Here is a 57,671-nt window from a genome sequence, read left to right as displayed (position 1 = left end):
GTAAACAAGTCAGTAGCGTATCATACGGGGATGGGTAGGGTTAACACCTCCTTTTTGGATTTAATAGACTCTCCCCGCTGAACACCTATCCACTGGCAGGTGGTATTTCTAAATGTTTGGGTAATCGCATGCAATGGATGGCTATCGATGAGATGATGACGTTCCAATTGCCAGCTCCTACAGATTATCCTTATCAGGTTACTGTATGCCAGATGAAGGTATATTAAAATAATCTAAATCTGGCATTAGATTTCATGAAGTATATCATAACCACCTTTGCTCTTTTTCACTTTAGAATAATGCTGGATTAAAAAACACTATCAATCTTGCAAGGACAATTGGGGTTCTATTGCGGTCTCGATTCGGAGTATAATCATTCCCACCGGGGATGACAGGCTTCGACGGGAGAGGCTGAGCCCGGATTGCGAGCCGAGAGGCACCGACCTCGATAAATCAGTGCAACACACAAGTGCCAATCGCACTTCCTATGCTGCTCTTCCTCTCGCTGCATAAGCGGTAGAAGAACAGTAATGAGCCTCTTGCAGGCTCACGGTCACCTGCCCCGCCCTCCGACCGGTGGTAGAGTGAACGTCATAATGTCGGAGTGCCACACACGACACCGCTACCTGTGTGAAAGAGGGGCTTTCGGGTCCCAGCGGTTAGCCAGCTGAGTTTTTTGTCGCTTGTAAGCCAGTTGGTGAATCACACAACCGACTACGCTCGTAGATATCCGCGGATCTAATCTTTCGGACGCGGGTTCGATTCCCGCCATCTCCACTGAGAGCGCACAAGTAATTTGTGCGTTCTTTTTTTTAAATGCGGCTAGCGTTGAACTCAGCCAAAACTTCCGCGCTGTGCTCAGCGGGTTTCACGTTTTTAAATACGTGGACGATGTTGCCTTTTTCGTCGATCAGGAAGGTCGTGCGGAAAACACCTTGATATTCCTTCCCGTAGTTCTTTTTTGTACCCCAAACACCATATAGCTCACACACTTTATGCTCGTTGTCAGCCAGCAATGAAAATGGCAGCCCATACTTGGCCTTAAATTTGGCATGTGACTTGGCAGTATCAGGACTGACACCCAGGATGGTGATACCAGCCTCGGTATACTGGCTGTAATCATCCCGGAAATGGCAGGCTTCCGTGGTACAACCTGGGGTGTCATCCTTGGGATAAAAATATAAGAGAACAGGTCGCCCGCGAAATTCAGACAGTGTACGGACAGTACCATTCTCATCCTCTAGAGAGAACTCAGGAGCAGGTATTCCACTCGAAATTGGCATACATACCACCTTTCAAGGAATATAAAAGGAAATTTATCAATTCAGGCCGATCGAGTGCAGGTGGAAGAGCCTGATGAACAGATTTTGTCTGAGAAATCCACCTCGCGTTTTTATATGATTTCCTGACCCATTCGGTCAATATTATACCCCGCCAGGCTCGCCACGGTCTTTTTAAAATCACCGTCAAATAATAATCGCAAAAGAGGCTCTAAAAGCTTATCCTGGTAATACACCTGCGGGATGACCAGATCGTAACGCTCCTGGTAAAGCGGGATAAAATCCAACCCGAGTGCCTGGGCAGCCGCCGCGATGCCCAGCCCACAATCAGCCCGGCCAGAGCTGATGGCAGCTGCTACGGCCAGGTGGGTGAACTCCTCATGCTGGTAGCCCTGGATGGAATCAGGTGAGATCCCCAATTGTTGCAGATGATAATCCAGGAGCACGCGCGTGCCCGCCCCGCTCTGCCGGTTGACATAGGTGATATCCTGCCTGGTGAGATCCTGTAATGATCTGATGCGCTTGGGATTCCCGCTTGCCACCATCAAGCCCTGCTGCCGCTCAACCAATACGATTAATTTTATAGGCACATCGGGTAAAGTCTGGTGGATGTAGCGGAGGTTATACTCGCCGCTCTCCGGATCCAGCAGATGTGAGCCTGCCAGGTGAGCTTCACCCCGCGCAAGCGCTACCAACCCACCCATGCTGCCCACATTGGCAGATACCAGGCGACGGTCACTGGCCGCCAGATATTGAGCCATGATGTCGATGGTGATGTCATGAGAGCCGATGGCCAGGACGGTCTTATCGATCTCATCAGGACGCCGATAGAGGTTTACTTTCACCTCACTACCGGCGGGAAGTCCCTGGATACCGCGTGGTAAGATAGTGATCCCGTCTGCCCGCACCAAGGAGGTAATCACTCCTGCACCACGCGAGAGCGGTGCAGCTAAAACCTTTTCACCCACCCGACCGACTGCCATGCGCATGTAATCGTCGTCGCCGGGCGGAGAGGTGACCTTGCGGGTGAGTTGAGCATTGATCTGAATTGGAGTGAGAGAGGCGCGGCCCAACCAGCGCGAGATTAAAGGTTCGACGAAGATCTCACCGGTCAGGATGGCCGAGACCGGATAACCCGGAACACCGATGATGGGTACTTGCTGAGGCTTTTGCCCAATCATGCCCAGGATCACCGGGTGCCCTGGGCGGACAGCTACACCATGCACCAACAGCTCACCTAATTCTTCTACCACGCGTGATGAAAAATCCTCCGACCCTGCCGATGAACCTGCATTGAGCAGGATCAGGTCGTATGCACCTGCGGCTTCTTGCACACGCCGGCATAGCAGCTCGAATACATCGCGACTGATCGGGAAGCGTGTGGCTTGAGCCCCCCAGCTATTCACCTGGGCAGCAAGCGCCAGGGAGTTAAACTCGATGATGTCTCCAGGTTTCACCGGTTGGCCGAGGGGTACGAGCTCGGAGCCGGTGGGAAGGATGGCAACCCGAGGCAGTCGCGCTGCCGGTATTGTTGCATGACCGCTGGCAGCAATGGCAGCCAGGTCAACTGGACGTAGGGTATGCCCGGCAGGTAGGACCAATTGCGTGGCTACGATATCTTCGCCTAGCGAGCGAACATGGCTCCAGGGGGTCACCGCAGCCCGGATGCGAATTATCTTGGGGGAATACGGTACTTCGTTGGTTTTTACTGCCGGTGTGATCAGCTCGATATTTTCGACCGGGATGACCGCATCCGCCCAGGCAGGCAGTGGATCACCAGTATCTACATAACTCGCCTGGCTGGGTAGGTTGAGATCCAACGGCCTGGTTGGAGCGGCGAATACAGTGGATTCTGCACGTACAGCGTACCCATCCATCGCCGAAGCATGGTAATGAGGAGAGGAGAGTTTCGCCCAGATAGGTCTTGCAAGAACACGCCCGAGGGCGTGTTCGTCCAGCGGTATCTCGTCAATACCTAACAAACCATCCAGATGGTTGGCCCGTAAGGCTTCATCAAAAACCAATCTGGCTTGAGGTAGGGGTATGTCGCGAAGATAAACACTCATGGTTCGTGCACCTGATCAATGAATCTACGGTTATTGATCTGACCACGGCAACAAGGTAGCAAACCTGGAGAGGTCATAATCACCCTGGATTTCAATCCGGCTGAGATAGAAAAGAGTCCCCTGGTAGTGGTCGGTACCCAACCCCAAGCCCATCCCCGCCCGGTAACCATACTGACTGACTTTGGTGCTGACGAACTCATCAGTTTTTCCATATGGGTAAGCAAAGGTGCTGACCGGCTCTCCGGTAGCTTCTTCCAGCACCAACATGGACTGACGGATTTCATAATTGGCAATAGAGTAATCAGTAGTCAGGTCAGTATGGTCCATGCTATGGCTGCCGAGCTCCCAACCAGCATCTCCCATTTCCCGCAGCTGATCAGGATTAATGAAATTCTTCGCCTCTAGCCGGTTAGCAACAATGTAATTGGTGCCCACTAAACCTAACTCGCGCATGATCGGGAAAGCGTTCTCATACACATCCAGGTTTCCATCGTCAAAGGTGATCACCACAGGCCGAGGGGGCAATTCGCCACCGTTGAGCAATACCTCCGCCAAGTTGGTGATGGTGATGGCTGTATATCCCAGGTTGCGCAGGGTTTCCATCTGAGCTCGAAAATCATCGACGGAGACATAATAGCGATTACCATATCCATCATTTGAGATATGATGGTAAAGCAAGATGGGAGCCTGAACATGACCGGCAGGTAGGGATACCCAGGCTGGCGTGGGTGTGGGTGCAGGTGTATCTGTGGGAAGTGGCGTGTCAGTTGCTGTCGGGGTGAAGGTTGGCGTGGTAGTGGAGGTCGGTGGTTTGACCATTGGTGTATTGCTCACGGCCTGGAATGGCGTAGCTGTATCCCCAGCGGAAATAGTATAGGATGGAAAATATTGTGGGTCGAGAGGGTCGACATTCAGCTCAGATTTGAAAAAACATCCAGTTAAGAAGGATAAAAATATCATTAGCCCAGATATGAGTTGAATGCCGCGTTGTTTTGCCATAAAATCACTTGTTCTATCCAAGCTAAGATAACAATAACACTTCCACCAGCTCACCCTCAGCCAGCCCAGTGGCATCCGGAGGCACCCGGATCAGGCAGTTGGCCCTCACCAGGCTAAAGATCAGGTTGCTTTTAGAAAAGATCGGTTCAACAACATACTCCGGTGGGATACCCTGAAGGTAGCCTGCAACCCAATCCTCACGGCCTGCCTGGGAAGGCACGTTGGTCGTAAGCTTAGCCCGCAGCCTGAAGCGCACACCTGCGTCGCGTAAACCAAGTAGTGATTCTACCACCGGCACAACATAAAAGCCCGCTATTACCAGAGCACTGACTGGATTTCCAGGCAGGCCGATCACTACCTTGCGGTCGCACACTGCCAGGATGGTGGGCTTACCGGGCCGGATGTTCACCCCATGTACCAGCACCCCCGGCGAGCCCAGGTTGTTGATCACCAGCGAGGTCAGATCACGTGCACTCGCAGAGGAGCCAGCGGTGATGAGCAGCATATCGCATTCACTCAACGCCTGAGAAGCAACAGAAAACAGTTGCTCGTACTCATCCGGGATTATCCCGTAGGCTTTAGCGAGACCACCAGATTTTTCTACTAATGCAGCCAGGGAATAGGAGTTGATATCCCGCACCTGACCGAGAGCCAGGTCATGCTCTGGCGGGACAACCTCGTCCCCGGTGGAGATGATTCCCACGAGTGGCTTCCTAGCCACATCCACCTGGAGGAACCCCAGGGCCAGCAATCCGCCTACTTCTTGCGGGCGAATACGGGCGCCAGCTCGGATGACCTCCTCCCCAGCCAGCACATCCTCCCCAACTTTTATCGTATTCTCTCCCACGGCTACTGAACGCAGGATCTCCACCATTTCAGCGCCAACCGCCTGGGTGTACTCGATCATCACCACCGCATCGCTTGAGACTGGCAACATCCCGCCTGTGTGGATCAAGCCTACTTCCCCGGGTTTGATGTCGAATCCCGGCTCTTTGCCCATTTTGACTTCACCGGCTAACTTTAAGTATGCTGGCAGGCTTTCCGATGCTCCAAAGGTGTCAGCAGCTCGTACCGCAAAGCCATCCACCGTTGCCCGCGGGAAGGGCGGCATGGAGATGGGGGAACAGACCGCTGCAGCAGTCACCCTTCCCAACGACTCATAGGTTTGAAGCCGCTCAGAGATAACATTTGTTTCGACGTGAGATAGCAGGATATCTAGGGCTTGAGGAACTGGAGTGAGTTTTAAAAATTCAGGCATATCAGTGTGTCCAAAATGCGAAGGTTAATATATATCCTGCCAGGCCGAATGAAGCAATGGCAATCAAGATCAGGAGATTCCAGTTGGGTTTTGCACCATCAGCAATACGGTTCATCATCCACACCTGGTAGAGCGCCACAGGCAGGACCAAGATGATTGGCCAGGCAACGCTTAGTGGTAAACCCAGGATGAATGCCAGCCCCAAAATGACAAAGCTGAGAAGGATCAGGACGTTGTGGAGAAGCATCCCACGTTGCCAGCCGACCCGGACCAGCATAGAGCGCTTTTCCTGTCGGATATCGGAGGCGTAATCGGGGAATTCGAGGGCCAGGAGCATGCTGATGTGTAGTGTGGTAAGCGGGAACACCACCATGGCGAGGAGCCGGTGCATTTCATGCACTTGCATCAAGTAAGCCAGGGCTGGTACCAGGGCAACCGTGATGATAGACAGCAAGAACTCACCATACCCTGAAGAGACCAGTCGAAATGGTGGTAAGGCATAAAAAAGTTCTGCCATCAGGATGACCCCGTATATGAATAACACCGCTTGCTTGTTGTGCATGAACTGCATGAGTAACACGGTCAGCGACGCAGCAAAAGCCAGGCAGGTTAATCCTGCCCACAGAGCAACCGGGCGGGGCAGTTTACCAGAACCCAACGCAGCACTGACACCTGAGAATGGGGTATGTTTTCTGACAGGATCATTCACCAGGGCTTGCGGGTCAAAGTACTCATTGAAGTATTGGGCCGCAAGGAGAAGCAGGATGATCCATGCCAAGCCGTATATGAGGGATTTCCAATCGGTTTGACCGGTCAGGTAATGCGCCAGGCTGATACCCAATAGATAGACCAGGATGGCACTCAGGATATGCAGTGGCCGGGATAATTGAACAAACAATCGAATGGATTTCATTTATAAGTTACCCCGCACCTCGCGGATGTGAATCTGATTGTGGCGGTAGGTCAACTTGATTATTTCACACAGCGTGGTCTGACCCAGGAAGGGGTCATTCCCCCGCCGCTCCAGATCATTCTGGGATAAGCTTGCCACAAATTCCGCCAACTTTACACGCTCGGTCCAAAAGCTATCGAGCAAGGTAACGTTGGATTCCACCTCAAGTTTCGTTACTCCGAGCAGATTATATTCGTCAATCTTGAAATCGGGAGGTGCACCTGATCCTCCCTGGGCGACCTGGCTTATAAGCTCACCACGGCCAAGCTCAGCGCTCAGGAAATGGGCGAGCAGGGCGTGTAAGTTCCAATCCCCCTGGCCCGGATATGCAGGCTGGGACCACTGCGGTGTTCGTATCTGATTAAAGAATTCGACCACTCTACCACCTTCCAATAGAAGGCGGTCGGCGAGTGATTGCGGTGTATCAGGCATAGCCTACTTGAAATTGAACCTTGGTAAGAGGAACAGCAGATCGGCCGGTCGTTCCGCGATTCGGCGCATGAAATAAGGATACCACTCGGTACCATACGGAACGTAAACCCGAACCCGATATCCTTCCTTCACCAGACCATCCTGAAGATCCTTACGGATGCCATTAAGCATCTGGAACTCCATAGCATCGTTCGGTAATCCGACCTTGGCTGCGTATTGCTTGGCAAAATCGATCCGCCTGGCATCATGGGTGGCGAGACCAGGGATGGGTGGAGTTTTCCCATCCGGGCTTAGAGGCGGGCATTCCCTGGCTAGGCTTCCATCGATAAGCAGGGCAGCACAGCGGTCGTAATTGGCATCAACATCTTTCATTTTTGGATAAGCGACCTTGGCGGGCTCAGTATAGGCCCCCTTACACAACCGCACCTTGAAGCAATCCTCCAGGAGCTTGCGGATGTCGGCTTCACTGCGATACAGGTAAGCTTGGATAACAATACCGACATTTTCATATCCAGCTTCACGAGCTTTATAAAGGATATTGATCGTCCTCTGGGTGACAGGAGAGTCTTCCATATCAATGCGAACAAAGCTGTGATATTTGCGGGCTGTATTTAGAATCTGTAAAAGATTCTCCAGGGTCAGTTCATCACTGATCCCAAGCCCAATTTGGGTTAATTTGATGGAGACATTAGCCCGTACACCGGCCTCTTCAATGGCATCGAACGCCTGGATAATGTCCTGTGTCGCCTGACGGGCTTTCTCGGGCGAATCGGTATTTTCCCCCAGATGGTCAAGCGTGGCATTGATCCCTGCTGCGTTCAAGGTCTTGATCACCCGGATCCCGTCAGCAAGAGTTTCTCCGGCGATGAAGCGGGAAGCCATTTTCCAGGCAATCGACCATTTTGCCACGATCTTTCGTGCCCAGGCAGCTTTTGCAAGGTAACTAAAGAATGATCGAAACATTGATATTCACCTCATGAGGCTTCAGAATGGGATGTTTGGTAAATTTTAACACAAAATCCGCCTAAATTCCATGGCATAGAACTTGCAACTATAGCGAAACAAGTTATACTAGAGGTTAACCATGCTACTGCAAAGTCAAAGACCACTCTTACGCCCTCAGACCACCGCTCACCTGGCCCAGACCATGGCCCTGCTTGAGCTAACCACAGCCGAGCTTCACCAGAAGGTGGAAGCTGAGCTAGCCCGCAACCCGGCCCTTGAGCTAATCGAAGAATTCCGTTGCCCGACCTGCCATCGGGTGCTGCATAATAGCCAACCCTGCCCAACCTGTACCAGTACCATGGGCAGCTCACCTGATCAGCCGATCGTCTACCTATCGTGCCACGAGGATTTCTTTGCTAAACCCAGCTCGAATGCCAGCCTTGACGACCTCCCGGATGATAACTTCGCTCCCGAGCATGAGGACCTGCCCGCATTCATCCTGCGCCAGATTGGGCCTGAGCTGGCGGTAGATGACCGCCCTATTGCAGTACACATCCTGACCAGCCTGGACGAAGACGGTCTCTTGACCATCAAGCCAGTCGAAATTGCCCTTTACTACCATTTGCCCCTCTCACGGATTGAGAAGGTCATTGATCAGATCAAGCATGCCGAACCCCTGGGGGTTGGATCATCATCACCCAAGGAGGCCCTGTTGATCCAGCTGGAAGTCTTGGGGGAGAACCTTCAAGTACCCGATAGGGCTGAAGACGCCATTCAGGCGGGTATTGAGCTGCTTAGCCCACACCACCTCCCGGAGCTTGCCCGGCATCTTAATATCCCCATCGCTCAGGCCAGGGAGATCGTCCGCTTCATCAGCGACAACCTGAACCCATTCCCGGCACGCGCCCATTGGGGTGACCTGCCGAATAGCGCATCCTCCAAGGAACAGGAGAATACCTTCCACTTCCCCGATATCATCATCAGCCGCTGCACAGAGGATGATGACTCAGCTCTGGTGGTGGAGATCGCCATGCCTTTCTACGGCACCTTGCGAGTGAATCCGCTGTTTCGTGAAGCTCTCCAGCAAGCCCCAGAAGAAAAGTCGGAGCTGTGGCAGGAGGATCTCGAAAAAGCTACTTTACTGGTAAAATGCTTACAACAACGCAACCACACAATTGTGCGCTTAATGCAAAGGCTGGTCGTTATCCAGCGCGAGTTCATCTTATATGGGGATGCGTACCTGAAACCCATCACTCGCGCAGATATGGCTGCGGAGCTTCAGGTGCATGAATCGACGATGTCCAGAGCGGTATCCGATAAAGCAGTCCAACTGCCCAACCGCAGGATCGTCCCATTAGCGATGTTTTTCGATCGCAGCTTGCACGTCCGTACGGCCTTGAAACAGATAATCGACCAGGAATCCGATTCTCTGAGTGATTCGCAGATTGCTGAAATGCTCTCCAATATGGGATTCCCGGTAGCCAGGCGGACAGTGGCGAAATACCGCTCAATTGAGGGCATTTTGCCTGCCCACCTGCGCAACCATACTTACAAACAGAGCCTGATGATTCCTCAACATAATGAACCGAGTATCGCAGTTTAGTAGCTTCATAAAAAATCAATTTGCACCCCTGGGAACAGCGGAACTTGAAACCTTACTAAACTCGCTACCACAAGCTGCAGTCATCATCAATAATAATACCAACCGAATTTACCTGGCCAACTCGAAGGCTACCGAGCTGACTGCCTATACACGCAGTGAGCTGACCGAGGTGGACTACCGGAGCCTGTTCCAGGTGATTAAAGCTGAGCCTGATATTGAAGAAGGGCAGATCGAGCCAGCTAAGTATCCCTCACCCGTCGAGTTGATCAAGCGGGGTGGCTCGAAATCCATCGTCCAGGTGACATTTAGCCCTCTGGGCGATGCGAATAAATTCTCATTAATTTCTTTCGAGCTGGATGAGCAGTATCGATTGCTCCGTGAAGAAGAAGAGCGCTACCATGCCTTGTGGGATCACTTGAATGAGCTATCCAGGGCACTGCTCTCCCCAAACCTGGATGAATCGCTCAACAGCCTGCTTCAGACCAGCCTGGCCTTGACGGGGGCTTGCTCACTCAGCATCTACCAGGCGAACAGCCAAAACCCCAGCCTGCAGCGTATCACACTCACCGGTAGCGACCCGGCTTTCCCGGATGAAATCAGTGGGCAAGATTTCGCCCACTTGCAATCGCCCATGATCTGGGTGCGTGGTAGGAGAGCTATCATCAACCTCCACCGTCTGGCTCATGCCTCAAATATCACCTACATGGCCTCCGCCCCTATTGGTGAAGCGAATGCCTTCATCGGGCTGCTAATTGCCCTGGGCGAGAATTCTATCCCGTCGCCCAACCTGATCCCACAGCTAACCTTCTTAGCAACCCAGGTCAACACGATTATCCAGGGACATGCCTTGAACACCCAGCTCAAGCAGGACATCCAGGACTACATGACCAAAGTGCTGACCAACTCTGCCATTTTCAACTCAATGGAAGATGGGGTAATCATTCTGTCTCCTGACCTGATTGTTAATTCATTGAATCCCTCAGCCGAGATCTGCCTGGGGTACGCCACCGAGGAAGTCGCTGGTCAGAGAATTGAAAACGTGCTGATTGGCGGTGAGGACCTCAAGGCTGCCTTCCAGGTCGTACAAAACGAGCTGCGTATCGGCAGCATCGGAAGCCTCAAGCTCTTTCGCCGCAACGGTGAATACTTCCAGGCTAACCTGCGGATCATCCCGATCATCAACGAGAACCAGGTTAATAGTATCATCATCCTATTCCACGATTTGAGCGAGCAGGAGGAATACCGCTTGAAGAACCAGCAGCTGGAGCAGCGCGCCTTGCTCGGAGAGGTAACGGCTTCCTTTGCCCACGAAGTGAAAAACCCGATCAATAACATTTTCACCGGCTTGCAGCTCCTGGCAATCAACCTGCCCAAAGATGACCCAAACCAGCAGAACATCGCCAGGCTGGAAGAAGATTGTGAGCGCTTAACTTCTCTGGTAAAATCGAGCCTGACCTTTGTCCGGCCGATGGAATACAAGCTTGAAGCCATTCAACTGGGTCAGCTGATCTCGAACTTGCTGGAGCGCTGGCGATCCAGGCTAGTCAAGCTGAACATCAAGTATCAGGTGCAAGCAGATAAGACGGTGCCGACCATCGATGGTGATTACCGTGCGCTTGAACAGGTTTTCACCAACCTGATCAACAACGCCATCGAAGCCATGGATACAAACGGAGGCATGTTGTCGGTCAAAATCCGGCAGATCAGCGAAGATGAGAATCAGGCACATGTTGAAGTCAGCATCTCCGACACCGGACCAGGTATCCCGGCTGAACTCAGGGAGAAGATCTTTGAGCCGTTCTTCACCACGAAGCAAGGCGGTACGGGGCTTGGTCTGGCGATCGTGAAACGCATCGTAACGGCGCACAGAGGTTCGATTTACGTAAATAGCATCCTGGGAGGAACGAACTTCGTAGTTCAATTCCCCTATACCACATCCTTATAAGCTGGAAAGTGCTATGGCAGCTACAATTCTGATCGTTGACGATGAAGCAAACGCACGAATCAATATCAGCCAGTTCCTGACCACGCGCGGCTACGAAGTGCTGGAGGCGGCTACCCTGGCTGAAGCGCGTGAGCGTCTCAAGCACGGCAGTGCAGATATCATTCTTCTGGATGTGGAGCTGCCCGATGGCTACGGACCTACTCTGCTTAGTGAGACAGCCCAGATGCCCATGAGGCCTCCCATCATCATCATCACCGCCTATGGTCACATCGATATGGCCGTCGAGGCGATGAAAAACGGCGCGCATGACTTCCTCCAGAAACCGGTCCAATTCGGGCCGCTCGAAAAATCGATCCTGAGAGCTCAGGAGATCGTAGCTATGCGCAGGGAGCTGGTGCACCTGCGCGAATCACAGCGTAAGGAATATTCTTCGATGGTGTGTACCAACCCGGCAATGCAGCTGGTTCTACACCAAGCCCAGCGTGCTGCAGCTGCATCAGTTTCCGTCTTGATTACCGGCGAGACCGGCACCGGTAAGGAGGTGCTGGCCAATGCTATTCACCAGATGGGGCCACGCGCCAATAAACCCTTCATCGCGATCAACTGCGCAGCGATTCAGAGCACCGTGCTCGAATCTGAGCTATTCGGCTATGAAGCCGGAGCCTTTACCAGCGCAGAAAAGCGCAAGCTAGGCCTGATGGAAGTTGCTGACCAGGGTATCCTTTTCCTGGATGAAATCTCATCCATGCCGGTCGATATGCAAGCCAAGCTTCTGCGCGCCATCGAAGAACAGAAGTTCAGGCGCGTGGGCGGGACCACTGAAGTGCGTGTGGATGTGCAGATCATCGCCGCCTCTAACCGCGACCTGATCACAGCCATGGAAAAGGGCGAGTTCCGCCATGACTTGTATTACCGCTTGAAAGTAGTTGACCTGCATCTCCCAAGACTTAAAGACCGCAAGGAAGATATCCCCGAGCTGGTCGGCCTGTTTATTCGCCAGAACAACCAGAGGCTTGGAATCAATATCCAGGATGTGACCCCCCGGGCGATGGAAGCGTTGATCAATCACCCCTGGCCGGGTAATATTCGTGAGCTGCGTAACGTGATCGAACGGGCTATGCTGTTCTGCGATGAAAGCTCGATCGACCTCCCCCACCTGCCTCTGGAAATGATCAAATCATCCCAATAGGCAACTAATCAGATTAACCTAAGAACCCTGAGTTATTCATCAGGGTTCTTTTTATGGCTGTTGCCAGATTGTGTAGCTTCTCGAGAAACAAATCTGAGGCGAGGTGTTACCAACCACGCATACCTCGTAGGGGACGATGGCTCCATTCGGTCCATCGATCGGATCCAGCGTGCCTCTCGCTCTACCATCCTGTCCGGTCGGATCCAAAACGTAAGTCTTGGTGAGACCATCCGGTTGTTTTACCAGCAGGGAAACCTGGATGCCATTGACCGGTGTATTGTTACGTGTGGCTTCCACATGGATGACCTGCTGACCTCCGGATGGGATCAGAGGGTAATCCTCCCAGGTATTGATCTGCAAGGCTTCAGTAATCGCAGGACCAGGTGTAGCTGGTTGCGTACCGCTGGTAAGATAATCCGCTCCAAGCGAGTGAGGGCCTATGCGCAGCTCAATCGGTGCATTGGGGTGATACTCCAAACACAAGTTAGTGAAGCATTGCGAATATCCCCCGTCAGGAAGTTCCCGGTATTCGGTGATCGGGTTGCCGGAATAGTCCATACCCCCGTGAGCATTGATATAGTCGAAGAAGCTGGTTGGTACGTTGTAGCCTAACCCTTCCTGTACTGGGAAGAAGGATAGCCATTCCGCCTGTTCTTCTTCTACAGGCGCGTCCGATTGGATGCCCAGCCACGCTGGAACTGGTCGGAGCTTCACCTGGCTTCCGCTGCTTGGGTCGATGAACAATACGACATTCTCAAAGGCCATCTCGTAATTGCCATCCGAGCTCATCGACGGAGGAGACAGAGGCTCACCGGTATAGTCGTAGCTGAATCGCTCCGCAGCATCCAGGAACACCTGTTCGGTCGCGCTGTACTCGCGCACATAAGAAGGTCCAGGTGGAGTTGAGTCGGAGCTGGCATATGGGCAGGTCGTGCCACACAACCAATCTCCGTAGGGCATCAAATGCACTGTACCTGGTGAGTCGCTATAGTTACGGTAGAACCCTACCCCATCAAAATATTGCTCATACCGCTGCTTGAGGTCATTGGCCTCGACCTTGGTAAGCGGTACGCCAAGAATGTTAGCTCCATACTGTTCATAAAATGGCAATACCTCATCCCAGATTTTGTGCCCGTTCACATAAATTGTGCTACTGTCCGTCGGGGGTTGTTCAACCTGACCATTGACCTTCCAGGTGCTTGCTGCTATGGGTGAAAAATAGAAACGCTTGAGAGCTGCCCGGTTCGGGTCGTAAGCCATCAACCCGGAAACAACATACTGGTAGGTGGTACCGTCCTTATCAATGAGAGGTGAAATCGCCGAACCCAACACCTCTTCAGCTCCCATCTCACGATAAAAATCAGAGAAGGCAGGATCAACTTCATATATACCCCGCGAGGATGTCGTTGGTGATGCACAACCCACCAGGATCATGGCAAATAGCAAGCTGACAACAGACCATGCCATCTTGCTTCGTAATAAACGCATATTCCTCCACACCGGTGACTGATACGGGGATTTCCAGTCCAGCCAATGATCATTCAAAAGCTAGGGCCTGCCATCTAGCCGGGAATCATTATACATTGAATCATACCAAGTGGATAGCCAGCCTATTTTATTCCACTGGCACATCCCTTGCAACATATGAGGTGAGATCAAACAGAGGACTCAGAATGAAATGAACGATGCATTGCAAATTTCGCGCTACGGTTTTTACTACTTCCCCGACACTATCCATTACCGGGAGAACGACCTGCACCGTTGGATCCCGGAACTAAAGGCACTGGGGGCATCCTGGCTGACCCTGCTTGCTCCTTTCGACAGGGCCATTCCTGAGACTTTTATCCTCCAGATCCTCTATGAGGGCATCCAACCGATCATCCATCTGCCGTTAGCTACCAGTGGAAACCACAATATTGATGAATTGAGCATGATCTTTGAAGCCTATGCTCATTGGGGTGTTCGCTACATCACTCTTTTCGACCGTCCGAATTTGAAGAACCACTGGTCTTCCTCCAGCTGGGTGCAACGTAGCATTGTAGAAAGATTCCTGGATATGTTCATCCCGGTTGCGCGCGCCGCCCTACAGGCAGGCCTTGCCCCTTCGTTCCCAGCCCTGGAACCGGGTGGAGATTACTGGGATACAGCTTTCCTCTTTTCGTCCCTGCAAGGCCTTTCACGACGGGGTGAAACGGAATTGCTTGATGAGATCACCCTCTCAGCTTATGCCTGGCCTGGAAATCGCTCACCCGATTGGGGTGCAGGTGGACCTGAGCGCTGGCCACAGACCAGGCCTTATTCAACCCCCGCCAATTCCGAGGACCAGCTAGGTTTCCGCATCTTCGACTGGTACCTGGCTGTTTCCCAGGCAGCCCTGGATAAAAACTTTCCGATTATCCTGCTTGGGGCAGGCAGCCGGCTGGGTGACCAACCTGACCCACGCTCACCAGCAGTTGATATCCTAGCCCATTCCTGGCAGAACCTGGCTCTGGTGAGGATAATGGCCGGGCAGGCCCAAGAATTCGATCCCGTCCCATCAGAAGTGTTGGCTTGTAATTTCTGGTTGGTGGCTGCGGATCAGGATTCACCCGAAGTCAAGGATGCCTGGTTCAAGCCAGGCGGTGAACAGCTGCCAGTGGTGACGATGATCAAGGAGTGGGTAGCCAACGGAGGTGTTGATCCCGCAGCAACCAACAAGCAACGGGTAGCTGCCAAGCTAGCTTCACCAGAATCCCGGCCGATCGCCCATTATTTGCTGCTGCCCACCTTCGAGTGGGGTCCAGCCGATTGGCACCTCGACGCTATCCGCCCGTTCATAAATAAATACCAGCCGACGATAGGATTTTCTCCCGTAGAAGCTTCACATGCCAGGCGCGTCACCGTGGTTGGAGGTGCTGCAAAGGTGCCGGAATCGATTATAGACGGTCTACTCGCTGCTGGTTGCATCGTTGAGCAGATCAGTGGAGATGGTATGAATATTGCAACAGAATCGACATCCGCTCATTGATATTTGATTTCGGAGATTATCACGGCTCAGGAAAGACTAAACCATCAAAAAAAGGTGCCCAAATGAATGAGATGATCTACAACTTCCAGCATAAATCTTCCTACCCCTTCACCCTTCCCGATGATACTGAACCACTGAATGGCAACATTCACAAACCCTCACTCAAAGTACTGGGCCTGGGAGGAGGTGGCTCGAATGCGATCAACCGCATGATCGAACTCGGGCTCACCGGCGTGGACTTCATCGTGGCCAATACGGATGCCCAGGCACTCCATAACAGCCTGGCACCAACCAAGATCCAGTTGGGTCCAAAAACCACGCGGGGCTTAGGTGCCGGCGGCAATCCAGAAGTCGGCCAAGCTGCAGCAGAAGAGAGCACTAAGCTCATCGCAGCTGCCCTTGAAGGGGCTGATATGGTTTTCCTGACCGCTGGAATGGGCGGTGGTACTGGCACGGGTTCGATCGCAGTGGCAGCCAAGATTGCCCGATCGATCGGAGCTGTGACCATCGCGGTCGTGACAATGCCGTTTTCATTTGAGCTGGGTCGCCGGCAGCGGAACGCATCGGAGGGCATCATGCGCCTCTCACCCAACACCGATACCTTGATCTCCATCCCCAATGATCGGCTCCTGGACGTGGCACCCCGGGACCTGCCTTTGGACACAGCCTTCCGGCTAGCAGACGATGTCTTACGCCAGGCAGTGCAAGGAATCACTGAGCTGATCACCACTCCCGGTATGATCAACGTTGACTTTGCTAACGTCCGCAATCTGATGAAGATGGGCGGTGGAGCGCTCATGTCTATTGGGCAGGGCGATGGCGAAGGCAAGGCGATGCAAGCCGTGGAGCAAGCCCTCCACCACCCACTCTTACAGACTACCTCGATCGAGAATGCAGCTGGCATGTTGGTCAACTTTACCTGCGGTGGTGAGCTGGCACTCTATGATGTCCAGGCAGCCTTATCGCACTTGCAAGCCCAGGCTGGCGGAAGGGCTGAGATCGTCCTGGGTGTGGTCAATGATGAGCGCCTGCAGGATCGCGTAGAGGTGATCCTGGTCATTACCGGTTTAGGTTCCACAACCCTTGAGGAGACCCTCTCCCGTTTAGACACCAGGCAGACGCCCCTTGAACGGAAGGCTCCTGTCGCCTCCGAAAAATACGACTTCAATATGCCCGAATTCTTGACTGATGAGCCCATGCGGGAGGAAGTCTCAGTAGGCTCGAATGACCTGGATATTCCTGCCTTCCTGAGACGCGGTCGAAAGATTGATGTAAGGACCATTGGGTAATTGGTGCAGCATGAACACTGGCGGCATCCTGAACCGGGTTGAGATCGTGATGTACTCAACGCTCACCTCGATGTTGAGTGGGGTTAACCACCTGCGTGGTATTCCAGGGCAATCTGCAGCTTCGCTGAACCCTCCTGCCCAGGCAGTGTCTGAGCAACAAGCACACGCGTTTCCACAGGCTCAAAAGTTCAGCCTTTCGATAATCTGGGATTCGATCAAGGAAATTGTGCCTCCCCTGTTCTTCTGGTTGGTTCTCGGGTTTGCCGCAGGATTCTTAATTGGTATGGTTCAACCCAGGTGATACGTGAATGAAGAATCACTCGCTGTTAAATTTCTCGGTATTCATCTGCGCATTGGTGATCGGATTCTCGTTCAGTACTCACTTTTACCGTCCCGGATTCATCGATCTTGCAATGGTTAAGAGTGTAGCTGCGCAGGAAGATCAGCCATCCATTCCGACTTTAAACAATGGCCAGAGAAGTTACCTGGTCATCATTGCAAGTGCAATGGGGAGGTCTAATTCCCAGCTGGAGAGCATCTGGCTGGCTTCATACCTCCCGACTGAACCTGACATCCGCTTGCTTCCCATCTATCCCTCAGATAGCGAGGTTACCACTGATTTTGGACAGCAGCTGGTAAACACATTTAAGCTAAGCAAGCAGAACGGGAATGTACTACTTTCACAGGATTTTCTTGACCTCCTGGAGGAGCACAATTATTGGTGGAGCGGCTACGTCGTACTCGACGAGCAAGCCCTTCAAAATATCTCCACATTAGCGCAGGAAGCGTATGGTAAAGATATCCAAGAAGGAATAATCCTGCGCGCGGCATGCCAACGCCTGGTTTTGAACAGTGGAGAAGATGGGCTCACCCAGCTCGTTTCGTTGATCCCCCAGAAGGCTATCACGGACCTGGATCCGCAGTTGCTCGAGCAGGAGCTAGAGGATTTACTATCGAACAAACAGCCAATTCACTGCAGCCTTCCAGTTGCAGAAGTAAATGAGACCATTCATTAATGTGCACACCTGATCGCCTGGCACAAGAATTGTTGAGGTAACCATGGAAAATATTAATGCAAGTGATTTACAGTTGTTCATGCTCATAGGCACTTTTTTGCTGGGTACGATCACCTTCCTGCTTGGCCTGGCCATTTTAATGTATGGGGCCTGGGGCAAAGACCTGCGAAATATCGCTGACAACACCGCCAAGCTGGCCCAGAAAGGTATTGCTGAGGAGATCTCAGGACTGGTAGGCAATGCTTCCACATTGATGACTACATTGAACGACGTGATGCGTACCTCCAACGGGATAGGGTTCTATTTGACCATTGTAGGTGCGCTGCTCATGTTCCTGTCTTGCCTGGTGCTACTGCGCAACCTGTAAACCCATATGGCGACTCAACACATCATCGACCGCCTGACTGCAACCCTGCACGCCTACAACCTGTCGTGGCTGCTACCCAGCCTGCGACAGGATTTTGTCATATGGAGCGGCCTGAACGATCAAGCTTTCTTCGAGCAGTTGGTTCTCTCACAGCCCCAAGAACACGCTTACCTCCCTGCTGATTTCTCCCCCGCCAGGCTGGCTTTCGTTGCTCTCGGGCAGTGCAACCCCGGCCAGATCGACCCACAACATCTGTTCGAGGCCGTTGATAACCAGATACTTCAGTTGGCTATACGCAATTTCCCGGGTCAACTTTCCTCGCAAAACACCTCCCAAGATCTGGCACAAGCCGGAATGATTGCCCTGGCGCTGGCCTACAAATTTCACATAACGCGTTCATGGGCAGACCTGATAGGGGGTCTCTCTGAATATGACACCCAAGACTGGATGGCGCCTCTGGCGTGCCTGTACGGCATGGTCGATACACCAACAGAGCTAATAAAAGCCTTGGTCCAGCCAGGAGCGAGCATCGGACGGTTCAGGTTAGCGATCCACTGCTTGCTCACCAACCCCCTGACTACCGATGAACAGCTCACCTCACTCAAAGACTTGTGCAAGGGACCGTATGGTGACCTGTTGCCTGCTGCCGACAGGCTCAGGCTGGTGCACGAAGTCAGCGAGCAGTGCCCAAGATTAGCTGAGATCTTCTGCTCGGAATGGCTAGCCTCTCAACCCAGATTCAATATAGAGCTTTTGACCGTACAAAGTGACATAAATGCATGCCTAAGCCTTCTGGCTGAGGTGCAGTTCCAGGTGAGGCTGCGACAGATTGCCGGACAAAAGCAAGACTTAGCCAAGTTACTCTCTGTAGAAAATTCTCTCCTCCACAGTGTTTACACGGGTACAGCTAGCCAGGTGTTGGCTGGGCCTTACCAGGGAGAAGCTTCCACCCAGGTCTTAGAGATAGCAATCAAAGCTGCCAATTTCAACGGGCTTTCCGATCGATCACCAGGCACCCGGGCTGAGCTGGCGCTAACATTGCTGGAGCGCGGGCTGGACGAGGATGCTGCCAAGTTGCTCCCCCGTTTGGATGAACCGCTACCCGGAGACCTCGCCACGCTTTTCGCGGTCATCAGAGCATCACGCCAGGCTGGCAATGATCGCTATTCGAGCGCGATGACCAGGCTGCTCGAGCTGCTTAACCAGGAAGGTACACTCGATAGCCTGCCAGTCTCGGGTGAACATGTCTCGCTGACCAGCCTTGGCAAGCTTTTACTTGAGCAGCATCGGCCACTCGAGGCAGCTCGTGTCTGCGAGGCTGCTGTGGGAATCTGCCCCAATGATGCAAGGATATTGCATCAGCTGGCTGCTTGCTACCGGGCTACCCACCAGAATCATGCAGCTGCCGAGACATTACGCGTGCTTGTCTGTTTGAACCCTGATGCAATGGATTTCCGCAGGGATTTCGCTTCCACCCTGGAAGCCATTGAAGAGTGGGAAGCCAGCCTTGAGCATCGTAGCATAATCCTGGCCTCTGCTGAGGAAGATAAGACCGAGCAGCCTGTAGAAGACCTATACGGGTACGCCTATTGCGCACTCAAAGCCCGCCACCCAGAGCTGACCCAGCATGTTTGTACTGATCTCCTGACCAAAAATCCCGAGGACAGCCAGGCACTCATTTATCTGGGTGAAGCATACCTGCTCCTCGGCCAGAAAGAACAGGGTCTTGTATGCCTGACCAGCGCCACCGAAGTAACCCCAACAAATGCGGCAGCCTGGCTGGCGTTAGCAGAAGCCCAAAAAGAAACACAACAGATCAAGTCAGTGATTGAAACCCTCAGGAACGCCGCCCAAGCGGTACCTTCATCAGCCCAGGTACACTTCATGCTGGGCAGCTTGTATCTTGATGATGAAGCACCTAGCCTGGCTCTGCCTGAGCTACGCTTCGCCGCTGAGCTTGCTCCGGAGGAAGCGCACATCCTGGTGGGCTTTGCCCAGGCTTTGAGGGAGCTTGGGCACCTCGAGGATGCCTGCACAGCCCTGGCCAAGGCGTATGCTTTGGATCAAAACCTACCCAACCTCGCCCAATCTTATGCAACAATGTTGCTCGAGCTGAAACGATACGAAGAAGCCCTTTCACCACTCGAGCTTCTGATCGATAACAAAGCAGTGGAAGATCCAGCCACATACCTGGATTATGCCCGCTGCGTATTATTCTTGCATAATTCCGGCGTGAAGACCTACCCGCCGATGAAAGCCCTGATTGCCCTCAACCAGGCTCTCCAGCAGAACCCAGGTCTGGCCGAAGCCCGGGCTCTGACAGCTGAAGTGCTGGCAGCCAGTGGAGAAAATGAGCTGGCTTTCCAGGCTTACCGCGAAGCCCTGGATACACCCTTAACAGAAGACAGGCAATGGTTTGAGCGCCTGTCGTACGGCTTTGGCTGCATCGCCAGCACCATTGGCAAACATGATATCGCGATTGCCGCCCTGCAGGAAGCTAGCCAAGTGAACCCTGAGAACCCCGCCACCTGCAAGGCTCTATCGGATGCCTACTTGCTGGCCAACCTGGTTGAAGACGCAGTGCGTTCTGCCCGAAATGTGCTGGTGATTGATGGAGAAAATCCGGATCACCTTGCTTGGTTTGCCGGGCAGATGGCAAAGATCCTGTGGGGAAAGCGCGGAGTTCAAGCATCAGCTTCAAATTCATTATATAAAGAGATTCCTTCCGAAGTGCTTATCGCCTTGCACAAAGCAATCGAGCTGGCTCCCACCCGCACCGACCTGTTAATCCAGCTCGGCAACTTCCAGGCGAAGATGGGCAATCGTGATGAGGCGCGCGATACATTTGCTTCGCTCGCCCAGCTCGATTTCGCCACGATCGAAGACCTGCAAAACGCGGCTACATTCCTGAGCCAGATCAATGAGCATGGATTGGCCACCACCTGCCTTGAAAAAGGCATGGCTATCGACCAGGCGAGCACCGGGCGACACATCTCAAGTGTGTACACCAGCCTGGCCCACGAGTACATGGAGATCGACGATCAGCCCTCTGCCCTACGCACGCTGGACCAGGCGATCAGCCTGCTCCCCGCAGAAAACTCGATCGTCTCACTCAAGATTGATATCCTACTTGGCTTGGAGCGCACCCAGGAAGCGCTGGATTGCATCGACGCAGCTCTTCCCCAAACCACGGATTATGTATTCGCCCTCGACTTACTCTTCACAGCCATGCGCATCCAGCGCACTACAGGTAACCTGGCAGGAGTAGCAGGTTATGCACGTAAAGCCATGGCGCAATCAAGGGCCGGAGATCTCACCAGATGGCCGGTTAAGATACTCACCCAGCTTGCTGAGTTATACCGCTCGCTCCTGCAACCACAGCAGGCTTACCTAATCCTCAACAACGGCAGCTATCCTGACCCGTCATTATCAGCTGACAGCCAAGCGTACCTGGATTACCTGTGCCTCTATACCGAGCTGGCCCTAGAAACTGGAGAACCACTGAAACGGGACATCCAGGATGCGCAGGTAAGGACGGACGATCCTCAACTGGTCAGGCTAATGGCCCTCCAGGCTCGCCTGATTAACAAGGCCGGGAATTCCAAACAAGCTGCCCGGTTGCTACAGTCAGCGGTTGACAAGGCCAACGACAGCACCATCAGGATTAGTGATGGTGGCTGGGAAAGGCCATACTTCCAGCACATGAACCTGGTGGCCCTGAGCGAAGCGGCCGTTGAGATTGGCCTATGGGAGATCTCGATCGAGATCAGCCAACAAGCTTGCCAAACCAGTTCAGATCCGCTGCCCCTGCTTAACCTGGCCAGGACCATCGTACTCAGGGCAGAATACGACCAGTTGTGTGACACACTCGAAGTGACCAGCCATAAACCTTCAGAGTATGCCCGTACTTCTGAAAACTTCACCCTGGCCAGGCAGTACCTTGACCAGGCTCAGGATCTCATCGATGGCTTCCGTGAAGAGCCGATTGTTCCTGATTATCCACTCACCAGCGACCAGATCTTCCGCTGGCAAGCACGCGCGGACATTATTTTTAACCTGGAAACCGAACCCCAGCTCGAGCCGGAAGAAATCCTGGCGCGCCAGGGCTCAGCGGAGGATACCGCAGCCCTGATCAACCATCTACACACCGGAGGCTCTGCCCACCCAGATAGTGAAGCGCTCACCCGCATTATCAAGCTGGCACGCGCCTTCCCACGCCAACCAGGAGTGATCCTGCAGATAGCCCTAGCCCTCGAGTATAGCAACCCAGCTGATGCAGCTAAATCATTGCAATCAGTGCTGGCTCAAAACCCATTCCTGAAGACCCCCACCACTGCTTTTTGCAATTACCTGCTTGCCAGGATCGCCAATTCGCAAGCCGACAGTGCCACTGCCTGCGCAGCCATTGAGACTGCCATCGGTTTTTGGAACGACGAGCCTTGCTGGCATGCTTTAGCCGCTCAAGTGTATCAGGGTCATTCTGATATCGCCCATGCTGCTGAACACTGGCAGGTGGCAGCTAGACTTGCTCCGCAGGACATCGCCTACCCCATGGAGCTTGCTAAGCTGCTCCTGGACAATGCCGCGGAGGATACGCACCTGATCCACCAGTCTTGCCACTACTTCGAAAGCGCACTGGCCTTGCAGCCAGACGAAGTGGATGCCCTGCTTGGCCTGGCAGAAGGGCAATACCTGCTCAGTGACCTGGAAAATGCTGATCGCAATGCCCGAAAGGCGCTTACACTCGCACCCGAATTGGGTCGCTCCTACCAGCTATTGGGTGAGATCTCTATCCGCAGGAATGATTTCCAGGGCGCGTACGAGTATGCCAACAAAGCCATGGTAGCCAGCCCGCGAGACGTACGCTCGACCATCGTCCTGGCCAGGTCACTATCCGCTCTCGGCAGGCACAATGAAGCCTTGTCCAGGTTAAACGCAGCCATCCCTACCACAATAGAACCCGAACTGCTCGAGCTGGAGCGGGTGGCCATCCTTTCAAGGATGGAAGGCCCGCGTGCGGCGTTGAACGAGCTGCAAGCCCTGGCAGATGCACACCCAGGAAAGTTCAACATCCTATCTGCCCTCGCCCAGATGTATTTAGAAGCGGGAGAAGCCGAAAATGCGGTGACTTCTGCCCAGCACGCCTTGAGCACCAGCACCGAGCAAGCCTCACGCAATGAGCAGGCAAACCTCCACCTGCTGATCGGGCAGATCCTACGTAAAGCTGGTCAGCTCGACCAGGCGATCCAACATTTGAGCAAGGCAATCCAGCTGGCGCCTGACCGACTTGAACCTTACCTGGAGCTGGGACTGGCACGCAAGGAGCGCCGTGAGTACCAGCAGGCGCTACAGGTCTTCGAGCAGGCTACCCAGATTGCCCCCGAGGATCCGCGCGCCTTGTTCCAGGCTGGCCTGGCGCTCAAGGAGAGCAAAGATTACAAGTCTTCCGAGAGCATGTTGCGCCGGGCGGTAAGCCTGGCCCCCAACGACCTGAACATCCGGCGCCAGCTGGCTGCCGTAGTGGCCCTCAACCTGGTGCATAACCCCCGCCTCGGGAGGAATTGACCTGATGTACGGGCCACCTTCTCTGGCACGACCGACCGATCGTCCGATCTCGCGCGAGGTGCTGCTGACATTGGTGAACACTGCCACGCAGACCGGCGAGTTACGTTATGCCCGCCGCCTGTGCACTTCCTGGCTGGCGTCGTTCCCCGGTGACATGGGTGTGAGACTGCTGAATGCCAAGGCCTACCTCAAAGAGAGCACACCTGCCTTACAGGAACAGGCAGTGCCCATCCTGGAGGTGCTTTGTGACCTCGACCCTGAATTCAGCGAGGCCCAGACAGCGCTGGCTGAAGCCCTGCAGCGGAGTGGCTCAGGCAAGCAGCCTCTTGCAAAGGCATGTGCCACAGCCCTGACCCATGGGCACCCAGCCAAGAATGGCAACGGACAATCCGTGGCTTCATGGGCGAAGAACGTTTATGAAGCCCGCAGCGCCCTTGAAAAAGTGCGAACGGGAGATTACCAGCAGATCGAGAAGGCTGAGTACTTCATCCATAAAGCCCTGGTCGAGAATCCCGATACTCCCCTAGCGTCGGTCGTACATCTGCGCCTGGTGGATTCACAGGCTTCCATGCCGAAGCTGGCTATACGAAACCTGGCGCAGATTTACCACGAGCGCTGGCCAGACTGCCTACAATTCACGCTGAACTATGCTGACCAGCTGATGGAGTCGGGCGAGACGGCCATGGCGGTTGACCTGCTACACCAGGCCGTTTCAAAAGATATCACCGGGCAGGTGGTGAAGAGGATGTGGGGGGAAGCCCACCCATATGCTGCCATGTGGCCTGCATCGCTCGAAATCGAAGACGATGGGATGAACAGCCCACATAATCTCGCCATCCCAGCCGCCGTGGCTGCTACCCTGGGCTGGAACCAACTCGGATCAACTACGCCAGACATAGGGATATCTGGAGATACGTCATCCACTCCAGTACCTGCGTGCCATAATGCTTATTCTGCCGATGTAACGCAAGCTGAGCATGCCTATGCGGCTCATGGAGAACCCCAGGAAGAGACACCCGCGCTCAGCGAATCGACCAAGCAAGCCCAAACCGAGCTGGAAAGGATGGCCAACGAGCTCAAACGGCCACACATCGCCCATGAAGACGGGCGTTTCCCGGTCTATGTGATCTTCACCACGCGGCAGGGACTGCAAACCCTATACAGCCCGGCAAGCATCCAGAGGATCGAGAGCGAGCTGAAGCGCCTGGCAGGCGTGATCCGCGGCAAGAAAGTCAACCAGGAGTTCTGGGGATCGCTATTATTCTATGCTGACGACCCAGCCTCCACCCAACCCTATAGCCTCCAACCCGCCCCATACAACGATGCCTGGAAGCTGAAAACGCTACTGGCCCAGCTGGATACCGCCATGAACAAGCGCGGCGAACGCATCGGGGCGCTGCTCATCGTGGGTGGGCCTGAGGTGGTGCCCTTTCACAACCTGCCTAACCCAGTGGAAGACGCCGATAATGAAGTACCATCAGACAACCCGTACGCGGCCCGCGACAACAACTACTTCATCAGTGACTGGCCGGTTGGGCGTATTTCAGGTGGCGTGGGGAATGAGCCAACCAACCTGCTGAAGATGGTCAAGGAAGTGTCCAGCCATTACGACCAGCAAGCCGAGAAACCGGCCTGGTACCGCAGGCTGATGCTGCGCCTGCGTGAGCTGTTCAAGGCGGGGCTATCCAAGAAGCTTTCCAGCTTCGGCTACACTGCAGCGGTGTGGAAGAGAGCATCACTGGCAGTATTCCGCCCCATTGGCACGCCTGATGACCTGGTCATTTCACCGCCTGTCCACGCTTGCGGTGGCGAAGCTCTAGAACCGGTGGCAATTCCCCAGCAGACTTCCGCCATCAAGGGCTCCACCTGCCTGGTGCTGCCAAACACCCAGCTGGCCTACTTCAACCTGCATGGAGTGCCCGATTCGAGCGAATGGTACGGGCAGACCGACCCTACCACCCCCGAAGCCGGCCCGGAATTCCCGGTGGCCATGCGCCCAGAAGATATCCGCAACGGTGGTTCCGCCCCACGCCTGGTCTTCACCGAAGCCTGTTATGGAGCCAATATCAACGGCAAAGGCGTCGAAGAGGCCATCTCGTTAAAATTCCTGGCTTCCGGTACGCAGGTGGTGGTTGGCTCGACCTGCATCTCTTACGGGTCATTGGCTACACCATTGAGCTCGGCTGACCTGCTGGGGCGGGTGTTCTGGGACCTGCTGCAAGAAGGCTTTACCGCGGGTGAGTCGCTACGCCGGGCTAAGATCCACCTGACCCGCGAGATGAACCAGCGCCAGGGCTTTTTGGACGCCGAGGACCAGAAAACGCTGATCTCCTTCGTGCTGTTCGGCGACCCGCTGGCGCAACCCTTTAAAACCAAGGTCACCCCGAAAGTCACCCCACACCTGTCCGACGCAGCTGTGCCAGTGGCCACGATGTGCGAACGCTCATGTGAGGGCGAGGCCGGCTCATCCGTCCCGCTGGAAACCATCTCGCACCTGAAAAGCATCGTGGCTCAGTACCTGCCCGGAATGAACGATGCCGAAGTTCGCGTGGCTCATGAGCACCAGCGCTGTGCCAGCCTGGGTAAAAAGTGCAGCTGCGGCCAATCCTGCCAGTTTTCCAAGATCGCCGCCAAGAAACAGGCTGCCAACCAGGTTCAGCGCCGGGTGGTCACGCTCAACAAGACCTTCGAGCACGCCCAGCGCCGGCACACGCAGTATGCCCGCCTGACGCTGGATGAACGCGGCAAGATCGTCAAGATGGTCGTCTCCCATTAATAATCCTTAAGCTCCTTCAAGCTCCTTATCGTGATGAAAGCGGGGCAATCGTGGTATCATTTCTCCGTTCTAAAACCGCGTGAGTCTAAATAAACGGAGAAAGATTGCGTAGCAGAAGTAAAGGTTCATTCTCATTCCTGCGCTGGGGGTCGCTACTGTTCCTCTTGCTGGCTGTGGTGGTCACCGTCCTGCAGCTGGTGAGATTTAGTCGCCTGTGGATCAACTTCCCGACCAACCTGTCGATGGCTGGGGTACCAATTGGGCAGCTCAGCCGCCAGGCTGCCGTAGAGCGCTTGCTGACAGTCTATTCCGAGCCGGTGGAGCTGACTTATAACGAGTCGGTCATTCAGCTCGAACCCAATACCGTGGGGTTCACCCTGGATAACGAAGCCATGCTGGCAGCAGCTGAGCAGCAACGCACACGCACCTCTTTCTGGCAGGGATTCTGGAACTACCTATGGAACCGGCAAAGCTCGGCGACCAACATTCCGCTGCGGGCCAGCTACTCGGAAGACCGCCTGCGGGCTTACCTTGAGAGTGAAATTAGCTCTCGCTATGACCAACTGCCCACCTCAGCTGTCCCGGTGGTGGGGACGACCAATTTTCAGGCCGGCAACACCGGTTCACAGCTGGATGTCGACCGGGCTATCCCCTTGATCGAATCAGCCCTGTTCTCCTTGAGCCAGCGCTCAGTGGTCCTGCCGATCAAGAGGACTAATCCCTCGCACCCTACGATGCAGAACCTGGAAGTGCTGCTCAAGCAGACCATCGACCTGTCAGGATTTGACGGGATCATTGGCGTCGACGTGGAGGACTTGCAGAATGGGGAGAGCATCAGCTTCATCCTGAATGGGGGTGAGCAGGTGGCAACTCCACCGGATGTAGCCTTCACAGCCAGCAGCACTATCAAGATCCCCATCATGATCTCCGTTTTCCGGCGAATCGGCGATAGCCTGGATGCAGAGACGACCAAGAACCTGGAAGACATGATCGCTAAGTCGATCAACCCGGCCTCGGATTGGCTGATGCAGAACAAGATCGACAGAAACCAGGGACCATTGCTGGTGACCGATGACATGCAGACCCTGGGACTAGTGAACACCTTCCTGGGCGGCTACTTCTATGCCGGGGCACCCCTGCTCCAACAATTCCAGACCCCAGCTAACCAACGAACTGATATCAGCACCGACCCGGACCCCTACAGCCAGACCACCCCTTCCGAGATGGCCCTACTGCTCAAGGATATTTACCAGTGCGCCAACCAGAATGGTGGCTCACTGATCGCAGCCTTCCCGGGTGAGATCACCCAGGCTGAATGCCAGAGTATGATCAACTACCTGGTCCAGGACCGCATCGCTCTGCTCATACAAGCGGGTGTGCCAGATGGGACAAATGTGGCCCATAAACATGGCTGGGTGACCGACCTGTATGGGGTCATCCACGATATGAGTGATGCTGCCATCGTCTTCACCCCGGGGGGTGACTACACATTCACCGTGTATATGTACCACCCGGTACAGATTGTCTTCGACCCGGCCAACCAGTTGGTCAAGGACCTGTCGCAGGCTATCTACAACTACTACAACATCCCATCGCCGTAGTTTAAGGAATTTAGTGAAGGGGATCGGAAAGGCTAGTGAGCTCCAGGCTGGCTTGCCATAAGCGCCAGGCAGCCTGCATGTCATACGATTCTGGGCTTGAGCGAACTGGTTCGCAATTGGCATAATATTGGCCAGTAACGCCTTCGACATCAGGTGAGACAGCCAGGTAGATGCTGGTCTGGGCACCTTCCAAGGGAGTTTGCCCGATACGCTGCATGACGGGGCTGATGAGCGGAGTGAGCCAGCGGTTGACCTTCTTCCAGATATCGGTAGCCACCATCCCTGGTGTCAGAGCGTTGGCGGTGATATGAGTATCAACAAGCTTACGAGCCAGCTCGTAGGTGAATAAGACATTTGCCAGCTTTGAGCGCCCATAAGCCTGCGCGGGATTGTAGAACCTGTGCTGCTGCAGGTCGTCGAAATCCAGCTCCCCGCCCTGGTGGCTGCCCGATGAGACATTGATCACCCGTGCGCCGGGGCTTTGTTTCAATAAGTCGATGAGCAAGAGGGTCAGCAGGAAATAGGCCAGGTGGTTGAGTGCAAAGGTCATCTCGATGCCATCCGAGCTGAGTGTGCGGCGGAGGAAAAATCCACCGGCATTATTTACCAGGACATCCAGGCGATCGTGGCGGTCGTGATAAGTGGCAGCAACCGCCCGCACCTGGACCTGGGATGACAGGTCAGCCAGCAAGTAATCTACCGAGGGATTGTGCACCTGTTCCTGGATCCAGGCCACGGAAGCCTGGCATTTAGCCTCGTTGCGCCCAAGGATCGTCACCAACGCACCCATGCGGGCGAGCTCCAGGGCAGTGTACAGGCCAATGCCGGAGGTGGCGCCTGTGACGAGCACCACCTTTCCATCGATATTACTCATGGAGTACCATCCGGTCGATATATGAAATCACCAGCGCGCCTGGTGCTCCTCAGCAAAGCCGACCAGGTCGGTGAGGTGGATCAGCTCGCCCTGGTCGGTGCGGACCGTGCCGGAGTAGCGGCCAAACATCTGGTGTACTTCGCTGGTGATAATGCCCAGGTTGGTGGTGGCGATGCGCTCCTTGAATGGCACGAACTCCAGGTCAAGACGACCTTCCGAATCGGTGAACTTCCAGGGATGCATGTACTGGCCGGATTGGTACCCAAACTTGACCTGCTCGAGCTTGTGGACTTTCCCATCCAGCACCAGGCAGTTCTCGGTGGCTTTTGACAGGTCGCCGAACCCGCAGCCCAGGTTCAGGCCGATGGTGCGCCCGTCGGGCATGAAGCCCGAGGCACTGGCCCAATTCCAAAAGCTCTGGTACTCCCACACCCCCCTGCCCCAATCGAGTGAACCGAGGCAAGTAGAAGGTGTAATTACCTCTGATTTGCCACCATATTGTAGGGAGCCTTCAGCCGGCAGGCAGTTGACCTTGCGGTTATAGTAAAAGCGTTGCTTCCCAATCGGGATGACGATGGTCATCGATTCATGCCCAGGAAGCTCGCGGAACAGGATCTCAGCCGAAATGCCCCGCCCGTCGTGGAAAGCGGGCCAGGAGACCGAGACTTGCCGCTCCCCGGGGATAACCTGAAAGTGCAGCTTTAGGCGCTTGTCCTCGAAAATGCTCTCTCCTTGCCAGCTGTCGCGTGGCAGGTTAATACCTTTACTCAAAGGAACGACCAGCCCCTCCTCGTGGAGCTCACCGGTGGTCAGGTCCATGATATAGACGAACAGGTTGCCAGCATAGCCAAGGTCAGCGATAGTGGCGGAGAAGAAAGTTTGTGGAGTGAATAAAGCGTAATAATCCCAGCGCTTGATACGGAAGCGCTGGAAAGGCTTAAAGGTGTAGAAGTGGGCATTTTCCAGGTTACACTCCAGGAGTGGCTGAGGTGACCACCCCACCTGGGTAAGTTGCCCGCGCGAGTCCAAGAGTTTACCGGGTAGTGTTAGCAAGGTCTGCATAGGTGTCCTCCGTGAGTAATTGTAGCATGGGGAGGAATTTCACAGGTAGCGCAGGGGAGATTGAGTGAAAGGAAGTCAGGGTATAATGGGAACAAGCCCCCGTAGCGCAATGGACAGAGCACTTGACTTCGGATCAAGCGGTTGTGGGTTCGAATCCCGCCGGGGGCGCCTATAAATGGGGGTGTTAACTCAATAAACCCCCATTTATAGCCAGAGTTGGAAAAGTGAATAGATAGTTTAGCGCCATTAATAAACCACAGAAATGGACCGCGGGGAAGAAAAACGGTTTCTAGAGAACCCGGGGGGTCAGTTTCACACATGATTTGCATATTTTCTGATCAAGCTGAAGGTGTTTCGGCTCTGGAGACAAGAAGTTTATCAACCCGGTGACCATCCATATCTACCACTTCAAAGCGCCATCCATTCCAATAGGTGGTGTCGCCAGCATTTGGGATACGCCTGATTTCAGACATGATCATACCCCCCAGCGTTTTATAACCGGCATCATCCTCATCAGGCAATTTATCCAGGTCGAGAAGGTCTTTAAGTTCTACCGTTGAAAGCATCCCATCGAGAAGATAAGAACCGTCCTCGCGTTGAATGATATCAGGTTCCTCTACATGATCCTCAAGCATTGGAATGTCACCTACAATTGCCTCCAGCATATCATTGATTGTCACCATACCTGTGATACCACCGAATTCATCCATGATTAAGGCTAGATGACTTTTCTTTTCCCGCAGACGCTCCAATAACTCCAGAACTGACATGCCCTCCGGAATGAATACTGCAGGCTGGATCGCAGCTTGTAAATCTATTTCTTGACCATTCTGCAGCTGAGCAAATATATCCTTCACCTGGACAATCCCCAAGATATCGTCCAGGTCTTCTTTACAAACCGGGAAACGAGAGTAACCGGATGAAGTAATCTTACCAAGATTTACTTCTATTGAATCTTCGACATCCAAAAAGACCATTTCTGTGCGATAAGTCATCAACGAAATTACCAGGCGGTCACCCAGGCGGAAGACACGCTTGACGATCTCTTGCTCGGCATCTTCGAAGACACCAACCCGCGCGCCTTCATAGATCATCATCTTGACCTCTTCTTCGGTCACCGATGGCTCATTGGATGGCTTAACTCCAATCAAGTGGAAGACTGCCTCAGTTGAGCTGCTCAATATCGCAACAACAGGCTTAACGAGTAAAGCAAGCCCATTCATGGGTGCTGCTACCTTGGCAGCAATGCTTTCCGCGTTATTGAGCGCAATCCGTTTGGGCACCAATTCGCCAAAAATCAGGGTGAAATAAGTAATGAGAAGGACAACGATTGTAATGCCAATAGCTTCGCTGTATGGCTCCAACCATACGATCTTACTTAAGTTTGCAGATATTTCTTCGGCGATGGTTGCACCGCCGAAAGCCCCGCTGAGAATGCCAATCGTCGTTATCCCAACCTGTATGGTGGAGAGAAAACGATTGGGTTTATTCGATAAAACCAATGCAACCGAGGCACCTTTTTCCCCCTCATCAGCTTTTTGCTGCAATCTTGTTTTTCGTGCTGATATAACAGCCATTTCGGCTAGAGCAAAGAAGCCATTGGCAAGGATCAACAGAAAAACGATCAATATTTCTGTAGCAATCTTATTCATACATCACGTAAAGCAGTGAATATATTGTAAAAGATTATATCAGAGCAGCAAACCACTTTGAGAGTAATTCGATTACAACCAGAATAAACTTGGGTGCTTCAAATCGGTGGTGATTGGAGTAAGAATTTCGTCCATCAAGCAAGCTGCTTCATACTGGATCCGGGGAATATTGTTTGCATTGCGAGCAATGCAAGCTAAGTAAGTATAAGTGGGCTTTAAGATTGCCAGTGAGTAACACAGCATCCGCCCAAAATTCGGTAGGAGACCCCAGCCACAATGATTATAGGAAACCCATACCTTCGGATCAGGCGGTTGTGCGTAGTCCCAAACGTTTGCCGTTTGGGACTACGCACACAAACTGGGCAGTCGCCGGGGAGCACGGCAGGTGACGTGACCCCACCGGGGGCGCCTATTTATAGAGGTAATTACTCGGTATTCTGTTACACATTTCCATAATTGAGAAACCGAGCAAATAAATTAACGCCGTTAATAACCTCTAAGAATTGTTAGTATTGATAAACCGGTCTCCAGGTTTATATGGAGATCGGTTTTGATCGATATGATTTCGTAATCAGCTTATGGTTTATAAGATATGAGATCGATCCAGATCGGAGCGAGAGTACCATCCATCAGGGAGATGCCTGATCCTGCATGATGAGGGTGAAATAGGCGGATTTCGTTCCGAAAGGATTTTTACAATTATGCAACCTTAGAATATTGTGTACGCCGAAAAAGAAAATAGCCAGCAACACCAATTCCAACAATAAGTTGGAGAATCACCAGAGTTGTTCTTGCTGAATTAATCTCAGAAGACCAAGAGCTTATTAACCAGTAGACTGCGTTAGCAGCCAGCATTAAAAATACCCCAGCCACAATGCCTTGATCAAACGCTTTTCGTGGATTCATTCAAGCCACCATTCCTTTTGATCAAATCCTGGGAATTCAATGAATATATTCTTCCCTTTATTATACGCGCAAAGTGTTGCGATATAAAAAGTAATGAAATATTACCAATTTCTGATTTCGATTGGTATTGGAATGAGAATATCATCCATCAGTCGAGCCGCTTCATCCTGGGTCCCTGGAATATTGCGAACGCAGGGAGCATCGCGAGCAAAGCGAGCTAAGTGAGCATAAGTGGTCATTATGATCGTCAGAGAGTGGCCCAGCATCCCAGCCACCATGATCGGAGGAATCCCATAATCAAGCATAATCGAAGCAGCGGTGTGCCGGCTGTCATGGATAAGCATCGCTGGTATGCTGGCCGTTATAAAAATGGAGAAAAATTTGACTTGCATAAGCTTTTGGGATAAAAAATTTTCGATTTGTCGCCTCACTCCGTGGAGTTGGCTTCCATAATTGGAACCGACACTCACCAGAAAGCCGGCCTAGTGGGTAAATGGAGAATATGAAACACAAGAAAATGATGTATAATATCAATGTATAATTATTGTGTATGACGATCTGGGAGAAATAACTATGTACCGTACTCAAATTTTAATTGAGCCAGAGCAGCACAAAGCTCTGGCAGAGATAGCTCATCGTGAGAAACGCAGCCTGTCGGACGTAGTTAGAGAGATGTTGCAAAAGCAGCTGGAAGAGCGCAAGAAGTTAGATTTAGAATTGGCTGCAAAAGCATTATTGGCTGACTACCGTAGCGATCCTGAACTCACCGTCTTTAGCGCTCTCGACAATGAGGATTTTCATGCGTAAGAGTGAGATCTGGCTTATCAATCTCGATCCAACGGTTGGAGCAGAGATTAAGAAAACGCGCCCAGCCATAATTGTCAGTGAAGATGCGATTGGGTCATTACCATTGCGAGTCATCGTCCCATTGACGGATTGGAAAGATCACTACCAAATCGCTCCATGGATGGTACGTATTGAGCCAAACACTGCCAACGGCCTGGGTAAACCCTCAGCCGCGGATGCGTTCCAAATCCGCTCGGTGTCCCAGGCCAGGTTTATCAACCGCATTGGAAGAATATCAAATGAACAACTTCAGGAAATATTGAAAGCCATTCAAATCGTTATTGGCGCATGAAACATAGGTCAGACAAAACGCTCACGAAAATCCTAAGTAGAATATAATTTCCTCTCTTGGCAATGATATTTCTATTGCATAAAATTGCTTATCTTAGGATGCATTGTTTTTCATGCCATAATCCACAAGTTACTCCTGTTCTCGGTATATGTCATTGACTAATAAACTTTAAAGTTCCTCATATCTACAGCCAATCGAAAACCTACCTACTTCAGTTTAAAAAGGTGTGACTTGCTGCAGGTTATAAACTCTCAGTAAAAATTTCACACTAATGGCCAAAGGATTTTAAAGGGCCAGTGTATATTACGAATACGCTCTTTGCCCACAGGATAGAGCATCTCCCTTCGGATCAGACAGTTATGCGTAGTCTCAAACGTTCACCATTCGGGAGGTTCGAATCCGCCGGAATGTATGGCAGTCGCCGGACCCGCCGAAGATCACGGCAGGTGACAGCACGGCAGGTGACGTGACTTCGCCGGGGGTGCCGATCATGGGCGAATTTAATTAATATATAACGTCCGATCCCATACTTGGGGCTAGCTTTATTTGCAGGCAGATTTCTGGGCGCGATGCGGGTGTAATAATTACTGAGGCCTTGACAGTAAAACCTAACAAAATCAATCCAGGGAAGGACAAGCAGTTCGATTCTCTGTCGATAAATCAAGTGGTTGTGAGTGCGAATCCAAAGGAGTATTCTATATGTGACCTTCCGGACAGTACCCTAGATGGATTTACGGTTTCCATTCTACACAACCCGATTGCTGCAGCATTTTTGCAACAAATTCACAACCTTTCTCAGACAGGTGCCCACTATCATCTCCGATATCCCCACTTTCCCTGGGATCCAGCATATGATCCGGCCCTTTCAAAGCATCCATTATATGCACTGAGGCACACCGCGTTCCTTCGCAACCTTCTGAATAGCCGTTATAAAATTTCCCATACAGAATGCACATGCATCATCCAACCCTGTTGCTCAGTAAAGAGAGTGAACCGGAATATAATAATCAGTCAAACGCAGGATGAGCGGCTTGCCATCCCTGACCTTGATAATTTCGTCCAGGATATCGTTCAGTGTATTTTGTTAGGTTATATAAGTCACCGGTTCGCAGCCATACAGCATTCTTTCTTTATTACCAGCCAGATCATCCATTGCTGTGCTGTTTTCAAAGACACCAAAGAAACATGCCGTGGCGTAGTTCTCGGGTACATCCCAGGCAACGTCGGTTGGTCTAAATCCAGCAGGATTGCCAAACAACAGCATAACCTCAGCATCGCCAACCAACCCTGGCTACGGTCGTAAACAATCTTTTCTTTCCTCGTAATTGGTAGCAGAAAAGGTATTGGTTTGCAAGTTTTTCAAAATCGTATCGACTCCCAGACCGCTCACCCAAACGCTACGCTTATTCAGGAAATATAAATTAATTAAAAATAACTTTTGTGATCCAAATAACCGATATTTTTCTATGGTTGTATAGAAATTCGAGGATTTCCCCAACCGGCCCAATCATAACGATTATCACCTGATGGACTAGAACTAGTTGTAAAAATGAGCTTAATAATTTGCCCTCCGTAAGGGCTAAGATCGATTGTATACGGTAACCAACGCCTATCTTCTATGTTTTCCTTGGGATCGATATAAGCTGACCATATTTCCTTCGAAGTATCAGGGCTATCCTCAACGAATAATCCAAAAGTAACCCCATCACCGGGTTGAGTCCATACTTCAGGGGATAGTGCAATGTCAAATGACAACCTGGCACCATCTTCTGGTATGGCAAGTGTAAAATCCACTTGAGAATCAGGGTGCATATATAAAACAGGCTCCCGATTTCCTTCAATTGTAAAATAATCGGCGCGTACATATTCTGCAGCAGGTGATGTGATAGCGGCCTCACCCAGGTAGGCGATAAAATTATAAACTTTACCCATCGAGGCTGCAGCTTTTAAAATACATGCCTGGTTGAACTGCTCATCAGCATTAATGCGATCACCTACATAAAGAAAAGCATTCCCAAGGGTAGTATGCGCTTCATCCCATCCTGGTGTTTGATCGACAGCACTTCGATAAGTAATAATAGCTTCTTCCTTTTTTCCTTGAGCCCATTGCATCCAACCTAAGGCCAACAGAGATAGTGATTCACGCGGATTTAGCTCATCAGCCTTACGATACTCATCCGCTGCTTGGTCTTGTTTTCCAAGCGCTTCGTATGTTTTCCCTAAGAAGAAGTGGATGCCGCCGTCGTATGGATTGGCATATGCTGCAGAATGATAATACGCAAGCGATTGTTCGAACAAGCCAGAGATAAAATAAAAATGTCCTAGAATAATATTGCTAATTATTGGTCGAAGCTGAGGCATTGTAGCAATTTTTTTAGCAATATTTGATTCAGTAGATTGTGATAAGCATTGTCCTATATCCCATAATCGCGAATCCAGAGGGCGAGCGTAGGATTGTCCCATTAATACTGCTACTCGAAGACATGCATTAGTTGAATCTTGTAAATCTCCAATACTCCGATACATACTTGAGAGAGCCAGATAATCTTCGGGTGTTCCATCGATCAATGCAGCTTTTTCCAGTTCAATTATGGCTTGGGCAAGATTATTCTGCTCCCGGTAATATTGTGATCGAAGTTCATAAAGCCTGGAATTATACATATCCGAATGGAAAATAGTTTTAACAGATTGTTGTTCAATCTTACTAATTTCATTACCAGCTTCTGGCCACATTCTCCTATCTAAATACACAGAAATGAGTTCGAAGCGAGAGGAGGTATTTTTTGGACTGACGATAACTGCACGTTCTAGCTCGAATTGAGCATCTGCCAAGCGACCTTGCTTTGAATACAGAGTGCCAAGGTCACGAAAACCGTAGGCACTGTGTGGTTGGTATTCTTGGAATTCACGGTAGGCTTGCTCAGCGATGGAAAGCAAATCCGATTGGCGAGCTGCTTCAGCATAGGCAGCTAAAAGAAGGTGAGCATCGGTTAAGTTATTTCTACGAGCGTCTTGATAATCCACATAAACTGCATTAATAACATCATTGAGAGTTAGAGGGCTGCTCTCTCCCGTCCGCAATGAAAACAGGCGTTCAGTATAATCGCTTAAACCAAGATGAGCTTTTATTCGTGGCTCAAGGTCCTTCGGTGAGCCATAAAAATAGACTGGATCGAGTTGTAGTATTGGGTTCTGGGCAGTTAAACCGTCATTAGTTAAAACCTGGATCTTCCAGATTGGATCGGCAGCTGAAGATGGAGTCAACTCGATAGCCGTTTTGAACATATCCAAGGCTTCAGCTGTATAGCCTTGGACAGCTAGTGCCAGTCCTAAATCTTCATGCAAACCATCCTGCCATTGCTCTTTTGGATCTTTGGATATAGCATCTTTAAAATAGGATGTCGCTTGACCTAGATTGCCCTGATACCAGGCTAACCAGCCTAATTGATCTAGATAGGGCGAGTAGCCTTGATTGAGACTTGATGCTCGTTCGTAGTTCCTGATACCGTCTAAAATTTCTCCTCTCTCCAAATAAACATGGGCAGCCATGGCAATGATCTTGTCATTCAAAGGATCAAAACGATTAGCAGTTAATAAAGCATTGCTAGCGTCAATCCATCGATGTTCCTGGAAAGCAATAAAACCTCTTGTGTAGTAATAATATGAAATGGAAGGACTGAGTACTCCTAGAAGAGCTATGATTATCAGTACCGACTGGTAAAGTTGCGATAAATGGTTTTTCGAACCCCCATGGTAGTTATTATTCTCCCCAGATGATGAAAAAGAATAAACAGGAATTTCTCCTCTTGGAATAATACCGCTTACAAGGTTCTCTTTTTGTTCAAGGTGAGGTAGAGCAACTAGTAAACCAATCAAACCCCAAATTGGGAAACTGAAAAAAAACGGCGTCACATTCAATGAATCTGCCATACCGTAGGCTAATTCACCAATTATCCCCGCCAGGCAGGCAGCGGCCCAAGCCCGTTGTATCTTTTGGAACTCCGCATTTTCTTCTTTGGGTTTAAAGATTGTTTTTAATCCTAGCCAAACGAGCGCTATTAGAAAACCGATAAAGCCGAGGAAACCGAGGATGCCTGATTCCGAGCCGGCTTGTAAGAAATTATTCAAGGAATGGATTTTTAAAGCAGTCCTATTAACTCTAATATTGTTAATCGGATCATCATCTGTAACCTGTGTACTTACTGAAAGTGCAACCTCGTTTGCATAAGGCGTTTGTAAGGTCAGATTATTTGGACCGCCACCGAAAAGTGGATGATCGGCCCAGGCGAGCAATGCGCCTTCCCAGTGCATTAATCGCCCGTTGTACGAGTAAATATTAAGGCGAGGTGCTATATAGAATGCTGACCCCAAGAAACCTAACGCCAAAAGCAGGGTGAGTAGTATCAGAGCACCCTTTCCGATAATTAAGCTGCCTAACCTGATCCGTAACTTAGACAGATTAGGCCAGTACAAAAGTACGATATAGACAATCAATCCTGCCAACCATCCAAAACAACCAACCCATGAACGGCTATAAATCATTACAAATGCACTGCCAGCCAGCATGCCCCGGGTAGCCCAATGTTCAGCTCTGCTCGTACTACGATATGACAGTGCTAGAGCGAGAGGTATGACACATAAAACAGAGCGAGCGATAAAATTGGCACCCCCCATCTCGACCGGATGCAACCGATAAGATAGAGCAGCCAGCAGGCCAAAAGGTGCTATCAGACTCACCAGCTTGATAATACCCAATACTACTGGTATTCCACCGGCAATGGCTACGATTGCCCAGGCTGCTATACGCCAGGAAATGGTTCCTCGGATCACATGAGAGGCAATGGTTGCTAAACCCAGCATGCTCCCTAGTTCAAGCCAAAAATATAAGCTCCGCCCTGGCACGGGTGAGAACAAGACTGCTAACCCAACAGCCCCTAGGTAGAGACAACCCCAGGTCAAGATACTTGAAAAATATCGTTTTGGCGATCGTAGTAGAATTATAAATCTATTGCTTATTTGGAGTGCCGATTCCTTAATTCCTATACTTTGGCTATATTGGTCACTGGACAAATCTGATAATTGTAAATATTTGAGAGCTGCCAAAAGAAAAGAAGCAAAAATCGGTGCATATACCGGACCGGATTCGGATACAGCAAAGCTAGGGATGTAAAGTACTGAGCTAAACAATGCTGCATTAAGCAAACTAGCCAAAATGCGACCATAATCAGACCAGGCATTGATAGCTAAAATTGAAACTATTGCCATTATGCAAGATAGGAGCAAGTAGATCTGCTTCATTCCTGGAATAAAGTTTATAGGCAGGTTGGATGAAGGTAGATTTATTGAAACAAGCGCCTGCGTAGTGCCTGAGATGATTATTAAGGCAAGCGCAAGATCAAGAAGATAATTGTAGTTATGGAAACGGTCATGCGCAGATCGATGACCTTTCTTCCATCTCCAGAATAACATACCCAGGAGAATGCCAAGAGCAACCATGCCTCCTGCTTCAAAAGCAAAGGGGAAACTTAACGACGAAAAACTAATAAACAGCGAACTCACTATTAATAGTAAACCCAGGATTAAGCGCAATATACTTGAACTACGATAAGTATGGATCATCATTTAGTATCTGTATTGTGTACAACAAAATATTCCAACTGCTGAAAAGTTAATTTCAATGTAATCCTTTTTCAGTGTCGGATGAAGTTTCATCAATTAATACCGGTTGGCTCCATCCACCCCAATCAAAATCACTGTTTCCAGCTGGTCCTGGGAGTGCTTCATAGATTATTTGCACCATCTGACCCCCGTATTGACTGAGATCTACTGCTTCATCAAACCAAATTCGATCGTTTGGGTTGTTTTTTGGATCAATATATTTTGAAAATATCCTATAAACCAGGTTGGGATTATCAGGATATCGGATATAAATGTTATACTCGACTCCATCTCCTTTTGCCGGATCCCATACTTCAGAAGCCATGCCAATACCAAACTTGAGAACAGATTTAAGAGGAAGGGTCATAGAATAGACCAACCGGGAAGAAGGATGCTCATAAAGAATGGGGCGTGAATCATTGTTAATCGTTTGGTTTGTTATATCGATCTTTCCAGGATTTTCAAATAGCAATTCGCTTTGAGCATCTGGAAAATGCTTCAAAAAATCATAAACTACCGGTTGTACGATACGAGGTTCACCCCAACCAGCCCAATCGTAGTCACAATTGTTATTAGGTCCACAGTCGGTTGAAAATGTGATTGAAACAGTCTGTCCAGTCCACCTGCTTAAATCTATTGAGCCAGTAAACCAATGCCGCTGCTCTGGAAAATTTTTCGGATCGATAAATTGAGAAAATAAATGGTGTCTCGTATTATTGCTATCAGAAAGAAGAATGTCAAATTGTACACCATCGCCCATACCATTATTCCAGGTATAAGGATCCAACTGGTAATAAAATAAAAAACTCGCATACGCAGGAATTGTTATTGTATATTCAACGGATGAGGGCGGATGCTCAAATAATATACCTTTTGGCAATTCATTGATGATGAATGAGGTACGCTTGATATTGGTAGAAATGTTTGATGTTGTTTTGTATGCCGAAATTATGTTTGTTAGAAAATCGAAGGAAACCGAAGGATCATAGGGTGATTCGTATTGTTCGCCTTCACGCAAATAACTGGAAACGTAAGAGGGATTAATATTAAGAATATTCGATATATAGTTTAATATTGGAACTGTCCAATACTGTTCTTTGCCAAGAAAATTTGATTGTACCCAATTCATTCCTTGGTTTGTTAATAATTTTGAATTTAATTCCACAAGCGTATTATCAACAATGTAAGATGTCTGGACATTATTTTGATTTAATATGAATGCCTCATCCGGATCTACTAATATTGAATATAAAGGAATATTCCGCCACCAATTATCAATATCACTATTTGTTAGCACAACAGCGCCAATATTAAGACTTTTAAGAGCATCCTTCAAATCTACAATTGTTTTTCCTTGTAGAATCGCATATGTTGGTTTTGTATACAAAACTATCCCGGTGTTATCAATATAATAATTCCAGCGGTTTGTATCTATTAATAGATTCTCTCCTGGGGGTAGAAGCTGCTTAGCTTCAGTTATGGGTTTAAGTAACTCGATAAGCGTGTCATCATTGGTAACTTTTACGCGCCATTCTTCTGAAGAAACAACTTTAGATGCTGAAATAATCAATAGTAAAACAATAATTACAAAATAAGCTTTTGGAAAAATTGATCGATATCTTGGATATGGTAATGAAAGGCTGGCTTCTTGCTTAGATGTTATTAAATATTCAAGAGTGTCATAGGAATACCAAATTAATACCGAAATACACACTGCTGCAAAAGGATACCAATGTAAGGAATAACGAAAGTTATTGGCAAACCATTCGGTTAGTACAATTCCATTTACTTTAAATAACATGAAAAACGGCAAAACAATCGATAATAATAGAAGGCTATAAAAAGCACCAATTTGTATTTTTTCATCGTCTTTTTTCTTACTCCACAATAGTAGTAATAATAATGCACTTAGAATTCCTGGCACACTTAACCTGAAACCATCCCTTTGAAAAATAACAAATAATTGCTGTAGTGGAGTTGTTGCGCCATTAAGTTTAGCTTCACTTTGTTCCAAATATACTTCTGAAAGCGCTGTTCCAGCAATGGCAGTCTGTTTTTCTGTATTGCCTCTCAGGTTTCCTGTAGCTATATATGCATTTACATATCTTAAGCTTCCGAAGAATAATCCTATCCCGACTGCTCCGACGATTAAGAAAATACTTTGCCATCTGATACTCATGAAAACTGAATATATTCCCCATGCGAAAATCATAAAGCACACAATTAAAATATTCAAGGTGTGTCCCATGGCAGCGCAAATTACTAAAATGAATGGAGGTAGTAATAATGGCAAATTAATTCGCTGGTGTTGCATTTTTTTGGTTGAAAATCCAACCAAAATTGTTGCGAAAAGCAATAGTGGAATTATTCGGAAAGCATCTCGGCTATTTTGGTAGCTAATATATTCCAATTGAGGAACTTGTAGAAAAATAATTACAGCCAATGAACCAATTCCAGGTCGTTTAATGACACCTGATAAAGCAATAATGGCTAGCAACATATAGACGAAAGTAGTTTGAAAAGCTATCCGAACAGCATAGTCATTCGGATATCCAAGTTCTCCTCCAGTATTCATTAACGCATGGCTTAGATAAGCAGGAAACAACAAACCATGAGGATCACCACGGAAATTACCATTAGTCGAGTCCCAAAAGCCTGGTCCATCTTTGGTTGATCGTTCTTCAGCAATATATAATGCTTGACCCATATAAACTAATGCGTCATTACTTGTTACTGGTGGAATAGCATTAAGAACTAATTTCTTAGCAGTTATTATCATGACAATTACTAAACCAACATATACAAAATATGTTACCCATCGAGATTTCATTTTTTCAGTAGAACTCTTAGGATACCGAATGAGCTCCCTAATGGTGTTAGGCCCAAATATCACAGATAACAAAATACCAATAATTACTGGGGGGATTATAAAAAGCCAACTTGGAGAACCAGGCAGTATAGTAATGAGTAAAATAACCCATCCCCCCAAGGCAAAAGGTGCTAAACAAAAACCAATTAAAAACCTGGAGATGGCCGGAACCTTTAAAAACTGCTCCTTCGCGAGTGCTAGACTACCTAATCCAAATGAAATTATCACTAGCTGAACCAAATATATAAATATCCAAGCATTAGCGGAAAATTGCATGAATTAGCTCCAGTAATAAAAAGCTACGTACACACATAGAAATATCAGCTATTATTTACAGTTTCACCTTTTAAATTCTTAAAACGATCAATACCAAGAATCGCAATGGAAATTAAGCCTAATATCAATGGAATGCTGGTTCGTAGTATGGTTTGAATTAATACTGTTGAAACAACAACATCTTGAGGTATACCAAGTCGAGATAATAGTAAACCTAAAGAGATATCGCGGGTACCTAATCCATAAGGTAATGGCGATGTCCAGCCAGCCAGAATAGACAAAACAAGAATATAATTAAGATAGAAGATATTAATCTGCCATCCGAATTCTCTAAGAATCATATACAATACCAGAGCCTGGATAAAGTAATTCAAACAAAAGATTGCCAACGCAGCAATGAAATTCGTCCAGCGCATATTCTTTATTCCGCTGCGAAAGTTTGAAATTGTATTCGTGACGCTCTTGGTTTTTAATCCAAGGATTTTGATGGGGATTAAATGCTCCAATTTTGGTAAATATCGGAATAAAACAATCGCCAGTATGGCAAACAATAATACCAACAGAGATGGTCCCCACGCATTCCTATCCCAAATTCCTGGCATAGGGATAATTGTTATTAAACCGATCACGATGAACCATCCTACTGTCTCCAAAGCGACAGCAACAGTTCCAAGGGATATTGGAACATCGATTACTGCTTTGTATAATAGAACACGGGTAGGTATACCTAGACCTATATTACTCACAAAATTTATCGCAGTCCCTCCACCTGTCGTTATTAAATAAACATTTCCTAAGGCTGCTTTTACCCCCGTTCCTCGCAACATTATCCAAGCGCCAATTGCATAAACGACCACAGATAATAATTCGAGAATCAAAAGGTTTATGACTGTCGATACGGATAGATTCCTCAGAACAGAAATATCAACTTTTTTCAATATATAAATTCCAAAAGTAATAAATATCAAAGCGCCAAAAAGCCACATAAAACGGTATTTTTTCATGAAGTATCTTGTTCTTAGTAACTCGTAAATTAGTTTAATTCGGAATTATCAATGTAATCTTTGATTGATGTGTATATTTAGTTTATTTCTCGGAATTATGTATATATTTTGATAAGGTTACCGTTTTTTTGTGATTCTAATGCTCCAAATGTAACTTTCGTTGTCAAAATATAACTTTCAAAACAAACAGGGACGGGATTATTATCAATCGCCGTATTTATGAATGCCTCCATTTCGTTCTCAAAACCTTTATCCTGGCCAAATTTTCCACTAATTTTCTTTACACGTCCATCTCGAATAAGTTTTAGAGAACGAAAATCATCCAAAACTGCAATTGAACTATCACAAAAGACTTCTATACGTTCTTTCGGGAAGGACTTATCTCCGTTTGAAGCATAAATGATAGTTCCGATTGATCCATCGCTAAAAGAAATACTTAATGTGGCATTGTCAACATTGATTATGTCCTCACGATTATTTCCTGCTATTGTGTGAGACCATACTGATACAGGATTTGCACCAGTGATATATTGCATAACATCCACAAAATGACAAACTTCTCCAACTATTCGCCCCCCTCCCTCAATAGGATCATGAATCCATTTATTCCTGGGCTGAAAACCAGCATTGACCAGGTAAGTAATAACCATCTGTTGCGATCTATTGGAAAAGAAACCTTTAATTTTTGGCATAAAACTCGAAAAACGCCTATTGAAACCCACCATTACCCTTCCGTTTCCTTGCTTCGAATCGTAGGCTGCAACTACTTGATCTAGGTACTGAGAATTGACAGCTAATGGTTTTTCTACATAGACAAATTTCCCTGCTTCTAATGCCGATGAAACCAATGAACTATGCGTGTCATGGCGAGTAAAAATCATCACGGCATCAATTTTGCTGTCACTAAAGATCTGTTCAACGCTTTCAGCACAGTATCCAAATTGATATTTTTTCCCTATTGACAATGCATTCAATCCTTGAGCTGTTGTTATTGCTCGGAAATCGATCCTATTCGACCTCGCCAAAATTGGTATGAGTACATTGGAAGCAAAATTACCCGCACCAATAATTCCTAGGCGTACCTTATGTGATAATGGGTCTCGTGATATTTTTTCATTAATCGCGATCCTGGAAGGTACAACCATTTTCTCAGAATTATATTTCAATAAAATACCTACTGGCGTATTTCCTTTTTGTCCACCATCATTTATTATTTCATACGCTTGTGTTGCTTGTTCAATTGGAAATTCATGTGTAATCAATGGTTCAACACGAATACTTCCCTTCTTTAGGAAATCAACAAATGCTTCCATATTTCGATTTTCAGTCCATCTTACATAACTAATTGGATAATCAATGCCATACTCTTCATAATTCGGGTCATAACGACCTGGTCCGTAAGACATCGAGGTTAAAAATTGAAGCTCTTTGTACACATAAGTCTCACGAGGAATATTCATCCCAACTTTTCCAACAGAGACCACTCGTCCACCTTTACGTAGTATATCTCCCGCTAAGATAACAGGATCGCTAGATCGAGTAGCGGCAGTAATTATTACCTTGTCGACTCCAATTCCGTTGGTAAGTAGATTAATCCTGCCGAATAAATTAGGATCATTCCGAAGAATTACATCATCGATATCAAATAGTCTCGCTATTTCAATCTTTCTTGGATCAAGGTCGATTCCGATTACGCGACATCCTGCAGCATGGAGAATCTGGTTGGTTAGTAATCCAATCAAACCTTGCCCAATCACAGCAATGACTTCACCTAAAGAAACATTCGCATGGCGTACTCCCTGTATTGCAATTGCTCCTATTGTCACGAACGCAGCCTGACGAAAATCAACCTTATCAGGCAACTTTACGCATAGATTTCTCGGTACATAAACTACTTCGGCATGGTTGGCATAACCACCTCCACCACAGGCGAGCCGATCACCAATTTTTATGTCAGATATGTCTGAGCCTACATCGATTACTGTTCCCGCACAACTGTATCCTAGTGGTAATGAGGTTTCGAGATTTCGTTTTGTGATTTGAAAAGCCGTCATTAGACCATCCCGATTGGCGATATTAATGACTTTACGAACTAGGTCGGGGCGTTCCAACGCTTTACCAAGGATATTTCTTTGTGCGGTTTTTATAGTGCTTCCCTCTGTCCCCAGACTGATCAAAGAGTAGTGATTACGGACCAATACTCCTTGAGGTCTTAAGGTGGGTTGAGGTACATCTTCAATAGATAAAACTCCGGATTTAAAATTCTGGATAATTTGCTTCATTACAAATCCTCATCATCAAATTAGTAATTACAAGTTTCAATTCACCGGTTTGCCATTCAGAACAAGAAGCAAGTCAGATAATGCCAGGCACATCCACGCCTGCGCCCATCGCATTAATGGATATCGTTTGATTATAAATCTTGAATGTTGAAAGTAAAAATGTCCATCATTTGCCAGCATATTACTTAAGGTCCAAGAAGCTACTAACAAGGCTTGATGACGATAAGCGGTATTAACTTGAGAAGCCAGCGAAAAGGTAATTATTCCTTGAGAAGCTCCATGAATATCAATTGGATATATCTGGTTATGTTGATATTTTGGAATATATCCATCTCTGAATAACTTCGAGCTATAAAACTCAATTCCTTGATTATATGCGTCCAACCATTGTTGGTCACCTGATACGATCAAATATTGTAAAAGCGAATCCAGAATATAACCCGTATGATAATTGTCGTGCTTAAGATAAGATGAAGTGTGAGGATGCATATAAAACCACGCACCATAATCAGTTTGCTTACTCACTACAAACTGCATTAATTTACGACTTTCTTCAAGGAGATCTACTTGCGGCACATATTTATAAAGACGGATCATAAAACCTGCAATAAGTGCAGAAACATTGATGACCATTGTTCGGTCATAAGGGGTATAGCTGTAACCATACAGACCACTATCATCAAATTGTTTGTGAAGATCTTTGCGAATAAATCCGATAATGCTTGTTGCACATTCTAAATATCTTGACTCGTTAGTTACTTCATACGCTCGTAGCATTGCTTGTCCAATAGCTGTAGAAACAATCGCATTTGGCCCATAACGCGGGACAAAAAAAAGGGATGATTGCCAAGGCATGTTGTAGCCCCAACAAAGTCCACCGTATGTACCTGGAGATGGATATTGTAATAACCATTCCAGGCATTTATCCATTTTTTCCCTAAAGTTAATGTCACCAGTGATATCGTATAGATTTGCGTAAGTATGGGCAAATAAACCAATCCCCTTTGGGTTTTTCTCTTTTGGTATTCGAAAGATAGGTCTTAAATTAATTGGCGAACGGGCAATGATTTGAGTAAAAACTATTTTCAGTAATTTTGAATTCACAATAATTTTGGAAAATGGGCTATTCAAAGCATCAAACTTATCACTACCTTTATAATTTCTGACTTCAGCATAATTAAGTGCATATTTTAGAATTTGAGCTATTGTTTCTAGCGAATATTCCATAAATTAAGAATAATTCCTTTCCTTCAAATAATAAATCGTTTGTGTTCGATTTTTATTGCAGATAATTCCACAAGTCAAAATCAGATTAATGTGGTGATCCTAGGTCAAATGCTACACTGATTGATGATGAATGAGAAAAACTTTGATTGCCCGGGTATGGGAATTGTTTTATTAAAAACATTTGATAAAGTAAAAGCTGATTTTAACTGACTTAAAACCTGCCGATTCTTACAATCCTCCTACTGTACAACTATCCTGGATCGTTATCGTAACACTAGATATAAACCAGAGATATAACAAAGCCAACACTAGAATCAAGCGGGATAGCTAATCCGTACGATTTGGTATAGTATACCCGGGCTTGAAGGGATAATGGACCACAAAAACTAGCCACCAACCATTGGAGAAGAAAAATCTAGAAAATATATCTTTATTACAAAACAGCACGGTTTCATTTCCGGGTTCATGATCTGTATGATATCGTGCTTGGGCTCGAGATAAAAAGCTGATGCGAGCCAGTCGTGAGTAAGGCATAAAAATCACATACATTGGTCGTCAGAAGGCAGATTTCAAAGGGCGAGCGGTCTGGATCTTTGAATAGCCACAAGACAAGCCACACCGACGAGAGTGTTTTGCAGAGTTGGAACATATATGGGCAAATTGAACATAGAGTTAGTCACAGAAAAAGATGAAGCGCTCGCCGTCCATTATCAGGACAACACACAGATGTAGGTCGGGTAGTGAAGCAATGAGGTAATACTCACGACTAAAAAGATAGAAGGTCGATGAATCAAGTAGAAATGGAGCTTAAAACTCTGGCAAGAAGTATCAAACTTAAAACAGTCAAAATCTCACCCACCAATTGCATCCTTCGTAAAATGGATATATATTTGATCGCAAGTGTATCCTGGAGTTGATGCACAAGAATAAGTTGTCGCAATTCCTCAGACAAAGAAGAATGCTCACCAAAAACAGTAATTATTAATATCCATATTATCCTATCACAATCAAAGACCTGGGTGCGTGCTACCCAAAGCACGTTCGGATGTAGCGCATAACTATTATCCATCTTGGAGTTGGACGGGGGTAAACAGCAATAATCCTGGATGCCTTATACCGGGCTATCCAAGATTGGAATCTCAATAAATCGCTTGAAGAGGAACCAACCCACTTATCCTATTAGATAGGTCAGTCTGACTTTACACTTCAAACCTATCAAAGATACCAAGACTTCCAGTCTGCGGTGAGAGCTCAACTGTATATGTTGATATAGGAAGATATTCAAAGCAGCATGATAGCGGCTTGTATGGCTGCACAACACGGCTGAGCAATACGTTATAAACTCACTGCTAAAGAAGAAAAGGTGGACCTGTCGAATTATCAAGACTATGTCGACGCACAAGAGCAAATTAAGCAATTCATTGGTGATCTATAAAACCACAAGTGCATCCATAAATGTACCCCCAAGAAACCCAAAGAATGCCTGTAAACTTATGAGTTCACTATAAGTGTTTCATGCCAATTTTCCTAAGACAACTTGGTTTGACCAAAATCTTCAACCAGCTTAACCATCCAGGATGTTACATCGATTTTTTCAGAAAGCATTTTTTCACGTCTTTCCCGCCATGTCTCTTTAATATTAGGTAAAGTGATTAACTTCTCTACGGAAGAAAGCATTTTCTCACTATCACTAGGGAGAAAACCATATGTCAACTCATAACGATGTTCTAATTCTTCCAAATATGAAATACGTCCAACAAAACTGTTGCAACGTATCGCTGGAGTTCCTAGAATTGCCGCTTCAGCAGTCATAGTTTGGCTATCACTGACCAGCAATTTTGCAAACGCCAGGGCATCGTGCATATCCACCGGGGAGATGGGAAAGCGATAAGGTTCAAATTCATCGGGTAAAGTTCTTTCACTGGTGATGAAAACCCGCCCGTGTGCCAGTAGGGTATCGAGTATACGGCGTCGTACTGATTGGCTCAACCCAACCTGACCTTTATCATGTGCAGCGTTCAGGGCTACAAAGCGCAGTAAAAAGTAAGGTTCGCCCATGGATACACCCAATTTTGATAGCACCTTTGGATTGGGAGTAAATTCGTTCGGATGGAGGTAAGCGAGTTTTTGATAGCCTCTGTATTTAATGTGCCGATGACCATAATCTTCGTGCAAACAATCAGGAGTCACGATAGCATCTGCTAAGGGATATGCCAAGCGCACAAAGGTGGGCACGGCAGCCTTATCATCTTCATTAAATACCATTGATTTGGCTCCCAACAGGCGGGCAGCATGGGATATCGCCACCGATGTTCCCATAAGCAAGTAGCTATTCGTTTTTTTTGCTGCTTTATAAACGCCCCAATCATGCTCCAGCAGCTCAATTGCCAAACCAGGGGTGCTGTGCCGCGCCACTGAGGCCACAGCATAATGAAACCCATATAAATCAAGCAGCTGTTTGGTCAGGTCTTTATCGCGAATAGTGATAGTGATTTGATAACCCCGGTCCTGCCAGTGGTGAATAGCATGGCGAAAAAGATGGACATGAGCCGGATGACCTATATCAATCAATAAATTCTTTTGATTTATGGTCATCGCAGATTTTTGTTATATTCCATATCAAACCACATTGCAAATAAAAAGAGCTGCAACCCAGCTATGGCACAAAACATTACCGCCAGGGCATTGATGGGAGGTATATGCCCAACAAATATCCACCAGTAAAACATGCGAATTGCTAAGCCTAAATCCAATAACATAAGAAAAAAACCTGCCCCATAAAATAATATCAAAGGATGAAAATCACGGATAATGTATTTTTGAACCATACGGTAGAGAAAAAGCTTGAATAGCAAAAAAGCCAGCTTAGGGATTATTCGTAAAGGCTTAATACCGGATTTTTCTCCATTTCCATATACAGGCCTGATTTCAACATCACCGACTCTAAAATTGAAAATATTTAATTTAACTAATATGTCGTTCGGCATACCATAACGTTTATAAATATCATCCAGATTTAGGGTTTGTAATACTTTTAGATTGGCGACGGTATAACCAGTCTGCGAATCAGCGATATGCCAATATCCGGAAGCGATTTTGGTTAAAAAAGAAAGACCAGCATTACCTAAATAACGTACACGCGGAACTTTTTCCCAAGCTTCACCTGAAATTAAACGGTTTCCTTTTGAGTAATCCAACTTATCCTCGATTACTGGATCGAGTAAAGCTGGTAAATCCTCTGGATCCATCTGCGCATCACCAGCCATTACTGCGGTTGCATCAATACGATTATCCCGGCACCACTTATATCCTTCTGCAATTGCTCCACCAACACCTTGGTTCTTTGGCAGGCGGATCAATGTAATACGGTTCGGGAATTTATCGATATAACTTTCTACGATTTCACAGGTACGGTCTGGACTGGCATCATCGACTATGATTATATGATCGACAAATTCAGGCATTGTTTCGATGACTCGCCGAATAAGCAATTCTTCTCTATAAGCCGGCACAACTACTGCGATTGTTTTTTCTTTGTACATAATAGAATTTAAATAATCTGGACAGGCATTATCTATTTGCCTGAAGCATCGATATTTAAAACCAGTTTCCTCTGCTTTTATGAAATATTCGCCTTCCAACAATTATAATAGAAACTAGCATAAAGGACTTGATATAAACCAAAATAACCCCCGGGAAACTTGTCTAGGCAATCATGCTGAGAGCTGATGGTGTAGGCTGATCACTTGTAGTGTTCTCGTATGCGTAATAAGGGGTACTACTCATGTATAACTTGATATCAAATTATAACATCTACGGATTTTGTCGCGTTTTTTAGCTTTACAGGGACACTTAATGGTAACCTTGCAAAAGGAATAAGAGACTTGAGAAAAAGGACAAGATTATGAAATTCGGTATTTACTTACCCAACTTTGGTCCCTATGGAGAAGCACGTGTTCTGGCCAATCTTGCTCAGGATGCAGAAAACTCAGGTTGGGATGGTTTTTTTATTTGGGATCATATTGCGGAATGGGCATTGCCGATGGTTGACCCTTGGGTAGCCCTGGCTGCAATTGCTGTTACTACCCACCGAATCCGTATCGGCACAACAGTTACACCTCTTCCCCGGCGCCGCCCCTGGAAGGTGGCACGCGAGACGGTTTCGATAGATCATCTTTCAGGAGGTCGGCTAATCCTGGGCGTAGGTATCGGGGGAGGAAAAGCCAAGTGCGATAATCTGGGTGAAGAGCCTGATCCTAAAAAGCGAGGGGCAATGCTGGATGAAGCATTAAGTGTACTGGTTGGTTTATGGAGTGGTGAACCGTTCAGCTTTGCAGGGGAGTATTACCACATTGAGAATGCACATTTTCTACCGAAACCACTACAGCAGCCTCGCATTCCTATTTGGGTGGGTGGGAATTGGCCATATAAGGCACCCTTTCGAAGGGCTGCAAAATGGGATGGCGTATTTCCATTGTTCTCGGTTTGGGATAACGAACAACAGCTCGCCCAACTAAATGACATGGTTCATTATGTAAGTAAGCATCGCAAAAATGAACAGCCAATCGATATCATCGCTATGGGGATTACACCGGATGCAGAATCGAAAGAAGGGGTTGATTGGGTCGAGCAGCGCGCCGAATTAGGAGCGACATGGTGGTTAGAATGTTTAACGCCCGATCGCGCTGGCATTGATGATTATGGAGATGAATGGCCAGTCGATGCCCTGCGAGAACGAGTTTTACAGGGCCCACCACAGTTGCGTAAACTGCATGAAGTGGGCTAACAGTGGCTCCACCGAACAGTGGCTTTGCGGGTACACACTTGGTTATCGAGAAATGGTGCGATGAGATGAGTAGCTCCGCAATCGCCACACCACCGGTGAGTCAAACCGGTAGATGGTGAAGCATAACAATCCTACTTACTCTCTGGCATATCTAAGGAGTTTGCGCGATGAAGACTACAATACTTCCAGACCGACCGGACGCAAAATCGCCTGCGGGTGCAGATATTCGTTATCTTATAGATAGCAAAACCGGTAACATGATCCACAGCACTGTCCCACCCCACCAGGTAAATAGAGCAACGGTGCATGCGACAGTCAATGAATTCTGGTATATTTTAGAAGGGCATGGTGAGATTTGGAGAGACAATGGCCTGGAGAGCTGTGTGACGGACCTTGTTCCAGGTATCTCACTCGATATTGCAACAGGAACTGCGTTTCAATACCGAAATGTATCAGACACAGACTTAAAGTTTATTTGCGTCACAATGCCGCCCTGGCCCGGTGAGTCGGAAGCTACGTTTGTCGATGGTAAGTGGCCGCCAACAATCTGATAGCAACACAATTCGCGCATGCTTCCGAGAAATCGACATCCAAATACTTGAATAGGCTGTATACTTTTTTGTTTAACTATCAGTAAGAGATAAACACCATATGGCAACCAACCCTAGAGCGACCTGCCATGCAGAAATGGAAGCCCTGCGTAATCTTCCAATCCACCTTTGGACAGGTTTATTGGCTGCCTTCCCTCGTTGGTGCTATGTAATAATTGCTCTTCGCAATTATCGTGAAACGATGCAGATGTGGTACGAATGGGTTGTTACCCAGTGGATTCAGAGGACTCATTGGAGATGTCTAGCGCCATATTAGGGATTCTGTTGACTAAAGAATACTGTAAACAAGTTAAAGACCAGCAGTTCTTTGACTTCGGATTAGACTGTAGCGGGTTCGAATCCCGCCAAATAGCAGCCGCCGGACCCGCCGAAGATCACGGCAGGTGACAGCACGGCAGGTAGCGTGGCTCCGGCGGGGGGACAATCATGGGTGAATTTAATTAATAAATAACGTTCGATCCCATATTTGGGGTTAGCTTTTCGCATACAGATTTCTGGGAGCGATGCGGGTGTAATATTTACTGAGACCTTGATATTTAAAAACTTATAAAATCAATCCAGGGATGGACAAGTAGTTTGATTCTCTGTCCAAAAATCAAACAATTGTGAGTTCGAATTCACTACTGCGCAGCACCGCCTAGAGGCAGGGTACGGTGATGTGGCCCCGCCTGGAGAGCTTGATTGTCTAGTTATCTGGAAATCTCCCGCGTTCATTTCATAAGGCAGTCTATCTGAATGGAATTCATGCAGCGGTAATTTTAGCCTTTGCATTATATGCGATAATATGCGTCAGGCGATCTATGCTAACCGAAGACTACATCATGCGAATGATATCCCAGGCATTGGCAGTCATTATGACTGCGCTGGGTTTGAAGCGGTCACGCAAATATAAAGAGGCCTTAGAGACATTTGACCAGGCTGTGGAAGGCTTGCTGGGGCTGAATGCCAGCCTGGTTAACCAGCTGGATGAAGGATCGCTAATGCGAATGCTCATCGTCCGTGAGCGCTTCGATGCAGAGCGGGCAAAGATATTAGCCGATATTTACCTCGAACAATCTGAGCTACATACGTTGCTCAACCAACCTGATGACAGCCAATTCATGGCCAAGAGGAGCCTGAGGCTCTACCTTGAGGTGTTCCTGGTCAGTGAAGGTGACACGCAGGCTGAGCTGATCCAGCAAATCGAGATGTTACGAAGCAAGGTTGCGGTGACCAACTTACAGGTAGAAACCCGTCTGGCAGTGCAGGATTATCTCGATCGCATGCTTAGCTATGATGACGATAAATTGTCTGGCGTCAAACTATCCAAAACCAGCCTGCAGGCTGACCTTGAATTGATCGAAAAGCTTGGGATTTAGTCATATTGCCCGATCGTGAGTGTCCTTGCCAGTCAGATCAGCCTGATCACTCGATCCGTCAAGGGATTAAGCAAAAAAATAACGGTCATCACAAGCGGAGATACGAATCGTCAGCCCCGCGATGGTCCGGTTATTGCCATAATTGACAGATGAAAGGAAATCTCAGCCTGACGAGTGATCCGAGTCATGCGTAGTGGGGATCTCGCCGATTATGCTTTGCCGATGGGCCCCTTTCTCAATGAATTGGACAGCTGCCTCGACCGTAGCAAAACCATTAGCGCGTCCGATTTCCCCGATCAATCCCAATCTTCGTGCAGCTTCCTGGACAGGTGCATGCACTTCAGCGGCATATATCTGAATCCCTTTGGCCTTGAGCTCGCGTACCAGGCTTCTCAGCATCTGGGCACTGGTGAGATCCAGGTTGTCTTGTGCAGCAGAATCCAATATGACAGCATACGGGGGTGGATCGGCTTTAGCGATCAAAGCCTTGATATTCTCGCGAACGGTTTGAGCGTTGGCATAATAGATCGGGCTATCCAGGCGCAAGATCATTATCCCGGGGACCGCCTGGTTTTCAGGGTGCCGGGTCAGATCTGAATATGCACCGGGAACCCCGGGAACACGCCCCAGCGAGGAGAGATGCGGTCGGCTCGATCGGTAAACAACAAACAAAAGCGAAGCTACCAAACCAATCACCATTCCCTCAGCCACATCGATCAATATCACTCCCAACATCGTTATCACGCCGAACCAGTACTCAGCCTTTGATTCCACCTGAAGTTTTTTTAGCTTGCGAGATGCCAGGATGTGCCAGACCGCATGGATGATCAGAGCTCCCAGCACAGCTTCAGGCAGAGAGGTGAAGAGAGGGGTTAAAAAGAGGATTGTCACAAGGGTTACAACCCAGGCGACCAGGTTCGAAACCTGCGTCCGGGCACCCGCGCCTTCTTTAACCGCTGAGGCTGACATACCCCCACCTACGATCATTCCACCAAACAACCCGGATCCCAGGTTTGCCAGGGCGTGCGCATTCAATTCCTGGTCGGCATTGATATCATAATTATGTTTTTCAGCAAACTCATGTGCCACACCCAGTGCTTCACTGAACGCCACGAGCAGAACCCCTATTGCAGGAAGCACCATCGATAGATAGGCTGAGAAAGGCAGTTTAGGAATAGCGATGGATGGGAAACCTTGCGGCAATTTGCCCACCACTTCAACACCATAATTATCACCTAGTTTTAGCACACTGCTGAGTAGAATGTATCCAAAGAGGATAATCAGGCCAGCAGGGATCCTCTTATTTATGCGCGGCAGCAAAAAAAGCAGAGCCAATGCAGAAGCTCCAATGATAAATGTGACCCAATTGGCATCAGGTAACTCTTTGATGATCCCTAAAAACTTCTGCACAGTGTTACCGTCAGGCTTGGCTACGCCGAACAGCTTGTTGAGCTGGCCAACTGCCACAAAGAGAGCCAGTCCCATCACAAAACCATCCATGACGGGTTTCGATAAGAATTGGGTAATAAAGCCCAGTTTGGCTATGCCTGCCGCCAGGAAAACCAGCCCAACTACGAGTACAAAGGCTGCCGCATAGGTTTGGTAAGTTAATGGATCCGCAGCATTCCCCACGACGGAACCGAGCAGGAAAGCTGATATCGTTGAAGCTAATAGAGCCGCTGTGGCTGAAGTAGGCCCGACACCCAGATGAGGGGATGTACCGAGCAGGGCATAGATAAGCAATGAGGCGACCAGGGTATACAGACCAGCCTGGGGAGGTAAGCCGGCGATGCCGGCATAAGCCATGGCTTCTGGAACCACCAGGCCCCACAGGGTGAGCCCCGCGATGATATCCAGACTGAACCACGAGCGGTCATACTTTGGCAGCCAAGACAGGATGGGTACGAAACCAGATATTTTTCGGGATGGTTTTGGGGGTTTCAAAGATAGGCTAGACATATCGGTTCCTTGAATAGTTTGAATATGTCGGTTACGGTTTCATGGGAATAGGCTCATCCACAATGCTATGGAAATTAAGTTATAACTCAAGTGACCTGGTAAAGATATTAAAACATATCAACCGGCTTACCTTCATCAACTGGCTGGCGAGAGAGAAAAACCAAGGCGGAAAGCGGACTCGCTGACTACTAGAGTCCTCCAGAAAATCCGTCCTGGTTCTTGACAAGATCCTGTCCGCAGTATACCCAGTGGGTCCCAGGTGGAATTGCAAGGATTCAATCGGGGGATCTTAATGGCAGCGACCATCAAGATCCCCCTGATATGCGCCTCAATTTTTCAGTATCTCTATCAGCAAGTCTCCCGTTTTCATCGCCGTTCAGGCACTTACTTGACGTTTATATAGATCCAGAACTGGCATACGACCTGACTGCCCGAGGCGACCTGCCATAACTCTCCGTATGTACCAGGGTCATAAGGCGCCAGCATCGGCATATAGAAATAATAGGTCCAGCCCGGGTCCACGTTGGTGGTCAGGTCATAGACATCTGACCCAACATGGAGCGGAATATTGTCCACTGCGCCGACATACGAAATATCATAGTCCGCCTGGCTCCAGCTGCTGGTCGAGCTGTTCTTGAGCACCCATACGGTGGTGAACTGTGACCCGGCGGCTTCCACAGATGCATCCGGTGGGGTCTGATTGACCAGCGTGCAGCCCGTGGCGGTGATGGGGGGTGGGGTAGGCTCGACGACCGGTGGAGCAGGTGGTGCTTCCACGACCGGCACATTCTGGGTGTTCTGGGTATATCCATATCCCGCCGACACCCAGCCAAATCCACTGGCAGAGATCTGGGTGGGGACTTTAACCTGCCACCAGACGCCATCGGCGGATTTCCCCGTGATCTCACCGGTCGATCCGGCAGGAGCCACGGCCAGGATGGGGTAGTTGGTCCCGGGTCCACTGCGCACGTTCACAGCCGTGGTGTTCGTTCCGCTGGCCGCGCCCGGGGCTGGGGTGGGCTGCACGATCGAGGCAGGGGCTTGAGGTGACTGGATGGTCTGGACATCCTGGACGTTCTTGGCCGATGCGTACTGGGCACTGACCCAGCCGTAGCCCACGCCAACCTTTTCCGGGTTCACCCGGACCACCCACCATGAGCCATCCACGCTCTTGCCGATCACCCAGCCGGTGAGGCCTGCGTTGGCGACACCGTAGGCGGCGTAATTCGTGCCAGGGCCGGCACGCACATAGGTGTTGGCCAGGGTAGTGGCTTGCGGATTATCCGGTCCAGGCTTGACCAGGTCAGTCGTGGCTGGAACGGGGGGTGCGGGTAGAACGGGTACGCCATCGGCATTTTGGACGTTCACCCAGGCGGCATCCGCCCACCCTGCTCCATCAGGCGCGACAGGGATACTGACAGCCCACCATAAGCCATCTTCGCTCTTTCCGATTACTGTGGCGGCCTGACCGCCGAGAAATGCCCCGTAGACCACATAATTCTTACCAGGGCCACCCATGATCACCGTGTTATACCTGGCGACGGCAGCCGGATCGCCTGCGCCAGGTGCGGGAAGCATGGCTACAGGCAGGTTGGGATCCGGAGTCGGTCCAGGCGGTATTTCGGTGGGCACCAGGGTCGGCACTGCACTCGCAGGAGGCGCTTGGGTGGCGATGGGCGCGCTCATGGTCACTTCCGCGATGGCTGTCTGCACCGCCTG

Annotated in this window: 42 protein-coding genes, 1 tRNA gene and 1 other RNA gene; 20 read left to right on the top strand and 24 right to left on the bottom strand. The window is 49.0% G+C overall.

Annotation, left to right across the window (positions count from 1 at the left end; all coding sequences use genetic code 11):
- The first annotated feature begins 384 nt into the window (after nucleotides 1-384).
- Nucleotides 385-780: a transfer-messenger RNA gene (ssrA, locus tag C3F13_06755) on the top strand.
- A gap of 32 nt (nucleotides 781-812) precedes the next feature.
- Here ssrA and C3F13_06750 read toward each other — a convergent pair.
- The 7 genes from C3F13_06750 to C3F13_06720 all read right to left on the bottom strand — a co-directional run bounded on the left by C3F13_06750 (nucleotide 813) and on the right by C3F13_06720 (nucleotide 7,950).
- A complete protein-coding gene (locus C3F13_06750) occupies nucleotides 813-1,283 on the bottom strand; it encodes a thioredoxin-dependent thiol peroxidase (GenBank protein PWB54448.1) in 471 nt (156 codons plus the stop codon).
- Between the two features lie 110 nt (nucleotides 1,284-1,393).
- Entirely contained in the window at nucleotides 1,394-3,346 is a 1,953-nt protein-coding gene (locus tag C3F13_06745) for a molybdopterin biosynthesis protein (protein PWB54447.1), read from the bottom strand.
- A 30-nt stretch (nucleotides 3,347-3,376) separates the two neighbouring features.
- Nucleotides 3,377-4,345 (bottom strand): hypothetical protein, encoded by a 969-nt coding sequence (locus C3F13_06740; protein PWB54446.1) that lies wholly within the window; start codon nucleotides 4,343-4,345, stop codon nucleotides 3,377-3,379.
- Nucleotides 4,346-4,367: 22 nt separating this feature from the next.
- Complete coding sequence (locus tag C3F13_06735) at nucleotides 4,368-5,603, bottom strand: molybdopterin molybdenumtransferase MoeA (GenBank protein ID PWB54445.1); 1,236 nt, start codon at nucleotides 5,601-5,603, stop codon at nucleotides 4,368-4,370.
- 1 nt (nucleotide 5,604) lies between these two features.
- Entirely contained in the window at nucleotides 5,605-6,516 is a 912-nt protein-coding gene (locus C3F13_06730; protein PWB54444.1) for a hypothetical protein, read from the bottom strand.
- Nucleotides 6,517-6,933 (bottom strand): hypothetical protein, encoded by a 417-nt coding sequence (locus C3F13_06725; GenBank protein ID PWB54443.1) that lies wholly within the window; start codon nucleotides 6,931-6,933, stop codon nucleotides 6,517-6,519.
- A 57-nt stretch (nucleotides 6,934-6,990) separates the two neighbouring features.
- A complete protein-coding gene (locus C3F13_06720) occupies nucleotides 6,991-7,950 on the bottom strand; it encodes a proline dehydrogenase (GenBank protein PWB54442.1) in 960 nt (319 codons plus the stop codon).
- Between the two features lie 121 nt (nucleotides 7,951-8,071).
- Here C3F13_06720 and C3F13_06715 point away from each other — a divergent pair, with 121 nt between their 5' ends.
- From C3F13_06715 to C3F13_06705, 3 genes are read left to right on the top strand one after another with little or no spacing between them, the layout of a single operon-like run.
- Complete coding sequence (locus C3F13_06715; GenBank protein PWB54441.1) at nucleotides 8,072-9,535, top strand: hypothetical protein; 1,464 nt, start codon at nucleotides 8,072-8,074, stop codon at nucleotides 9,533-9,535.
- Entirely contained in the window at nucleotides 9,513-11,480 is a 1,968-nt protein-coding gene (locus tag C3F13_06710) for a hypothetical protein (GenBank protein ID PWB54440.1), read from the top strand. The genes C3F13_06715 and C3F13_06710 overlap by 23 nt, the downstream gene beginning before the upstream one ends.
- Nucleotides 11,481-11,493: 13 nt before the next feature.
- Nucleotides 11,494-12,669, top strand: a complete 1,176-nt coding sequence (locus C3F13_06705; protein PWB54439.1) for a DNA-binding response regulator — start codon at nucleotides 11,494-11,496, stop codon at nucleotides 12,667-12,669.
- 51 nt (nucleotides 12,670-12,720) lie between these two features.
- Here C3F13_06705 and C3F13_06700 read toward each other — a convergent pair whose 3' ends face one another.
- Nucleotides 12,721-14,157 (bottom strand): hypothetical protein, encoded by a 1,437-nt coding sequence (locus C3F13_06700; protein PWB54438.1) that lies wholly within the window; start codon nucleotides 14,155-14,157, stop codon nucleotides 12,721-12,723.
- 190 nt (nucleotides 14,158-14,347) lie between these two features.
- Between C3F13_06700 and C3F13_06695 the strand changes: the two genes are divergently transcribed.
- The 8 genes from C3F13_06695 (at nucleotide 14,348) to C3F13_06660 (ending at nucleotide 28,290) form a co-directional block, all read left to right on the top strand.
- Nucleotides 14,348-15,676, top strand: a complete 1,329-nt coding sequence (locus C3F13_06695; protein ID PWB54437.1) for a hypothetical protein — start codon at nucleotides 14,348-14,350, stop codon at nucleotides 15,674-15,676.
- 71 nt (nucleotides 15,677-15,747) lie between these two features.
- On the top strand, nucleotides 15,748-16,965 hold the full coding sequence (locus C3F13_06690) for a cell division protein FtsZ (GenBank protein PWB54493.1): 1,218 nt from the start codon (nucleotides 15,748-15,750) through the stop codon (nucleotides 16,963-16,965).
- 10 nt (nucleotides 16,966-16,975) lie between these two features.
- On the top strand, nucleotides 16,976-17,266 hold the full coding sequence (locus C3F13_06685; GenBank protein PWB54436.1) for a hypothetical protein: 291 nt from the start codon (nucleotides 16,976-16,978) through the stop codon (nucleotides 17,264-17,266).
- A gap of 7 nt (nucleotides 17,267-17,273) precedes the next feature.
- The gene (locus C3F13_06680) at nucleotides 17,274-17,981 is read left to right on the top strand and encodes a hypothetical protein (protein ID PWB54435.1); all 708 of its coding nucleotides are present in this window, start codon (nucleotides 17,274-17,276) and stop codon (nucleotides 17,979-17,981) included.
- 43 nt (nucleotides 17,982-18,024) lie between these two features.
- Nucleotides 18,025-18,348 (top strand): hypothetical protein, encoded by a 324-nt coding sequence (locus C3F13_06675; GenBank protein ID PWB54434.1) that lies wholly within the window; start codon nucleotides 18,025-18,027, stop codon nucleotides 18,346-18,348.
- A 6-nt stretch (nucleotides 18,349-18,354) separates the two neighbouring features.
- Nucleotides 18,355-23,913: a hypothetical protein gene (locus C3F13_06670; protein PWB54433.1), complete on the top strand. Its 5,559-nt coding sequence runs from the start codon at nucleotides 18,355-18,357 to the stop codon at nucleotides 23,911-23,913.
- A gap of 4 nt (nucleotides 23,914-23,917) precedes the next feature.
- The gene (locus C3F13_06665) at nucleotides 23,918-26,689 is read left to right on the top strand and encodes a hypothetical protein (GenBank protein ID PWB54432.1); all 2,772 of its coding nucleotides are present in this window, start codon (nucleotides 23,918-23,920) and stop codon (nucleotides 26,687-26,689) included.
- A 104-nt stretch (nucleotides 26,690-26,793) separates the two neighbouring features.
- Nucleotides 26,794-28,290 (top strand): hypothetical protein, encoded by a 1,497-nt coding sequence (locus tag C3F13_06660; GenBank protein ID PWB54431.1) that lies wholly within the window; start codon nucleotides 26,794-26,796, stop codon nucleotides 28,288-28,290.
- A gap of 10 nt (nucleotides 28,291-28,300) precedes the next feature.
- On the opposite strand, the gene C3F13_06655 is transcribed toward C3F13_06660, so the two are convergent.
- A complete protein-coding gene (locus C3F13_06655) occupies nucleotides 28,301-29,164 on the bottom strand; it encodes a short-chain dehydrogenase (GenBank protein ID PWB54430.1) in 864 nt (287 codons plus the stop codon).
- 27 nt (nucleotides 29,165-29,191) lie between these two features.
- Entirely contained in the window at nucleotides 29,192-30,226 is a 1,035-nt protein-coding gene (locus tag C3F13_06650; GenBank protein PWB54429.1) for a DUF2804 domain-containing protein, read from the bottom strand.
- Nucleotides 30,227-30,321: 95 nt separating this feature from the next.
- Here C3F13_06650 and C3F13_06645 point away from each other — a divergent pair.
- A tRNA-Arg gene (locus C3F13_06645) sits at nucleotides 30,322-30,397 on the top strand.
- Between the two features lie 167 nt (nucleotides 30,398-30,564).
- On the opposite strand, the gene C3F13_06640 is transcribed toward C3F13_06645, so the two are convergent.
- The 3 genes from C3F13_06640 to C3F13_06630 all read right to left on the bottom strand — a co-directional run bounded on the left by C3F13_06640 (nucleotide 30,565) and on the right by C3F13_06630 (nucleotide 33,176).
- The gene (locus tag C3F13_06640; protein ID PWB54428.1) at nucleotides 30,565-31,878 is read right to left on the bottom strand and encodes a hypothetical protein; all 1,314 of its coding nucleotides are present in this window, start codon (nucleotides 31,876-31,878) and stop codon (nucleotides 30,565-30,567) included.
- Between the two features lie 699 nt (nucleotides 31,879-32,577).
- Nucleotides 32,578-32,784: a hypothetical protein gene (locus tag C3F13_06635; protein PWB54427.1), complete on the bottom strand. Its 207-nt coding sequence runs from the start codon at nucleotides 32,782-32,784 to the stop codon at nucleotides 32,578-32,580.
- A gap of 101 nt (nucleotides 32,785-32,885) precedes the next feature.
- On the bottom strand, nucleotides 32,886-33,176 hold the full coding sequence (locus tag C3F13_06630; GenBank protein ID PWB54426.1) for a hypothetical protein: 291 nt from the start codon (nucleotides 33,174-33,176) through the stop codon (nucleotides 32,886-32,888).
- A gap of 181 nt (nucleotides 33,177-33,357) precedes the next feature.
- Between C3F13_06630 and C3F13_06625 the strand changes: the two genes are divergently transcribed.
- Together C3F13_06625 and C3F13_06620 are read left to right on the top strand one after the other, a co-directional pair.
- Nucleotides 33,358-33,591 carry a hypothetical protein gene (locus tag C3F13_06625; GenBank protein PWB54425.1) on the top strand — a complete coding sequence of 78 codons (234 nt, stop codon included), beginning with the start codon at nucleotides 33,358-33,360 and terminating at the stop codon, nucleotides 33,589-33,591.
- Nucleotides 33,584-33,922: a PemK family transcriptional regulator gene (locus C3F13_06620; GenBank protein PWB54424.1), complete on the top strand. Its 339-nt coding sequence runs from the start codon at nucleotides 33,584-33,586 to the stop codon at nucleotides 33,920-33,922. The genes C3F13_06625 and C3F13_06620 overlap by 8 nt, the downstream gene beginning before the upstream one ends.
- 731 nt (nucleotides 33,923-34,653) lie before the next feature.
- On the opposite strand, the gene C3F13_06615 is transcribed toward C3F13_06620, so the two are convergent.
- The 4 genes from C3F13_06615 to C3F13_06600 form a co-directional block, all read right to left on the bottom strand.
- The gene (locus C3F13_06615) at nucleotides 34,654-34,878 is read right to left on the bottom strand and encodes a hypothetical protein (GenBank protein ID PWB54423.1); all 225 of its coding nucleotides are present in this window, start codon (nucleotides 34,876-34,878) and stop codon (nucleotides 34,654-34,656) included.
- Nucleotides 34,879-35,006: 128 nt separating this feature from the next.
- The gene (locus C3F13_06610) at nucleotides 35,007-35,207 is read right to left on the bottom strand and encodes a hypothetical protein (GenBank protein PWB54422.1); all 201 of its coding nucleotides are present in this window, start codon (nucleotides 35,205-35,207) and stop codon (nucleotides 35,007-35,009) included.
- A gap of 179 nt (nucleotides 35,208-35,386) precedes the next feature.
- Nucleotides 35,387-39,544: a hypothetical protein gene (locus C3F13_06605; GenBank protein PWB54421.1), complete on the bottom strand. Its 4,158-nt coding sequence runs from the start codon at nucleotides 39,542-39,544 to the stop codon at nucleotides 35,387-35,389.
- A gap of 52 nt (nucleotides 39,545-39,596) precedes the next feature.
- Nucleotides 39,597-42,287, bottom strand: a complete 2,691-nt coding sequence (locus C3F13_06600) for a hypothetical protein (GenBank protein ID PWB54420.1) — start codon at nucleotides 42,285-42,287, stop codon at nucleotides 39,597-39,599.
- Between the two features lie 151 nt (nucleotides 42,288-42,438).
- Between C3F13_06600 and C3F13_06595 the strand changes: the two genes are divergently transcribed.
- Entirely contained in the window at nucleotides 42,439-42,684 is a 246-nt protein-coding gene (locus C3F13_06595) for a hypothetical protein (GenBank protein ID PWB54419.1), read from the top strand.
- An 85-nt stretch (nucleotides 42,685-42,769) separates the two neighbouring features.
- Here C3F13_06595 and C3F13_06590 read toward each other — a convergent pair whose 3' ends face one another.
- From C3F13_06590 to C3F13_06570, 5 genes are all read right to left on the bottom strand, one after another.
- Nucleotides 42,770-43,729: a hypothetical protein gene (locus C3F13_06590; GenBank protein PWB54418.1), complete on the bottom strand. Its 960-nt coding sequence runs from the start codon at nucleotides 43,727-43,729 to the stop codon at nucleotides 42,770-42,772.
- Between the two features lie 95 nt (nucleotides 43,730-43,824).
- Nucleotides 43,825-46,011 (bottom strand): oxidoreductase, encoded by a 2,187-nt coding sequence (locus C3F13_06585; protein PWB54417.1) that lies wholly within the window; start codon nucleotides 46,009-46,011, stop codon nucleotides 43,825-43,827.
- Between the two features lie 36 nt (nucleotides 46,012-46,047).
- Nucleotides 46,048-47,238, bottom strand: a complete 1,191-nt coding sequence (locus C3F13_06580) for a hypothetical protein (GenBank protein ID PWB54416.1) — start codon at nucleotides 47,236-47,238, stop codon at nucleotides 46,048-46,050.
- Between the two features lie 1,527 nt (nucleotides 47,239-48,765).
- Nucleotides 48,766-49,833 carry a hypothetical protein gene (locus C3F13_06575; GenBank protein ID PWB54415.1) on the bottom strand — a complete coding sequence of 356 codons (1,068 nt, stop codon included), beginning with the start codon at nucleotides 49,831-49,833 and terminating at the stop codon, nucleotides 48,766-48,768.
- The gene (locus C3F13_06570; protein ID PWB54414.1) at nucleotides 49,830-50,780 is read right to left on the bottom strand and encodes a glycosyltransferase family 2 protein; all 951 of its coding nucleotides are present in this window, start codon (nucleotides 50,778-50,780) and stop codon (nucleotides 49,830-49,832) included. The genes C3F13_06575 and C3F13_06570 overlap by 4 nt, the downstream gene beginning before the upstream one ends.
- Before the next feature lie 362 nt (nucleotides 50,781-51,142).
- Here C3F13_06570 and C3F13_06565 point away from each other — a divergent pair, with 362 nt between their 5' ends.
- The 4 genes from C3F13_06565 (at nucleotide 51,143) to C3F13_06550 (ending at nucleotide 53,993) form a co-directional block, all read left to right on the top strand.
- The gene (locus C3F13_06565; protein PWB54413.1) at nucleotides 51,143-52,024 is read left to right on the top strand and encodes an LLM class flavin-dependent oxidoreductase; all 882 of its coding nucleotides are present in this window, start codon (nucleotides 51,143-51,145) and stop codon (nucleotides 52,022-52,024) included.
- A 167-nt stretch (nucleotides 52,025-52,191) separates the two neighbouring features.
- A complete protein-coding gene (locus tag C3F13_06560; protein ID PWB54412.1) occupies nucleotides 52,192-52,575 on the top strand; it encodes a cupin in 384 nt (127 codons plus the stop codon).
- 258 nt (nucleotides 52,576-52,833) lie between these two features.
- Nucleotides 52,834-53,022, top strand: a complete 189-nt coding sequence (locus C3F13_06555) for a hypothetical protein (protein ID PWB54411.1) — start codon at nucleotides 52,834-52,836, stop codon at nucleotides 53,020-53,022.
- A gap of 413 nt (nucleotides 53,023-53,435) precedes the next feature.
- The gene (locus C3F13_06550; GenBank protein ID PWB54410.1) at nucleotides 53,436-53,993 is read left to right on the top strand and encodes a hypothetical protein; all 558 of its coding nucleotides are present in this window, start codon (nucleotides 53,436-53,438) and stop codon (nucleotides 53,991-53,993) included.
- 162 nt (nucleotides 53,994-54,155) lie between these two features.
- Here C3F13_06550 and C3F13_06545 read toward each other — a convergent pair whose 3' ends face one another.
- Both C3F13_06545 and C3F13_06540 read right to left on the bottom strand, forming a co-directional pair.
- Nucleotides 54,156-55,952, bottom strand: coding sequence for a hypothetical protein (locus C3F13_06545; protein ID PWB54409.1), 1,797 nt, complete (start codon nucleotides 55,950-55,952; stop codon nucleotides 54,156-54,158).
- A 384-nt stretch (nucleotides 55,953-56,336) separates the two neighbouring features.
- On the bottom strand, nucleotides 56,337-57,671 hold a 1,335-nt coding region (locus C3F13_06540), incomplete at its 5' end, for a hypothetical protein (protein ID PWB54408.1).

The sequence above is a fragment of the Anaerolineales bacterium genome (genome assembly GCA_003105035.1).
Classification (GTDB): Bacteria; Chloroflexota; Anaerolineae; order Anaerolineales; family UBA4823; genus FEB-25.
This window is presented reverse-complemented; position numbering and strand designations above follow the sequence as displayed.

Excerpts from the sequence above, each read along its gene's own strand:
- C3F13_06690 (PWB54493.1), top strand. The coding sequence starts at position 15,748 with ATGATCTACAACTTCCAGCATAAATCTTCCTACCCCTTCACCCTTCCC.
- C3F13_06680 (PWB54435.1), top strand. The coding sequence starts at position 17,274 with ATGAAGAATCACTCGCTGTTAAATTTCTCGGTATTCATCTGCGCATTG.
- C3F13_06750 (PWB54448.1), bottom strand. The coding sequence starts at position 1,283 with ATGCCAATTTCGAGTGGAATACCTGCTCCTGAGTTCTCTCTAGAGGAT.
- C3F13_06600 (PWB54420.1), bottom strand. The coding sequence starts at position 42,287 with ATGGGTCAAGCATTATATATTGCTGAAGAACGATCAACCAAAGATGGA.
- C3F13_06675 (PWB54434.1), top strand. The coding sequence starts at position 18,025 with ATGGAAAATATTAATGCAAGTGATTTACAGTTGTTCATGCTCATAGGC.
- C3F13_06585 (PWB54417.1), bottom strand. The coding sequence starts at position 46,011 with ATGAAGCAAATTATCCAGAATTTTAAATCCGGAGTTTTATCTATTGAA.
- C3F13_06655 (PWB54430.1), bottom strand. The coding sequence starts at position 29,164 with ATGAGTAATATCGATGGAAAGGTGGTGCTCGTCACAGGCGCCACCTCC.
- C3F13_06670 (PWB54433.1), top strand. The coding sequence starts at position 18,355 with ATGGCGACTCAACACATCATCGACCGCCTGACTGCAACCCTGCACGCC.
- C3F13_06555 (PWB54411.1), top strand. The coding sequence starts at position 52,834 with ATGGGTTGTTACCCAGTGGATTCAGAGGACTCATTGGAGATGTCTAGC.
- C3F13_06615 (PWB54423.1), bottom strand. The coding sequence starts at position 34,878 with ATGTGCATTCTGTATGGGAAATTTTATAACGGCTATTCAGAAGGTTGC.
- C3F13_06695 (PWB54437.1), top strand. The coding sequence starts at position 14,348 with ATGAACGATGCATTGCAAATTTCGCGCTACGGTTTTTACTACTTCCCC.
- C3F13_06570 (PWB54414.1), bottom strand. The coding sequence starts at position 50,780 with ATGTACAAAGAAAAAACAATCGCAGTAGTTGTGCCGGCTTATAGAGAA.
- C3F13_06685 (PWB54436.1), top strand. The coding sequence starts at position 16,976 with ATGAACACTGGCGGCATCCTGAACCGGGTTGAGATCGTGATGTACTCA.
- C3F13_06735 (PWB54445.1), bottom strand. The coding sequence starts at position 5,603 with ATGCCTGAATTTTTAAAACTCACTCCAGTTCCTCAAGCCCTAGATATC.
- C3F13_06640 (PWB54428.1), bottom strand. The coding sequence starts at position 31,878 with ATGAATAAGATTGCTACAGAAATATTGATCGTTTTTCTGTTGATCCTT.
- C3F13_06560 (PWB54412.1), top strand. The coding sequence starts at position 52,192 with ATGAAGACTACAATACTTCCAGACCGACCGGACGCAAAATCGCCTGCG.
- C3F13_06720 (PWB54442.1), bottom strand. The coding sequence starts at position 7,950 with ATGTTTCGATCATTCTTTAGTTACCTTGCAAAAGCTGCCTGGGCACGA.
- C3F13_06635 (PWB54427.1), bottom strand. The coding sequence starts at position 32,784 with ATGAATCCACGAAAAGCGTTTGATCAAGGCATTGTGGCTGGGGTATTT.
- C3F13_06545 (PWB54409.1), bottom strand. The coding sequence starts at position 55,952 with ATGTCTAGCCTATCTTTGAAACCCCCAAAACCATCCCGAAAAATATCT.
- C3F13_06575 (PWB54415.1), bottom strand. The coding sequence starts at position 49,833 with ATGACCATAAATCAAAAGAATTTATTGATTGATATAGGTCATCCGGCT.
- C3F13_06595 (PWB54419.1), top strand. The coding sequence starts at position 42,439 with ATGAGCTCCCTAATGGTGTTAGGCCCAAATATCACAGATAACAAAATA.
- C3F13_06665 (PWB54432.1), top strand. The coding sequence starts at position 23,918 with ATGTACGGGCCACCTTCTCTGGCACGACCGACCGATCGTCCGATCTCG.
- C3F13_06745 (PWB54447.1), bottom strand. The coding sequence starts at position 3,346 with ATGAGTGTTTATCTTCGCGACATACCCCTACCTCAAGCCAGATTGGTT.
- C3F13_06740 (PWB54446.1), bottom strand. The coding sequence starts at position 4,345 with ATGGCAAAACAACGCGGCATTCAACTCATATCTGGGCTAATGATATTT.
- C3F13_06565 (PWB54413.1), top strand. The coding sequence starts at position 51,143 with ATGAAATTCGGTATTTACTTACCCAACTTTGGTCCCTATGGAGAAGCA.
- C3F13_06620 (PWB54424.1), top strand. The coding sequence starts at position 33,584 with ATGCGTAAGAGTGAGATCTGGCTTATCAATCTCGATCCAACGGTTGGA.
- C3F13_06705 (PWB54439.1), top strand. The coding sequence starts at position 11,494 with ATGGCAGCTACAATTCTGATCGTTGACGATGAAGCAAACGCACGAATC.
- C3F13_06730 (PWB54444.1), bottom strand. The coding sequence starts at position 6,516 with ATGAAATCCATTCGATTGTTTGTTCAATTATCCCGGCCACTGCATATC.
- C3F13_06710 (PWB54440.1), top strand. The coding sequence starts at position 9,513 with ATGAACCGAGTATCGCAGTTTAGTAGCTTCATAAAAAATCAATTTGCA.
- C3F13_06580 (PWB54416.1), bottom strand. The coding sequence starts at position 47,238 with ATGGAATATTCGCTAGAAACAATAGCTCAAATTCTAAAATATGCACTT.
- C3F13_06590 (PWB54418.1), bottom strand. The coding sequence starts at position 43,729 with ATGAAAAAATACCGTTTTATGTGGCTTTTTGGCGCTTTGATATTTATT.
- C3F13_06605 (PWB54421.1), bottom strand. The coding sequence starts at position 39,544 with ATGATGATCCATACTTATCGTAGTTCAAGTATATTGCGCTTAATCCTG.
- C3F13_06630 (PWB54426.1), bottom strand. The coding sequence starts at position 33,176 with ATGCAAGTCAAATTTTTCTCCATTTTTATAACGGCCAGCATACCAGCG.
- C3F13_06650 (PWB54429.1), bottom strand. The coding sequence starts at position 30,226 with ATGCAGACCTTGCTAACACTACCCGGTAAACTCTTGGACTCGCGCGGG.
- C3F13_06625 (PWB54425.1), top strand. The coding sequence starts at position 33,358 with ATGTACCGTACTCAAATTTTAATTGAGCCAGAGCAGCACAAAGCTCTG.
- C3F13_06715 (PWB54441.1), top strand. The coding sequence starts at position 8,072 with ATGCTACTGCAAAGTCAAAGACCACTCTTACGCCCTCAGACCACCGCT.
- C3F13_06700 (PWB54438.1), bottom strand. The coding sequence starts at position 14,157 with ATGCGTTTATTACGAAGCAAGATGGCATGGTCTGTTGTCAGCTTGCTA.
- C3F13_06550 (PWB54410.1), top strand. The coding sequence starts at position 53,436 with ATGCTAACCGAAGACTACATCATGCGAATGATATCCCAGGCATTGGCA.